Source organism: Mesobacillus jeotgali (assembly GCF_014856545.2).
In the GTDB taxonomy this organism is placed as follows: domain Bacteria; phylum Bacillota; class Bacilli; order Bacillales; family Cytobacillaceae; genus Mesobacillus.
Genome location: NZ_CP109811.1, coordinates 57,672 through 115,342 on the forward strand (window position 1 = coordinate 57,672; position 57,671 = coordinate 115,342).

48 protein-coding genes, 2 tRNA genes and 3 rRNA genes (1 of these 53 only partly in view) are annotated in these 57,671 nt (G+C 45.4%); 50 read left to right on the top strand and 3 right to left on the bottom strand.

Going from position 1 to position 57,671, the window contains the following annotated elements:
• The 10 genes from purR to spoVT form a co-directional block, all read left to right on the top strand.
• Window positions 1–396, top strand: partial view of a pur operon repressor gene (purR, locus tag FOF60_RS00295; protein ID WP_192473626.1) — the 3' end only. It extends 429 nt beyond the left edge of the window; only the last 396 of its 825 coding nucleotides appear in the window; its start codon lies beyond the left edge, outside the window; the stop codon is at window positions 394–396.
• 32 nt (window positions 397–428) lie between these two features.
• Window positions 429–803: a 2-iminobutanoate/2-iminopropanoate deaminase gene (gene ridA, locus FOF60_RS00300; protein ID WP_192473625.1), complete on the top strand. Its 375-nt coding sequence runs from the start codon at window positions 429–431 to the stop codon at window positions 801–803.
• A gap of 737 nt (window positions 804–1,540) precedes the next feature.
• On the top strand, window positions 1,541–1,831 hold the full coding sequence (gene spoVG, locus FOF60_RS00305) for a septation regulator SpoVG (RefSeq protein ID WP_023613316.1): 291 nt from the start codon (window positions 1,541–1,543) through the stop codon (window positions 1,829–1,831).
• Between the two features lie 230 nt (window positions 1,832–2,061).
• A complete protein-coding gene (gene glmU, locus FOF60_RS00310) occupies window positions 2,062–3,435 on the top strand; it encodes a bifunctional UDP-N-acetylglucosamine diphosphorylase/glucosamine-1-phosphate N-acetyltransferase GlmU (RefSeq protein ID WP_192473405.1) in 1,374 nt (457 codons plus the stop codon).
• Between the two features lie 18 nt (window positions 3,436–3,453).
• Complete coding sequence (locus FOF60_RS00315) at window positions 3,454–4,410, top strand: ribose-phosphate diphosphokinase (protein WP_102264801.1); 957 nt, start codon at window positions 3,454–3,456, stop codon at window positions 4,408–4,410.
• 384 nt (window positions 4,411–4,794) lie between these two features.
• The gene (locus FOF60_RS00320; protein ID WP_192473404.1) at window positions 4,795–5,427 is read left to right on the top strand and encodes a 50S ribosomal protein L25/general stress protein Ctc; all 633 of its coding nucleotides are present in this window, start codon (window positions 4,795–4,797) and stop codon (window positions 5,425–5,427) included.
• A gap of 123 nt (window positions 5,428–5,550) precedes the next feature.
• Window positions 5,551–6,111: an aminoacyl-tRNA hydrolase gene (pth, locus tag FOF60_RS00325; protein ID WP_192473403.1), complete on the top strand. Its 561-nt coding sequence runs from the start codon at window positions 5,551–5,553 to the stop codon at window positions 6,109–6,111.
• Between the two features lie 146 nt (window positions 6,112–6,257).
• Window positions 6,258–6,488: an anti-sigma-F factor Fin gene (locus tag FOF60_RS00330; RefSeq protein ID WP_167834220.1), complete on the top strand. Its 231-nt coding sequence runs from the start codon at window positions 6,258–6,260 to the stop codon at window positions 6,486–6,488.
• A 101-nt stretch (window positions 6,489–6,589) separates the two neighbouring features.
• Complete coding sequence (gene mfd, locus FOF60_RS00335) at window positions 6,590–10,126, top strand: transcription-repair coupling factor (RefSeq protein WP_192473402.1); 3,537 nt, start codon at window positions 6,590–6,592, stop codon at window positions 10,124–10,126.
• A gap of 334 nt (window positions 10,127–10,460) precedes the next feature.
• Window positions 10,461–10,997 carry a stage V sporulation protein T gene (gene spoVT, locus FOF60_RS00340; protein ID WP_192473401.1) on the top strand — a complete coding sequence of 179 codons (537 nt, stop codon included), beginning with the start codon at window positions 10,461–10,463 and terminating at the stop codon, window positions 10,995–10,997.
• Between the two features lie 180 nt (window positions 10,998–11,177).
• On the opposite strand, the gene FOF60_RS00345 is transcribed toward spoVT, so the two are convergent.
• A complete protein-coding gene (locus tag FOF60_RS00345; RefSeq protein ID WP_264647625.1) occupies window positions 11,178–11,318 on the bottom strand; it encodes a hypothetical protein in 141 nt (46 codons plus the stop codon).
• Window positions 11,319–11,476: 158 nt separating this feature from the next.
• Here FOF60_RS00345 and FOF60_RS00350 point away from each other — a divergent pair, with 158 nt between their 5' ends.
• The 7 genes from FOF60_RS00350 (at window position 11,477) to FOF60_RS00380 (ending at window position 17,047) form a co-directional block, all read left to right on the top strand.
• Window positions 11,477–13,081: a putative polysaccharide biosynthesis protein gene (locus FOF60_RS00350; protein WP_192473400.1), complete on the top strand. Its 1,605-nt coding sequence runs from the start codon at window positions 11,477–11,479 to the stop codon at window positions 13,079–13,081.
• Between the two features lie 27 nt (window positions 13,082–13,108).
• Window positions 13,109–14,572 (top strand): bifunctional methyltransferase/pyrophosphohydrolase YabN, encoded by a 1,464-nt coding sequence (gene mazG / locus FOF60_RS00355; RefSeq protein WP_192473399.1) that lies wholly within the window; start codon window positions 13,109–13,111, stop codon window positions 14,570–14,572.
• 172 nt (window positions 14,573–14,744) lie between these two features.
• Window positions 14,745–15,017, top strand: coding sequence for an RNA-binding S4 domain-containing protein (locus FOF60_RS00360; protein WP_192473398.1), 273 nt, complete (start codon window positions 14,745–14,747; stop codon window positions 15,015–15,017).
• A gap of 87 nt (window positions 15,018–15,104) precedes the next feature.
• The gene (yabP, locus tag FOF60_RS00365) at window positions 15,105–15,407 is read left to right on the top strand and encodes a sporulation protein YabP (RefSeq protein WP_192473397.1); all 303 of its coding nucleotides are present in this window, start codon (window positions 15,105–15,107) and stop codon (window positions 15,405–15,407) included.
• Window positions 15,404–16,039 carry a spore cortex biosynthesis protein YabQ gene (yabQ, locus tag FOF60_RS00370; protein ID WP_192473396.1) on the top strand — a complete coding sequence of 212 codons (636 nt, stop codon included), beginning with the start codon at window positions 15,404–15,406 and terminating at the stop codon, window positions 16,037–16,039. The genes yabP and yabQ overlap by 4 nt, the downstream gene beginning before the upstream one ends.
• Window positions 16,040–16,118: 79 nt before the next feature.
• Window positions 16,119–16,517, top strand: a complete 399-nt coding sequence (locus tag FOF60_RS00375; RefSeq protein ID WP_192473395.1) for an FtsB family cell division protein — start codon at window positions 16,119–16,121, stop codon at window positions 16,515–16,517.
• Window positions 16,518–16,591: 74 nt separating this feature from the next.
• Window positions 16,592–17,047, top strand: a complete 456-nt coding sequence (locus FOF60_RS00380; protein ID WP_192473394.1) for a S1 domain-containing RNA-binding protein — start codon at window positions 16,592–16,594, stop codon at window positions 17,045–17,047.
• A gap of 427 nt (window positions 17,048–17,474) precedes the next feature.
• Here FOF60_RS00380 and FOF60_RS00385 read toward each other — a convergent pair.
• Both FOF60_RS00385 and FOF60_RS00390 read right to left on the bottom strand, forming a co-directional pair.
• Window positions 17,475–17,546: transfer RNA gene (locus FOF60_RS00385), tRNA-Glu, on the bottom strand.
• Between the two features lie 82 nt (window positions 17,547–17,628).
• A tRNA-Met gene (locus FOF60_RS00390) sits at window positions 17,629–17,702 on the bottom strand.
• Window positions 17,703–17,977: 275 nt separating this feature from the next.
• Here FOF60_RS00390 and spoIIE point away from each other — a divergent pair.
• From spoIIE to gltX, 33 genes are all read left to right on the top strand, one after another.
• The gene (gene spoIIE / locus FOF60_RS00395) at window positions 17,978–20,452 is read left to right on the top strand and encodes a stage II sporulation protein E (RefSeq protein ID WP_192473393.1); all 2,475 of its coding nucleotides are present in this window, start codon (window positions 17,978–17,980) and stop codon (window positions 20,450–20,452) included.
• Window positions 20,453–20,587: 135 nt separating this feature from the next.
• Window positions 20,588–21,325: a vWA domain-containing protein gene (locus tag FOF60_RS00400; protein ID WP_192473392.1), complete on the top strand. Its 738-nt coding sequence runs from the start codon at window positions 20,588–20,590 to the stop codon at window positions 21,323–21,325.
• Complete coding sequence (locus FOF60_RS00405; RefSeq protein ID WP_192473408.1) at window positions 21,294–22,322, top strand: protein kinase domain-containing protein; 1,029 nt, start codon at window positions 21,294–21,296, stop codon at window positions 22,320–22,322. The genes FOF60_RS00400 and FOF60_RS00405 overlap by 32 nt, the downstream gene beginning before the upstream one ends.
• A 177-nt stretch (window positions 22,323–22,499) precedes the next feature.
• Window positions 22,500–23,882, top strand: a complete 1,383-nt coding sequence (tilS, locus tag FOF60_RS00410) for a tRNA lysidine(34) synthetase TilS (RefSeq protein WP_225650433.1) — start codon at window positions 22,500–22,502, stop codon at window positions 23,880–23,882.
• A 27-nt stretch (window positions 23,883–23,909) separates the two neighbouring features.
• Window positions 23,910–24,449: a hypoxanthine phosphoribosyltransferase gene (gene hpt, locus FOF60_RS00415; RefSeq protein WP_264647686.1), complete on the top strand. Its 540-nt coding sequence runs from the start codon at window positions 23,910–23,912 to the stop codon at window positions 24,447–24,449.
• 136 nt (window positions 24,450–24,585) lie between these two features.
• The gene (gene ftsH, locus FOF60_RS00420) at window positions 24,586–26,556 is read left to right on the top strand and encodes an ATP-dependent zinc metalloprotease FtsH (RefSeq protein ID WP_192473391.1); all 1,971 of its coding nucleotides are present in this window, start codon (window positions 24,586–24,588) and stop codon (window positions 26,554–26,556) included.
• Between the two features lie 161 nt (window positions 26,557–26,717).
• Complete coding sequence (locus FOF60_RS00425) at window positions 26,718–27,494, top strand: type III pantothenate kinase (RefSeq protein WP_192473407.1); 777 nt, start codon at window positions 26,718–26,720, stop codon at window positions 27,492–27,494.
• A gap of 53 nt (window positions 27,495–27,547) precedes the next feature.
• Window positions 27,548–28,426 (top strand): Hsp33 family molecular chaperone HslO, encoded by an 879-nt coding sequence (gene hslO / locus FOF60_RS00430; RefSeq protein ID WP_192473390.1) that lies wholly within the window; start codon window positions 27,548–27,550, stop codon window positions 28,424–28,426.
• Between the two features lie 21 nt (window positions 28,427–28,447).
• Entirely contained in the window at window positions 28,448–29,332 is an 885-nt protein-coding gene (locus tag FOF60_RS00435; protein WP_192473389.1) for a peptidyl-prolyl cis-trans isomerase, read from the top strand.
• Window positions 29,333–29,587: 255 nt separating this feature from the next.
• Complete coding sequence (cysK, locus tag FOF60_RS00440) at window positions 29,588–30,514, top strand: cysteine synthase A (protein ID WP_192473388.1); 927 nt, start codon at window positions 29,588–29,590, stop codon at window positions 30,512–30,514.
• A gap of 121 nt (window positions 30,515–30,635) precedes the next feature.
• Window positions 30,636–32,066, top strand: a complete 1,431-nt coding sequence (locus FOF60_RS00445; RefSeq protein WP_192473406.1) for an anthranilate synthase component I family protein — start codon at window positions 30,636–30,638, stop codon at window positions 32,064–32,066.
• Complete coding sequence (gene pabA / locus FOF60_RS00450; RefSeq protein WP_192473387.1) at window positions 32,063–32,653, top strand: aminodeoxychorismate/anthranilate synthase component II; 591 nt, start codon at window positions 32,063–32,065, stop codon at window positions 32,651–32,653. Before FOF60_RS00445 ends, pabA begins: the two co-directional genes overlap by 4 nt.
• On the top strand, window positions 32,653–33,528 hold the full coding sequence (gene pabC, locus FOF60_RS00455; RefSeq protein ID WP_192473386.1) for an aminodeoxychorismate lyase: 876 nt from the start codon (window positions 32,653–32,655) through the stop codon (window positions 33,526–33,528). Before pabA ends, pabC begins: the two co-directional genes overlap by 1 nt.
• Window positions 33,525–34,358: a dihydropteroate synthase gene (gene folP / locus FOF60_RS00460; protein WP_192473385.1), complete on the top strand. Its 834-nt coding sequence runs from the start codon at window positions 33,525–33,527 to the stop codon at window positions 34,356–34,358. Before pabC ends, folP begins: the two co-directional genes overlap by 4 nt.
• Window positions 34,351–34,710 carry a dihydroneopterin aldolase gene (folB, locus tag FOF60_RS00465; protein WP_192473384.1) on the top strand — a complete coding sequence of 120 codons (360 nt, stop codon included), beginning with the start codon at window positions 34,351–34,353 and terminating at the stop codon, window positions 34,708–34,710. Before folP ends, folB begins: the two co-directional genes overlap by 8 nt.
• 2 nt (window positions 34,711–34,712) lie before the next feature.
• A complete protein-coding gene (gene folK, locus FOF60_RS00470) occupies window positions 34,713–35,240 on the top strand; it encodes a 2-amino-4-hydroxy-6-hydroxymethyldihydropteridine diphosphokinase (RefSeq protein WP_192473383.1) in 528 nt (175 codons plus the stop codon).
• Window positions 35,192–35,395: a helix-turn-helix domain-containing protein gene (locus FOF60_RS00475; protein WP_192473382.1), complete on the top strand. Its 204-nt coding sequence runs from the start codon at window positions 35,192–35,194 to the stop codon at window positions 35,393–35,395. The genes folK and FOF60_RS00475 overlap by 49 nt, the downstream gene beginning before the upstream one ends.
• A 35-nt stretch (window positions 35,396–35,430) precedes the next feature.
• A complete protein-coding gene (gene dusB, locus FOF60_RS00480) occupies window positions 35,431–36,432 on the top strand; it encodes a tRNA dihydrouridine synthase DusB (RefSeq protein ID WP_192473381.1) in 1,002 nt (333 codons plus the stop codon).
• Between the two features lie 211 nt (window positions 36,433–36,643).
• Window positions 36,644–38,128: a lysine--tRNA ligase gene (lysS, locus tag FOF60_RS00485; protein ID WP_192473380.1), complete on the top strand. Its 1,485-nt coding sequence runs from the start codon at window positions 36,644–36,646 to the stop codon at window positions 38,126–38,128.
• A 419-nt stretch (window positions 38,129–38,547) separates the two neighbouring features.
• Window positions 38,548–40,097 (top strand): 16S ribosomal RNA (locus FOF60_RS00490).
• A gap of 225 nt (window positions 40,098–40,322) precedes the next feature.
• Window positions 40,323–43,257 (top strand): 23S ribosomal RNA (locus FOF60_RS00495).
• Between the two features lie 75 nt (window positions 43,258–43,332).
• Window positions 43,333–43,448 (top strand): 5S ribosomal RNA (gene rrf, locus FOF60_RS00500).
• Together the 16S, 23S and 5S rRNA genes form the textbook arrangement of a ribosomal RNA operon.
• Window positions 43,449–44,956: 1,508 nt before the next feature.
• Entirely contained in the window at window positions 44,957–45,241 is a 285-nt protein-coding gene (locus tag FOF60_RS00505; RefSeq protein ID WP_192472804.1) for a hypothetical protein, read from the top strand.
• Window positions 45,242–45,610: 369 nt separating this feature from the next.
• On the top strand, window positions 45,611–46,072 hold the full coding sequence (locus FOF60_RS00510) for a CtsR family transcriptional regulator (protein ID WP_167834072.1): 462 nt from the start codon (window positions 45,611–45,613) through the stop codon (window positions 46,070–46,072).
• 27 nt (window positions 46,073–46,099) lie between these two features.
• On the top strand, window positions 46,100–46,648 hold the full coding sequence (locus FOF60_RS00515; RefSeq protein WP_192472803.1) for a protein-arginine kinase activator protein McsA: 549 nt from the start codon (window positions 46,100–46,102) through the stop codon (window positions 46,646–46,648).
• A gap of 2 nt (window positions 46,649–46,650) precedes the next feature.
• Window positions 46,651–47,733 (top strand): protein-arginine kinase McsB, encoded by a 1,083-nt coding sequence (locus tag FOF60_RS00520; protein ID WP_192472802.1) that lies wholly within the window; start codon window positions 46,651–46,653, stop codon window positions 47,731–47,733.
• A 4-nt stretch (window positions 47,734–47,737) separates the two neighbouring features.
• Window positions 47,738–50,176, top strand: coding sequence for an ATP-dependent protease ATP-binding subunit ClpC (clpC, locus tag FOF60_RS00525; protein ID WP_192472801.1), 2,439 nt, complete (start codon window positions 47,738–47,740; stop codon window positions 50,174–50,176).
• A gap of 297 nt (window positions 50,177–50,473) precedes the next feature.
• Entirely contained in the window at window positions 50,474–51,853 is a 1,380-nt protein-coding gene (gene radA / locus FOF60_RS00530; protein WP_192472800.1) for a DNA repair protein RadA, read from the top strand.
• Window positions 51,854–51,857: 4 nt separating this feature from the next.
• Complete coding sequence (disA, locus tag FOF60_RS00535; protein WP_192472799.1) at window positions 51,858–52,931, top strand: DNA integrity scanning diadenylate cyclase DisA; 1,074 nt, start codon at window positions 51,858–51,860, stop codon at window positions 52,929–52,931.
• Window positions 52,932–53,192: 261 nt separating this feature from the next.
• The gene (locus FOF60_RS00540) at window positions 53,193–54,284 is read left to right on the top strand and encodes a PIN/TRAM domain-containing protein (protein WP_192472798.1); all 1,092 of its coding nucleotides are present in this window, start codon (window positions 53,193–53,195) and stop codon (window positions 54,282–54,284) included.
• A gap of 171 nt (window positions 54,285–54,455) precedes the next feature.
• On the top strand, window positions 54,456–55,151 hold the full coding sequence (ispD, locus tag FOF60_RS00545) for a 2-C-methyl-D-erythritol 4-phosphate cytidylyltransferase (RefSeq protein WP_192472797.1): 696 nt from the start codon (window positions 54,456–54,458) through the stop codon (window positions 55,149–55,151).
• A gap of 42 nt (window positions 55,152–55,193) precedes the next feature.
• On the top strand, window positions 55,194–55,676 hold the full coding sequence (gene ispF / locus FOF60_RS00550; protein WP_192472796.1) for a 2-C-methyl-D-erythritol 2,4-cyclodiphosphate synthase: 483 nt from the start codon (window positions 55,194–55,196) through the stop codon (window positions 55,674–55,676).
• 69 nt (window positions 55,677–55,745) lie between these two features.
• Entirely contained in the window at window positions 55,746–57,203 is a 1,458-nt protein-coding gene (gene gltX, locus FOF60_RS00555) for a glutamate--tRNA ligase (protein WP_192472795.1), read from the top strand.
• The last annotated feature ends 468 nt before the right edge of the window (window positions 57,204–57,671 follow it).

A 57,671-nucleotide genomic window follows, 5' to 3' on the forward strand; every position in this document is an offset into this window, starting at 1 on the left:
ATCGCTTACGCAGTCGCAAGCCACTTGAATGTTCCAGTCGTGATTGTCAGAAGGGATAGCAAAGTGACGGAAGGGTCGACGGTAAGCATCAACTATGTTTCAGGTTCTTCAAAAAGAATCCAGACGATGGTGCTATCAAAGCGTAGCCTTGCAGTGGGCTCGAAGGTTCTGATTGTCGATGACTTCATGAAAGCGGGCGGCACCGTTAATGGCATGATCAACTTGCTTGAAGAGTTCAATGCGGAGTTAGCGGGAATAGCAGTACTGGTTGAATCGGAGAATATCGAAGAAAGACTTGTCGATGAGTATCTATCACTCGTACGCCTTTCAGATGTCGATGTAAAAGAACGTAAAATTACCGTGAGTGAAGGAAATTACTTCGCTCGCAGAGAATAGTTGTTCATATAAACAATAGATGGGGTGACAATATGAATATTGTACAGACTTCAAACGCGCCAGCCGCAATCGGTCCATATTCTCAGGGTGTGGTTGTGAACAATCTTTTCTACAGCTCAGGCCAGATTCCTCTGACTCCAGAGGGTGTAATGGTAGAGGGAGACATCCAGGCCCAGACGCATCAGGTATTCAAAAACCTGAAAGCTGTTCTTGAGGCTGCAGGTGCTTCACTTGAAACAGTCGTAAAAGCAACGGTCTTCATCAAAAATATGGATGAATTTGCTCAGTTGAATGAAGTGTATGGGGAGTATTTCAGCACACATAAGCCAGCACGCTCAACAGTAGAAGTGGCAAGACTGCCAAAGGATGCCCTGGTGGAAATCGAAGTAGTAGCGCTCGTTAAATAACGGGCGTTTTTTTTTTATTTTTGGAAGAGTGGGATTAAACATCTTGAGGGACTGAATAAATCACAAGAAAGGCCAACTTGTGCCCGTGAAAAGAGAAAAACTAGTCTGACGGTCACAAGAAGGGTCAACATGTGCCCGTGAAAAGAGAAAAACCGGTTTCACGGTCACAAGAAGGGCAAACTTGTGCCCGTGAAAAGAGGAAAACCAGTTTGACGGTCACAAGAAGGGCAAACTTGTGCCCGTGAAAAGAGATAATCCAGTCTGATGGTCACAAGAAAGAGCAACTTGTGCCCGTGAAAAGAGAAAAAGCAGTTTGACGGTCACAAGAAGAGGCAACTTGTGCCCGTGAAAAGAGAAAAAGCAGTTTGACGGTCACAAAAAGGGCGCCGTTCCGTTATAGGAATCCCTATATCTAGAAACCGAACTTATGATTTACATACAAACCTGGTCCAGAATGCATTTATCTATTATGAACAATTAATACAAAACTTTTCCCGGATAAAAGTATATGAAGGAGGATTAAAATCCGGAAAAAATTATAAGATTTTTCCGCATCGTCAATAGCCAAAAAAGCCTATTTTACAAAGGCAAATAAGCTTGAAAAGGCTTTCTCCATGAAAAAGTTCACAAATTCGCCCTGTTTTTTCAAAAAAATTTTCTTGTAAAAGAAGGAGATTTGATTTCAACGTGGAATTATTTAACTAGAATTTTATCTATTTGTAAAGGTGGTGAACAGAATGGAAGTAACTGACGTAAGATTACGCCGCGTTAATACAGATGGACGGATGAGAGCGATCGCTTCCATCACGCTTGACAACGAGTTTGTTGTCCATGATATCAGGGTGATTGATGGAAACAACGGCCTATTTGTTGCAATGCCTAGTAAGCGCACTCCTGATGGCGAGTTCCGTGATATCGCGCATCCGATCAATTCGGGTACACGCGGAAAGATACAGGATGCCGTACTGGCAGAGTACCACCGTTTAGGTGAATTGGAAGTTGAATTCGAAGAAGCTGGAGCTTCCTAGAATATATAAGTGCATAACATCAAGAGCCTGCTGCATAAGTTAGGCTCTTTTTTATTTCCCCTGTTTGTCCGCTGTCTAAACCAATTGTTTTTAAAAAAATCTTCATTTATTTTGAGAAATACCTTCCCCCCTAAACTGACAAATAATTGTACTTGTTCTTCTATTCTTGAAATGGCTGGCTATTTAAGATATATTCGTAATGGATAAAAAGGTAAATTGGAGGCCTGCTAATGTCTAATCGTTATGCAATCATTTTAGCTGCCGGTCAGGGAACAAGAATGAAGTCTAAGTTGTATAAAGTTCTTCACCCTGTATGTGGCAAGCAAATGGTACAGCATGTTATTGACCAGGTGAAAAGTCTTGATATAAACGAAATCGTGACCATTGTCGGTCATGGAGCAGAAAAAGTGAAAGATCAGCTAGGTGAGGACAGCCAGTATGCCCTGCAGGCAGAACAGCTGGGAACAGCTCATGCGGTGCAGCAGGCAGGAGACATGCTCGCTGATAAAGAAGGTGTCACAATCGTCGTCTGCGGTGATACTCCGCTGATCAAGGCTGAAACAATGGAAGCTCTTTTCAAGCATCATGAAGAGACAAATGCTAAAGCAACCATTCTGACGGCGAGGGCGGAAGATCCGACTGGATACGGCCGTATCGTCCGAAATGCAGAGGGCTTTGTCGAGAAAATCGTTGAGCACAAGGATGCTAACGAGCAGGAAAGAAGCATCAATGAGATAAATACAGGTACATATTGCTTCGACAATAAAATGTTATTCGAAGCGATCCAAAATGTATCTAACGATAATGTCCAGGGAGAATACTATCTTCCAGATGTCATCGAAATCCTGAAGAACCAGGGCGAAATCGTATCCGCCTATGTGACGGATAACTTCGCGGAGACGCTTGGTGTCAATGACCGTGTCGCTCTTGCTGAAGCTGAACGCACGATGAAAAAGCGGATCAACGAGTATCACATGCGCAATGGCGTATCGCTTATAGATCCTGATAACACGTATATTGGACCAGATGTGAAGGTTGGACAGGATACGGTTATTTTCCCGGGAACGACCCTTTCTGGCAGTACAGTCATCGGTTCTGAATGCCAGATTGGACCAAATACTGAAATCAGTAACTGTGAAATTGGAAACAATACAGTTATCCGACAATCAGCGGCCTTTGACAGCAAGATTGGCTCAGAAGTCAATATTGGGCCATTTGCGCATATCAGGCCTGAATCTGATATCCATGATGAAGTGAAGATCGGCAATTTTGTCGAAATTAAGAAAGCGGTATTTGGCAAAGGAAGTAAAGCTTCTCACCTTAGCTATATAGGTGATGCAGAAGTCGGTGCTGATGTGAATATCGGCTGCGGCTCGATCACAGTGAATTATGATGGCAAAAACAAGTTCCTAACCAAGATTGAAGATGGCGTATTTATCGGCTGTAACTCCAATCTTGTTGCACCAGTGACGATTGGAAAAGGCGCATATGTAGCAGCCGGTTCCACGATCACGGAAGATGTTCCAGGTGAAGCACTTGCGCTTGCACGTGCTCGTCAAGTCAACAAAGAAGATTATGTAGGGAAAATGAACGTAAAGAAATAAGAGTCTTGGAGGTCCATAATGTCAAACCAGTATCTTGACCCAAATTTGAAGGTTTTTTCACTGAACTCAAATGTTGAACTTGCCCAGGAAATTGCGAAGGTAATCGGGGTAGAGCTAGGAAAATGCTCTGTATCCCAATTCAGCGACGGAGAAATCCAGATCAACATTGAAGAAAGCATCCGTGGCTGCGATGTTTATGTCATCCAGTCAACAAGCTCTCCGGTAAATGAAAACATCATGGAATTGCTGATCATGATCGACGCTTTGAAGCGTGCATCAGCTAAAACAATCAATATTGTTATGCCATATTACGGCTATGCGAGGCAGGACCGTAAAGCACGTGCTCGTGAGCCAATCACAGCCAAGCTTGTGGCAAACCTGCTTGAGACAGCTGGCGCAACACGCGTGATTACGCTTGACCTTCACGCTCCGCAGATTCAGGGTTTCTTTGATATTCCAATCGATCACTTGATGGGTGTGCCGATTCTTGCGGACCACTTCAAGAGCAAGGAATTGAACGGAGACGTTGTCATTGTATCTCCTGACCATGGCGGTGTTACTCGCGCAAGAAAGATGGCGGAAAGATTAAAAGCACCAATCGCAATCATCGACAAGCGCCGTCCGAAGCCAAATGTGGCTGAAGTCATGAATATCGTTGGTAATATCGAAGGCAAGGTTGCAATCTTGATTGACGATATTATTGATACTGCAGGAACGATTACATTGGCGGCCAATGCTTTGGTTGAAAATGGTGCATTAGAAGTATACGCTTGCTGTACGCACCCTGTATTGTCAGGTCCTGCGATTGAGCGTATCGAAAACTCCAAGATTAAAGAACTGGTTGTAACAAATTCAATCGCGCTAGCTGAAGAAAAGCGCGTTGAAAAGATCCACCAGCTGTCAGTTGCACCACTGATCGGGGAAGCAATTATTCGCGTCCACGAAGAGCAATCTGTTAGCACACTTTTCGATTAATTTTTATATGATATAACAGGCTTGCCAACTGGCAAGCCTACTCTTGTTTCTGTTACTTAAGCACAGCTTTTTAAGAGATGAAGCCAAAGCCGTCAAGTTATTGTGACAGGTTCCAAGGAAACAGAGCTAAAGCTGTCAAGAAAAGCTCATAATTGTGACAGGTTTCAAGGAAACAGGGCCAAAGCTGTCAAAAACCCGTTGCGAATATCCGCGGAAAGTGAAGCGCCTGGAACGAAAACCAACAGCTGTGTTGAACAGAGACAATCTTAGTCAATGAATATTCGCACTATGGAGCATCTCAAAAAAGTATAACGTTTAGACCTTCCTGTTTTGGGGCATTTTTTATATAGACAAGAACTTACGAAATAGGAAGGGGACAAAACCATGAGTGCAACATTGAAAGCAAATGAGCGAACAGGTACTCAACGTTCTAGCCTGAGGAAGTTACGCCAGGAGGGCAATATTCCGGCAGTGGTCTATGGAAGGACTACAGATAGCAAATCCATTTATGTGGACAGCATCGAGTTTGTGAAGACCATCCGTGAAAATGGCCGAAATGGTGTCATTTCACTTGATGTAGGCGGCAGCCAGCATAGCGTCATGCTGACGGATTATCAGGAAGATCATATCAAGAATGAAATTCTTCATGCTGATTTCCTTGTGGTTGATAAAAGCTCCAAGGTACATGCAAGCGTAAGGGTAAATCTCGTTGGCGATGCTGCAGGTGTCAAGGATGGCGGCGTCCTTCAGCAGCCGATCCATGAAGTGAACATCACAGCGACTCCAGGCAATATCCCTGAATCCATTGATGTGGATGTCACAAACCTGCAAGTTAATGAAAACTTGACACTTGCTGATATCCAAACAGGAAATTATGAAATTAATGATGACGAAAATACGGTAGTCGTTTCAATCCTTCCTCCTAAAGTGGAAGAAGAAATCAACTCCGGCGAAGAACAAGAACCAGGAGAGCCTGAAAATGAAGAAGGAAGAGAAACAAAAGCGAGCGAAGAATAAAGCAGCATCAGACGTAGCCTGAAAAGGGTTACGTCTTTTGTGGTTTTCATGTACATTAGAAATAGAGATTCTTTCTGGTTTCCCTGAAAGAATAAGATATGCGTTTGGTTAGGGGTGTGGAAAGTGAAGTTATTTGTTGGACTTGGGAATCCAGGGAGGCAATACGATAAAACAAGGCACAATATCGGCTTTGAAGTAATAGATGAGTTATCAAAACGCTGGAATATCCCATTGGATCAGGCGAAGCATAAAGGTTTATACGGAAAGGGATTTGTTGGCGGCGAAAAGGTCATCTTGCTTAAGCCTTTAACATATATGAACCTTTCTGGTGAATCAATCAGGGCCGTAATGGATTTTTATGATATCGACCTGGAAGATCTGGTTGTAATCTATGATGATCTCGATATGCCGACTGGCAGGATCAGATTGCGCCAAAAAGGCAGCGCAGGCGGTCATAATGGGATTAAGTCGACGATTGCCCATACAGGAACACAGGAGTTCAAGCGTATCAGGGTAGGCATCAGCCGCCCGACCAATGGAATGGCGATCACGGATTGGGTGCTCGGCCGTTTTACTGCCGAAGAAAATGAACAGATGTCCGAGGCTGTCATGAAATCTGCCGATGCTTGTGAAGAATGGATGAAAAAGCCATTTTTAGAAGTTATGAATACATTCAATCAATAGTGAATTCAGATAAAGTGGCGAACTAAACATGCCAATCTTTTGATCAAGTAATATAATGTAAAAAAAGAATCATACAATAGGCTAAGTGCATAAGTTCCTGCCAAAGGGTCAATAATGAATAATGACTTAAATTGGGAGGGACGGGCATGGCTATACATTATCAATGCCGTCATTGCGGCACGAATATCGGCTCATTGGACAGATTGTCTGTCCACAGTGAAAGTTTAGGGCTGCATAAGCTGACCGAGGAAGAGCGCCAGGAGATGGTATCTTACGCAGGGAACGGTGACATCCATATAAAATCGATCTGTGAAGACTGTCAGGAAGCCCTGGAGCGCAACCCGGACTTCCACCAGCACGACTACCTGATTCACTGAAAAGCTTTGGATTCCACATCCAAAGCATTTTTCTGTTTGTATATTGGCCGTTTATTTAAAAAGGAAAGATTAGCATTTTTTATAGAGAGGGAGAGGTTTGGATGCAGGGGCTGAAAGCTCTATTTAGTCATCAGGATGATGTCCAATCTGTTATTTCCGGAATGGATGAGGGGCTCAGGGAACAGCTCGTCGCAGGCCTGTCTGGTTCGGCAAGGACGGTCTTTTTGGCCGCCATCTACGAGCAGACGAAGCGCCCCGTCCTGATCGTGACACATAATTTATTGCAAGCGCAAAAACTATATGACGATCTTGCGAATTTAATAGGGGAAAATGATGTCTATCTTTACCCGGCAAATGAATTGATTGCCGCAGAAATAAGTATTTCAAGTCCAGAGCTGAAGGCACAGAGAATAGAGGCTCTGAATCATTGGAGCAAAAAGAATACGGGTATTGTGATTGTCCCGATGGCTGGCTTGAGGAAGCTGCTTCCGCCAAAGGATTTGTGGGCAAAATTCCAGCTGACATTCAAGCTTGGCGAAGAAATCGATCTCGAATCGGTTCTCAACCGGTTTGTCAGCATGGGATATGTCAGGGCGGGAATGGTTGCGGCTCCTGGTGAATTCAGCGTGCGCGGCGGAATTATTGATATTTACCCGCTGACATCCGCAGATCCGATCAGGATTGAGCTGTTTGATGCAGAGGTTGATTCAATCAGGACGTTCTCGCTTGAGGACCAGCGTTCAAAAGAAAAAATGAAAACAGTAGCGATCGGGCCAGCGACAGAAAACCCGATTGAGAGTGAACAGCTGGACCGTCTGATTACAGGATTGGAAGACGGGCTCTCAAGCAGTTTAAAGAAGCTAAAGGATGATAAGGCAAAGACATTGATGGCTCAAAATATTGGCTATGAATTGGAACAGCTCCGCAATGGGCAAATACCTGATCAACTATTCAAGTACTTATCCATAGCTTATGAAAAGCCTCAAAGTTTAATAGATTACTTGCCGTCAAAGGGTTTCCTGTTCATTGATGAAATCAGCAGGGTACAGGAAATGAATGAGTCCCTTGGCAAGGAAGAAGCGGAATGGTATACGAGCCTCCTCGGCGAAGGCCAGATCACCCATGATCTGAAAATTTCGCACCAGCTCCCTGACTTGATGAGTAAAGCTGGAAAACCGATTGTGTATTTATCCTTATTTTTAAGGCATGTACCAAACACAAGTCCGCAGAACATCATTAATATATCCTGTAAGCAGATGCAGAATTTCCACGGGCAGATGCATGTGCTTAAAGGTGAAGTAGATCGCTGGCGGAAAGGAAACTATGCAGTTATATTCCTCGGGCCGGATGCCGAAAGAGTCAAAAAACTTGAACGCGTTCTGGAAGACTATGAAATCGATGCGGTAAAAATGGACAGCAAGCAGAAGCTGCTTCCAGGAAAAGTCCAGATTATCCAGGGCAGCCTGAATACAGGCTTTGAATTCCCAATCCAAAAGATTGCCGTAATTACAGAAGAGGAACTTTTCAATAAAAAAACAAAGAAGCCTGCCAGAAGACAAAAGCTGTCGAATGCAGAGCGGATCAAGAGCTATTCGGAACTTAAGATCGGCGATTATGTTGTTCACGTAAACCACGGTATTGGTAAATACCTAGGCATTGAAACGCTCGTAATCAATGGGATCCATAAAGATTATCTCCATATCCGCTATCAGGGAACAGATAAGCTTTACGTCCCGGTCGAGCAGATTGACCTTGTCCAAAAGTACGTTGGCTCAGAAGGAAAAGAACCTAAGGTCTATAAGCTCGGCGGTAGCGACTGGAAACGGGTCAAGAGCAAGGTTCAGTCCTCTGTCCAGGATATTGCGGATGATTTGATCAAGCTTTACGCAGAGCGAGAGGCTAGCGTCGGGCATGCTTTCTCTCCTGATGGCGAGATGCAGCGTGATTTTGAATCTTCATTCCCTTATCAGGAAACGGAAGATCAGGCTCGTTCCATCCATGAAATCAAACTTGATATGGAACGTGAACGCCCAATGGACCGCCTGCTGTGCGGAGATGTCGGCTATGGTAAAACCGAGGTGGCAATCAGGGCTGCCTTCAAGGCAATCGCCGATGGCAAACAGGTTGCTTTCCTTGTGCCAACGACCATTCTTGCGCAGCAGCATTATGAGACACTCAGGGAAAGATTTCAGGATTTCCCGATCAATATCGGATTGCTGAGCAGGTTCCGTACCCGCAAGCAGCAAACCGAGACGATCAAAGGTCTTAAAGCGGGCAGTGTGGATATTGTCGTTGGAACACACAGGCTTTTATCCAAAGAAATCACCTACAGGGACCTTGGCCTGCTGATCATAGATGAAGAGCAGCGCTTTGGGGTTACGCATAAGGAGAAGATCAAGAAGCTAAAAACAAATGTGGATGTCCTGACTTTGACAGCAACACCGATTCCAAGGACACTGCACATGTCCATGCTGGGCGTCAGAGATTTATCGGTCATCGAGACACCGCCTGAGAACCGTTTCCCCGTCCAGACATATGTCATGGAATATAACGGGGGACTTGTCCGCGAGGCGATCGAACGCGAGCTAGCCAGGGACGGACAAGTATATTTCCTCTATAACCGTGTAGAGGATATCGAGCGGAAGGCTGAAGAAATTTCCATGCTTGTGCCTGATGCGCGTGTCACCTTTGCCCATGGCCGCATGACCGAAAATGAACTGGAATCCGTCATGCTTGGCTTCCTTGAAGGAGAATATGATGTCCTTGTCAGCACCACCATCATCGAGACTGGTGTAGATATTCCGAATGTTAATACACTGATTGTTTATGATGCGGATAAAATGGGCCTATCCCAGCTGTACCAGCTTAGAGGAAGGGTAGGGCGCTCCAACAGGGTTGCCTATGCTTACTTTACCTACCGAAAAGACAAGGTCCTCACCGAGGTAGCTGAAAAGCGTCTCCAGGCAATCAAGGAGTTCACGGAGCTGGGCTCTGGTTTCAAAATTGCCATGCGTGACCTATCAATCCGTGGTGCCGGCAATCTGTTAGGTGCCCAGCAGCATGGGTTTATTGATTCTGTCGGTTTTGACCTATATTCCCAGATGCTGAAGGAAGCGATTGAAGAACGAAAGCCGGAAAAAGACCAAGTCCGCAAGCCAACGATTGAAATCGATCTTGAGCTCGATGCCTATATACCGGATAGCTATATTTCTGATGGACACCAGAAAATCGAGATGTATAAGCGCTTTCGCGGTATTGAGTCATTGAAGGATATTGAGGAATTAAAAGAAGAGATCATTGATCGATTTGGAGATTATCCAGAAGAAGTAGAAACTTTATTTGAAGTGGCAGAATTAAAGGTATATGCCATTGCCGCAGGTGTGGAGTCCATTAAAATGGCTAAGCAGGATGTGACGATTCTTTTAACAGAGGATGGAAGCAGCCGGATTGACGGACAAAAGGTATTTAAGCTTAGCAGCCAGTACAGGAATGCGGTGGGTCTCGGTATGGAAGGCAATAAGCTGAAGATGGTTGTCCACACTAGAGGAATGAAAAATGACCGTTGGTTCAACATTACTTTCGAGATGATTAAGGGACTTCATGACTCCCAAAAAGAACAGGAAAATACGGTATCGTAACCATATGGAAATATTTTGTAATCTAAATGTAAAATGATAAGGTGTTTCAAAAAAGATAGACAAGGGTAATTTCTGTGTGTACGCAAATATTGACTGGAAGGTTTATCCGTTTTTGGCACCTTTATCACTTCAAAGAAAATAATAATGAGAAGTGTATAGAACTTTCCATATGAAAGATACTAAGTTCAAATCTTGGTAAGGTTGATTAATAAAGGCATTATTATTACTGATGCTGTTTTTCGTAAACTGGATTGATTTTAAACGAATATCAGCAATTATCTCAAAACAACCTTATCTAAAAAATAATCATCAGATGAAAGTGAGGCAACGTTGGATGAAAGCAACTGGTATTGTTCGTCGAATCGATGATTTAGGTCGTGTCGTAATTCCAAAAGAAATCAGAAGGACACTTCGTATTCGTGAAGGGGATCCACTTGAAATTTTTGTGGACCGTGATGGTGAAGTCATTTTAAAGAAGTATTCACCAATCAGTGAGCTGAGTGATTTTGCGAAGGAATATGCAGAAGCACTGTACGACAGCTTAGGCAACCCGGTATTGATCTGCGATAGAGATACTTATATTGCATTGGCAGGAGGTTCCAAGAAGGACTATTTGAATAAAAACATCAGTGAACTTGTTGAAAAGACGATGGAAGAACGTACTTCGTCCCTTGTGAACCAGCAGACTAACATTTCGCTTGTTGAGGGAAATGAAGAGCCTGTTTCTTCTTATACAATCGGGCCAATCATTGCCAATGGAGATCCAATCGGAGCAGTCATTATCTTCTCTAAAGAAGGATCATTGGGTGACGTGGAACAAAAAGCTGTTGAAACAGCTGCAGGCTTCCTGGCAAGACAGATGGAGCAATAATCATCACCGATTTATATTTTACCGAAAGGGCAGCTGACGAGGCTGCCTCTTTTCGTGTTTGGAAGTATAATTTGGGTGTCCAACTCCGCGCTTGTCGGGGCTGAACGAGGCGCTTGCGCTTTTCTTTTTGTCCAGCTCCAGCGCCTAGCCCCTCGAGTCGCTTCGGTCCTGCCAATGAAGTCAAGGAACGACTTCACTGTCAGGCCCTCCAGCGCTTGTCGGGGCTGAACAAGGCGCTTGCGCTTTTCTTTTTGTCCAGCTCCAGCGCCTAGCCCCTCGAGTCGCTTCGGTCCTGCCAATGAAGTCAAAGAACGACTTCACTGTCAGGCCCTCCAGCGCTTGTCGGGGCTGAACGAGGCGCTTGCGCTTTTCTTTGTTACAACTATCTAACAAATTAATGTTGTCTGTTTCGCTTGCGGCCGATGCTTTTTCCCTTGTGATATAATACGTTTGAAACTGAAATTGGAAGGAGATGGGCGATGAAGCCCGTTGCAGATTCAAAGGAATTGATGAAGGGAGCTATGATCCTTACTCTGGCTGCCCTGGTTACGAAAATTCTAAGCGCCGTTTACCGTGTTCCTTTTCAAAATATCGTCGGGGACATTGGTTTTTATATTTATCAGCAGGTATATCCCTTTTTTGGCATTGTCATGGTTTTATCTACATATGGATTTCCGGTTGTCATTTCAAAGCTTTATACGGAGCAGCAGGCTGCGGGGAATAATGGCAGGGCTGATCGTCTATTGGCCATTTCGCTCGTATTTCTCGGTATCGTTGGGTTGTTTCTTTTTTCCTTTTTCTATATTGGTGCTGGATGGATTGCCGATAAAATCGGTGATCCGGAACTGAAACCCTTATTTAAGGTTGTATCCGTGCCATTCCTGATCTTCCCGTTCACCTCAGTGTTCAGGGGATATTTCCAGGGAAAGGGTAATATGGTTCCAACAGCGATTTCTCAGGTTTCAGAACAGTTCATCCGGGTCGCGACCATTCTTATCTTGTCAGCGGTGCTGGTGCAGCAGGGTTTTTCTCTTTATGTCACTGGTGCCGGAGCTGTATTTGGATCGATAACAGGCGGGATGATCTCCGTTTTGATACTCGGATTTTTTTATCTGAAAAATGGAGGAGCCAATCCCTTCACCTATTTTCAGCTCAAGGATTTATTCAAGGACGCAGCCTGGGTCGTAAAAGCTCTGATCATTCAGGGATTTGCAATCAGCATCAGTGGCATGCTGTTAATATTGCTGCAGCTGGCGGATTCCTTGAATATGTATTCCTCATTGCTGGCAATGGGGATATCAGCGGAAGAAGCGAAGTCGGCTAAAGGCATTTTTGACAGGGGGCAGCCGCTGATCCAGCTTGGGACAGTTGTCGCCACTTCGATGTCATTAAGCCTGGTACCGGCAATTTCAGGTGATAAATCAAGTAATCGCCGCGAGAGAATCCTGCCCAAAGTGAGGCTCGCCCTTCAGACTAGCCTGATTTTTGGAGCTGCTGCTGCGGTTGGTTTATATAGCATCATCGTTCCAGCTAATATCATGCTGTTTGAGAATGCTGATGGATCCAATGTGCTTGGAGTGCTCAGCTTGGTGATCTTATTTGGTTCGGTGATCCTGACGATTATGAGCATTTTGCAGGGTCTTGATAAGTTTATTTTTCCGGCTGCAGTCATACTTGCCGGATTTGGCTTGAAATACATATTGAACCTGATACTGATCCCGGAGAATGGGACAATAGGGGCGGCTTATGCCACATTGGCGGCGATGCTGGCAGTCATGTTCATCCTTATTTTTAAGCTGAGACATGAACTCGGCCAACCTGTTCTATCACTTGTTTTCATTGGAAAAATCCTGCTTTCATCGGCAGTGATGGCTTTAGTTTTACGATTATTTCTATATATAACGGATTTCGGTTATGTCTATATTGAACCCGACAGGCTCGGAGCAGTATTCCAGGCGTTAAGTTCCATAGTGATCGGAGCACTTGTTTATTTTTTCATATTAATTAAAACGAAGGCTTTAACTGAAGATGAACTAGTGACTTTGCCATTCGGCAGCAGGATGGTCCAATTGTTCTTTAAATAGGGCTTTATATGAAGGAGGAAAAGGTAATTGACAAACAAGATTTTGATCATCGGACTGGGAGCGGGCAACCTCGACCAGCTGCCGCTTGGTGTATATAAAAAATTGAAGCAGGAGAAAAACCTGTTTTTGCGGACAAAAGAGCATCCGGTCGTTGCGGAGCTTGAAAAGGAAGGGTTGCATTTTCAATCGTTCGATGGAATTTATGAGAAGCATGACCAGTTTGAGGATGTATATGAGGAAATCACGGAGTTTTTGCTGTCTGAAAGTGCCAAGGCTACTGTAACCTATGCTGTACCTGGACATCCCTTGATTGCGGAGCGGACTGTACAGCTCCTGCTCGAACGAGGACCAAAGCGGGATACGGAAATTGAAATTGGCGGCGGCCAGAGCTTTCTGGATGCTATGTTCCAGTCCCTGGCGATTGACCCGATCGAAGGTTTCCAGCTTCTTGATGGCACAGCATTGTCAAAGGAAGATTTGCTGCTAAAGAGCCACACAATCATCGGGCAGGTGTATGATGCGTTCGTTGCATCTGACGTCAAGCTGACGCTGATGGAAAAATTGCCTGATGATTATGAGGTATTCATTGTGACAGCAGCGGGAAGCAGCGATGAGGTCATTAAAAGAGTGCCATTATACGAATTGGACAGGGAGATGGAGTTAAGCAATTTGACTTCGGTTTATGTACCACCTGTTGAAGATGAGCAAATTTTATACAAGGATTTTCTGAAGCTGCGTGGAATTATATCAGAACTGCGCGGTCCGAATGGCTGTCCTTGGGATAAGAAGCAGACCCATCAGTCACTTAAGAAATACTTAATCGAAGAGTCATATGAATTGCTGGAGGCAATTGATCATGATGATATCGATCATATGATTGAAGAACTGGGCGATGTGCTGCTTCAAGTCATGCTTCATGCACAGATAGGTGAGGACGACGGCTATTTTACCATTGATGATGTAATTGAAGGAATATCTTCAAAAATGGTCCGCAGGCATCCCCATGTGTTCGGCGACATAAAGGCTGAAAATGAAGAAGATGTACTTCGGAACTGGCAGGAAATCAAGGAGCAGGAAAAAGGCGGTGCGACAAAGTCAATGCTTGAGGGATCCGGAAAAGGGCTGCCGAATCTGCTTAAGGCATATGAGCTGCAAAAGGAAGCTGCTAAAGTAGGGTTTGATTGGAAGACGGCTGCGCCCATCCTCGACAAGGTGAAGGAAGAAATTGATGAGCTTTCTGTGGAAATCACCGAAAAAGGCATTCATGAAGATATCGAGCTGGAATACGGCGATCTTTTGTTTGCGCTTGTCAATTTCGCAAGGCATTATGACATCAATCCAGAAATGGCGCTGAACAAGACCAACAGGAAGTTCATGCGCCGCTTTGCCTATATCGAACAAAAAGCAGCAGAGAATGGTCGAAGTGTCGAGGACTACACGCTGGATGAGTTGGATGCTTTTTGGGAAGAAGCTAAGAGACAAGGTTTATAGGTAAAGGCTGTTTCGCATTGATTGTAGCTAACAGGAACAATCATTTTAGGGTTTCGGACTTTTTATAGATGCTGCCAAAATGGTTGTGCGTATGGATACGTGTGCAAGCAACAATATTTACGGAAAAAGCGCAGGTAAAAGAAACCAATAATGAAAAAGGGGTTTAACTACGATGAGGCTGGATAAATTTTTAAAAGTATCAAGATTAATCAAAAGAAGAACATTGGCGAAGGAAGTATCCGATCAAGGGCGAATCTCCATCAACGGTGTGCCGGCGAAAGCAAGTACGAATGTAAAAGTGGGCGATGAATTGGCGATCCGTTTTGGACAAAAAGTCGTCTCTGCAAGAATCGAACGAATTCAGGAAACATCCCGTAAAGATGAAGCAGCCGGAATGTACACACTTCTCGGGGAAGAACGTATCCCAGGGGACGATGAAGAGTAAGTTGAGCTTCGTGTGAAGGCTTGTTCTATTCTCCCTTATTCAATCATAAACATGTACAAAAGTGCATTATGATTGTGAGGGATATTAATGAGCCAATATTATGAAACGAATCAGACAAAAAGCAATGTGCCAGACCACGATTTAGTGATGAGAGGCAGACGGACACTGGATATCACTGGAGTAAAGCAGGTTGAAAGCTTCGATAATGAAGAGTTTTTATTAGAGACAGTCATGGGCTTCCTTGCGATCAAGGGCCAGAATCTCCAAATGAAGAATCTGGACGTGGACAAGGGGATTGTGTCGATCAAAGGGAAAATCTTTGACCTGGTCTATCTTGATGACCAGCATGGGGAGAAGGCTAAAGGCTTCTTTAGCAAGTTATTCCGATGACGCTTTCGACCCAATTTTTGACCATGCTCGCCATGATCTGGATGGGCAGTCTATTCGGAGCTTCACTTGATACGCATAATCGGTTTCTGAAAAGGTCTAAACGAAAATCCTGGATTGTCTTCATCAACGACATTCTATTCTGGGTATTCCAGGGTCTGTCGATTTTCTATGTATTATTTTCAGTGAATATGGGAGAATTGCGTTTTTATATCTTCCTTGCGTTATTATGCGGCTTTGCGGCCTATCAGAGTCTATTCAAGAAACTCTATCTGAAGATGCTGGAACGGGCTATCACCTATACGATCAATGTATATGTATTCATGGTGAAGGCTGTCAGGATGCTTGTGGTCAGGCCTCTCCATTTTTTGGCCGCCACCGCACTGTCACTATTGCTTTTGACGGGAAGAGGCCTTTATTCTCTTTTAAAATGGCTTCTTGCCGTTTTGCTATGGCTGCTCAATAACTTAATTTGGAAGCCGATTAAGATGATTTTCCTGCTTTTTTGGAAACTTTTGCCGAAAACAGTTAAAAAAAGCGTCGAGAAGTTATATAATAAATTGGCAGGATTTCTAATTATAGTAAAGAATTATTTTACTAAGCCGATAAAATGGATAAAGAAGTTAAAAAAGTAGGCCGTATAAAAGCAATTGTTAGTCAATGTCTTGTTGAACGGAATCAACAGTAAAAAATATATAAGGAGGACTGCGGGGAATGAGTGCCATCAGGAAAAAAAGCATAGCCAAGATTGAAAATCAATATGTACAACAGCGAGAAAAAGCCGGGATTGCAGAAAGCAGAAAGCGAAAACTGCTTTTCAGGCGCCTCGCAGTCTTTGCCCTATTCGCATCGGTCATTTCTTATTTGATGATCTCCACCTTCATTTCCCAGTCTGCAGCCCTCGAAAAGAAGCAGGCGGAAAAGGAACAGCTAGAACAAAAATTAGCAAGCCTTGAAAAACAGCAGGAAATCCTGGATGAGGAAATTGTCAAATTAAACGATGATGAATACATAGCAAAGCTTGCCCGCAAGGAATATTTCCTGTCTGAAAAGAATGAAATCATCTTCAACCTTCCTAAAGAGAAAAAGGACTCCCAAGATTCGCCTTATTGACACTCTTTTTTCATATTCTGTATAATATAATGTAAGTTTGATTTTTTATATCTTTAAGGAGGCAAAACTTTTTTATGTCAATCGAAGTAGGCAGCAAGTTACAGGGAAAGGTAACAGGTATTACAAATTTCGGGGCGTTCGTCGAGCTGCCGGGTGGCTCAACAGGACTTGTTCACATCAGTGAGGTTGCAGACAACTATGTCAAGGATATCAATGACCACCTGAAAGTTGGCGACCAGGTTGAAGTAAAGGTTATCAATGTTGAGAAAGATGGAAAAATCGGTTTATCTATCAAGAAGGCTGTTGATAGACCTGAACGACCTGCAAGACCAGAAAGATCTGAATCAAGACCTTACTCGCAGCGTCCACGCGGAGGCGGAGGCGGAAGAGGAAACGACAACCGCAATGCCCGTCCTGAAAATTTCGAATCAAAAATGGCGAAATTCTTGAAGGACAGTGAAGACCGCCTGTCCACTCTAAAACGTGCTACTGAATCCAAGCGCGGAGGAAGAGGAGCTAGAAGAGGGTAACTTGCTGCTAAGTGAATATATATAATAGCAGGAATCATGCTATACCAAGACAAGTCTTTTACAGGGCTTGTCTTTTTGTTTTGTTCTAGGGCTTCATTGCCGAAAAAATGCTGTGGAAGTGATTTTGGGTAAAAGAAAAGTCTCTTCATTGCCCGAAAAACGGTGCGGGAAACGATTTGGGTAAAAGAAAAGTCTCTTCATTGCCCGAAAAACAGTGCGGGAGACGATTTGGGTAAAAGAAAAGTCTCTTCATTGCCCGAAAAGCAGTGCGGGAAACGATTTGGGTAAAAGAAAAGTATCTTCATTGCCCAAAAAATGGTGCGGGAGTAAACAAAAACAAAAGCAAAAGCAAAAGCACTGTATTTCGATAACCCGAATATAAACAAAAAACCTCGCTCCATAAAGGAACGAGGTTTTCGTACAATGATGACCCCTACGGGATTCGAACCCGTGTTACCGCCGTGAAAGGGCGGTGTCTTAACCGCTTGACCAAGGGGCCATATTATTAATATTGTCCAGCTTCAGCGCCTAGCTCCTCGAGTCGCTTGTCAGAGCTAAGCAGTCGCCTGCGCTTTTATAAGTAGCGGCGGAGGGGATCGAACCCCCGACCTTACGGGTATGAACCGTACGCTCTAGCCAGCTGAGCTACACCGCCATATTGTTAATGTGTTTTGAGGCACAAGAAATATAATACATAGATATTAAAATAGTGTCAATGGATTTTTAAAATAAAAGAAAAAATAGTAAAAGGTAAATTTTAGCGGTGTTTGGCATCAAGGTTAAAATATTCCGTGCTATTTCGAGGAATTGCATTATTTTCGGGGAAATGCGTCGAACGAAACTTTCATGCTTGTCCTTATTTTTGACAAACTTCTGGATGACTCCCTTTTATAATAATCAGCAACGATAAAAAAACGGGGAGTGTATTCAATGCAAAAGGTAGAAAGGAACATGATGGAACCGATCGGTGAAGTTCATCTTGAGGAATCACGATTCAGGTTTGCAAAAGGCATGTCGAAGCTGCAATCCAAAATTGAAAACCTTTTCCTGAAAAAAGGCTATATTTTCTTGATCATTGGATTTTTGCTTGGCCGTGCCTTGATACTGGCAAAGTTAACCCCTTTTAGCCTTCCATTTTTCGCGGCTGTGTATCTGATCCGGAAAGACCGGGCGCCTATTGCGCTTTTTGGTTTGGTAGCCGGAGCTGCGACTTTGTCATTTACTGACGCCGTCTTCACCTTCGCTTCAATATTTTTATTTTTACTGCTCTATAAGCTGACGGCAAAGTGGGTCAAGAATTCTATGAAAGTCCTTCCGCTTTATATATTTTTCACTATTTTAATAGCCAAAATGTTAAAAGCTCTTATTTTGTCAGGAAATATCACTATGTATGAGGGAATGATGACTGGAGTCGAAGCCGGTTTAGGTCTGGTGTTGACATTCATTTTCATGCAAAGCATTCCATTGATGACAGCCAGCAAGCGTAAGCAGTCATTGAAAACGGAGGAGATTGTCTGTTTGATCATCATGCTAGCTTCAGTGATGACAGGAACAATTGGATGGACAGTCTATGATTTGTCGGTAGAACACATAATGTCCCGTTATTTAGTCCTCATTTTTTCATTTGTTGCTGGAGCCACAGTAGGTTCTACAGTCGGGGTCGTTACTGGACTGATCTTCAGTCTCGCAAATGTGTCTAGTTTTTACCATATGAGCCTTCTGGCTTTTTCAGGATTGCTTGGCGGCTTGCTGAAAGAAGGAAAGAAGCCGGGAGTTGCACTTGGTCTTTTCATCGCCACCTTGTTGATCGGTATGTATGGTGAAGGCGGAGGCGCGCTAAGCCAGACGCTGACCGAATCGGCAGCAGCAGTCCTGCTATTTTTCCTGACGCCGCAATCGCTAACGTCAAAAATCGCCAAGCATATTCCGGGAACGGCGGAGTATTCAGCCGAACAGCAGCAGTATATGAGAAAAATGAGAGATGTAACAGCACAGCGTGTCGTCCAATTCTCAAATGTATTTGAAGCTCTGTCGAAAAGCTTTACTACTCTGCAGGTGCAGGATGAAACACTTGAAACGGACCGCGATATGGATTATTTCTTGAGCAATGTCACAGAAAAAACATGCCAGACATGCTTCAAGAAAGACCATTGCTGGACAAGGAACTTTAATACAACCTATGACTATATGAGCGAGATTATGCAGGAGATGGATCAAAATTCTGGCGCCGTACCGCAAAAACTTTCGCGCGAGTGGGACAAACATTGCACCAGGTCGAAAAAGGTCATGGAAATCATGCAGCAGCAGCTAACCTATTATCAAGCAAACAAAAAGCTTAAGAAACAGGTACAGGAAAGCAGGCGCCTCGTGGCGGACCAATTGCTTGGCGTTTCGGAAGTCATGGGGGATTTCGCCAAGGAAATCCAGCGTGAGCGTGAAAACCACTCAAAGCAGGAAGAACAAATTCTGGAGGCCCTCCAGGACTTCGGCATCCATATCGAGCATGTGGAAATCTACAGTTTGGAACAAGGAAATGTGGACATTGACATGACGATTCCATATTGCCAGGGGCATGGCGAATGCGAAAAGTTAATTGCACCTATGCTTTCGGATATCCTGAAAGAGAATATCGTGGTCAATTCAGAAGAATGCTCAACATTCCCGAATGGTTATTGTCATGTGACATTCCGGTCTGCCAAGGCCTATACGGTATCAACAGGGGTGGCACATGCGGCCAAGGATGGAGACCTTATATCAGGAGACAGTTATTCCACCATTGAGCTGAGCGGCGGGAAGTATGCGATCGCCATCAGTGATGGAATGGGCAATGGGGAAAGGGCTCATTCCGAAAGCCGTGACACTTTATTATTGCTGCAGCAAATCCTGCAATCTGGAATTGAGGAAAAAGTAGCGATTAAGTCCGTGAACTCGATTTTATCATTAAGAACAACTGATGAAATGTTCTCTACCCTGGATTTGGTCATGGTCGATCTGCAAAATGCATCAGCCCGTTTCTTGAAAATCGGTTCGACGCCGAGCTTTATCAAACGCGGCGGAAAGGTAATGAAAATCCAGGCGAGCAATCTGCCGATGGGGATATTGCAGGAATTTGAGGTAGATGTAGTTAGTGAACAGCTTAAAGCGGGCGACTTGCTGGTCATGATGAGCGATGGTGTATTCGAAGGGCCAAAGCATGTCGAGAATTATGATTTATGGATGAAACGGAAAATCAATGAGCTCCAGACAGAAGACCCGCAGGCGATCGCCGACTTGATCATGGAGGAAGTCATCCGTTCTCGCGATGGTTCAATTGAAGATGATATGACAGTAGTAGTCGCAAAGATAGACCACAATATCCCGAAGTGGGCATCCATACCAGTGACCAATTATCAAAAAAGAGCTTAACAGTTTATTTTGCTGCAACTGCTCGTCCTTTATGTATAAAACCCCTCACCTTCGTCGAAAATGGTAACAAATTTATTATAGGCTTCTTTCTTTTACTAGATTGTAAAAAATAGAGCCTGGAAGTGAGGGGATTGCATGAAAACAGGTACAATCAGGCAAATATTGCTCATTACGGATGGCTGCTCGAACCAGGGTGAAGATCCGATTGCAATGGCGGCATTGGCCAAGGAGCAAGGGATTACGGTCAATGTCATTGGTGTGATGGAACAGGATGTTATAGATGAACAGGGCATGACAGAAATCGAGGGAATTGCTTTGTCTGGCGGCGGTGTCAGCCAGATTGTGTACGCGCAGCAATTATCGCAGACTGTCCAGATGGTGACAAGGAAAGCGATGACCCAGACACTTCAAGGGGTAGTGAACAAGGAACTGCAGCAAATCCTTGGCGGCGGCCGGACAGTGGAAGACCTACCGCCAGAGCAGCGCGGTGAGGTAATGGAGGTTGTAGATGAGCTTGGGGAAACCGTCGAGCTCGATGTGTTGATTCTTGTCGATACAAGTGCAAGCATGAAGCACAAGCTGCCCACAGTAAAAGAAGCCTTGCTGGACTTGAGTTTAAGCCTGAATGCAAGGTCAGGGGATAACCGTTTTTCAGTGTTTGTATTTCCCGGGAAACGAAAAGATGTCGAAAAGTTACTGGATTGGACTCCGAAGCTTGAGTCACTCACGAGCATTTTCTCCAAGCTGACAACTGGAGGAATTACGCCAACAGGCCCTGCCATTCGCGAGGCACTTTCCCATTTTAATAAAAAACGATCTTTAAGGAGCCTATTGTCCGGTGATGATGAATCCTTCTTTGAAGAATCTGTGTAAAGTCATTCCTGGTACGATCATCGAAGGGAAATGGCATCACAACCGATATACAATCATAAAAGAGCTTGGTTTTGGAGCGAATGGGATTGTCTATCTCGCAAGGTACAATAACAAACAAGTCGCATTGAAAATGAGTGACAATGGAATGTCGATCACTTCTGAGGTCAATGTGTTGAAATCTTTTGCCAAGGTCCAGGGATCTGCCCTCGGACCTTCTTTGCTGGATGTGGATGATTGGGAACGTCCGGGTAAAAGAGTGAGCTTTTATGTGATGGAATTCATTAAGGGACCTGATTTCCTGGCTTTCCTGCAGCAAAAAGGGCCGGACTGGACCGGCGTGATGATCCTTCAGCTGCTTGCTGATTTGCAGCTGCTCCATGAAAACGGCTGGGTATTTGGCGATCTGAAGCCGGAAAATTTGATTGTGACTGGACCACCGGCAAGAATCCGCTGCATAGATGTCGGCGGTACGACAATGCAAGGACGCGCGATAAAAGAGTTCACAGAATTCTATGACCGGGGCTATTGGGGTCTTGGCAGCAGAAAGGCAGACCCAGGCTATGATTTGTTCGCTGTCGGGATGATCATGGTGAACACCGTCTATCCAAAAAGATTTACGAAGAAGTCTGGCGGTATAAACGAAATTATGGATAAGGTAAAACAAAGCCGGGAATTGAAAATCTATGAAAAGGTAATCTATAACGCCCTTGCAGGCAACTATCATTCTGCCAGGGAGATGAGGACAGAGCTGATGCAGGTCCATCAGCCAGCTTCCGAACCGAAAAAAAGTACCCGGCAGCATAAGGCACCGCCACAGCCAAAAGCACAATCGCATATAAAGGCAAACCCATCGAGTGTGAATTCAAACCCAGCTGGCCGGCAAACACGAATGGGATCCAGCAAGAAAAAGAATAAATCCTCGGCGCTTGAAACAGTCACCATCATTTTGGTGATCTCTTTGTTATATTTTTTCTATATTTATAGCCAAATTACCTGAGATTTTTTGAAACCTTTGCCCGTCTCGTCCGTACATAAGGGATTAAGCTATGTTTTTTGAAAAATGATGGCTGCAAGTGTTAAGCTGGAAAAATAACAAACCTGTGTTATAAGAAGATTAATGGTTTGCCGGCATGGGTATAGTCTTAAACCGGCAATACTAGTAAGGAAGAACAAGATGATTGATACAAAGGTAAATGCCTTTCTTGAAAAGCATGGTTTTCAGCTGAATAACAAGTCAATTGCAGTGGGTGTTTCTGGAGGTCCGGACTCGCTCGCCTTGCTCCACTTTTTAGCCGGGCTGCGGGAGAGGAACTCCCTGAAGATCGTAGCTGTCCATGTGGACCATATGTTCCGAGGCGAAGAGTCTTATCAGGATGCCTTGTTTGTTAAAGGTTTTTGTGAAAAACGGGGTATCCCCTTCGAGATGAAAAGAATCGATGTACCTTCCTATATGGGCGAGACAGGGCTAAGCTCCCAACAGGCTGCCCGTGCATGCCGATACGCTTTTTTTGAACAAGTAATGGAAAAGCATCATCTTCAGTATCTTGCATTGGGCCATCATGGCGATGACCAGGTAGAAACGGTACTGATGAGGCTGACCAGGGGAAGTTCCGGGAAAGCCAGGGCAGGAATGCCTTTTACGCGGGAATTCGGTCCATTCACCATTTTCAGGCCATTTTTATGCCTGGCAAAAGAGGAGCTAGAAGAATATTGCTCTGAGAATTTATTGGAGCCAAGAATCGATCCCAGCAATGAAAAGGCATACTATAGCAGGAACCGATTCAGGAAAACAGTTCTCCCTTTTTTAAAAGAAGAGAATCCGGCGGTCCATGAGCACTTCCAGCGTTTCTCCGAGGAACTTCGGATGGATGAAGAGTATCTTATTGAATTAACAAGCGAAGAATTGAATAAAGTAATGATGAAAGAGGACAAAAAGATAAGTATTAGTATCCGTTCTTTTCAGGAAATGCCAATGCCTTTACAAAGAAGAGGGATTAAACTAATATTAAATTATCTTTACAATGATCGACCTGCTTCTCTTTCCGCTATACATATTGAAAAGATTTTTTCAATAATTCGCAATCCCCATCCATCTGGTACTCTTGATTTCCCCGGCGGTTTAAGAATTATACGATCGTATGGAAATTGCCACTTTGAATTGAATCCGCCAGAAAGGCAAAGCTATCGTTTCGAATTATCAGGTCCCGGTCAGCTGATTTTGCCGAATGGTGATGTCATTGATGCCCAATTGCTCAATGGTGCTCATGGCAGAGAGTTTTCCAATGATTGCTTCATCGTTGACCTGGAGCAGGCAGGAATTCCGCTGATTATCCGGACGAGGCAAAATGGAGACAGGATGTCATTGAAGGGGATGAAGGGTTCAAGGAAGGTAAAGGATATTTTCATCGATATGAAAATTCCCTTGGACCAAAGAGATGAGTGGCCGATTGTGACAGACAGTGAAGGCAGGATCCTTTGGCTTCCAGGGCTGAAAAAATCGAACAGTGAAGCAACAGAAGGAAACAGGTTATTACTATTAACTTATATAAAGTATTGATATCTTCCAGGGGGCACAAGGATCATGATGAAAAATGATATTGAAAAGGTATTATTTACAGAAGAGGAAATCCAGGAAAAGACAAGGCAGCTGGCGGCTCAATTAACAGATGAGTACAAGGACCGCTTTCCATTGGCAATCGGTGTTTTAAAAGGTGCCATGCCATTCATGGGAGACCTGCTAAAGCGCATGGATGTGTATCTTGAGATGGATTTCATGGATGTTTCCAGCTATGGAAATGCCATGGTATCTTCCGGAGAGGTAAAAATCCTAAAGGACCTCGATACTTCCGTAGAGGGAAGGGATATCCTGATCATCGAGGACATCATCGACAGCGGTTTAACCCTAAGCTATCTGGTTGAGCTATTCAGGTACCGCAAGGCAAAATCAATTAAAATCGTCACTCTGCTTGATAAACCAACAGGAAGAAAGGCTGATATAACTGCTGACTATGTTGGGTTCATCGTTCCTGATGAGTTTGTTGTCGGATATGGTCTCGATTACGCGGAAAAATATCGCAATCTGCCGTATATCGGCATCCTTAAGCCAGAAGTTTACTCAAAATAAAAACGGTTGCGATTTAGTGAATGAAATTCAACATTTTAATTAAGAAGCAAATATTCTGAATGTTAATTTCTTGTATTAGCATAATTTGCTATGATACTATTTAGTATAGTTTGTCTACCGTGGGAGGAGGTAAGGGATGAATCGGATCTTCCGTAATACCATCTTTTATTTATTGATATTTTTAGTCATTATCGGAGTTGTGAGTTTCTTTAACGGCAATAACCAGCCAACTGAACCAATCTCTTACGATAAATTCATGCAGGAACTAGAGGCAGGCAATGTTGACGGTAAACTGACGCTTCAGCCTGAACGTGGTGTGTATGAGGTAAGAGGCCAGATGAAAGGCCAGGAGGAAGGCAAAGGCTTCATCACCTATGTCTGGAACAATCCAGAAACTCTTAACAGAATCGAACAGGCGGCAGCCGACGCAAATGTCGAAATCCTGCCTGCTAAAGAAACAAGCGGATGGGTGACCTTCTTTACGTCGATCATTCCATTTATCATCATTTTCATTCTGTTCTTCTTCTTGCTGAACCAGGCTCAGGGCGGCGGAAGCCGTGTCATGAACTTCGGGAAAAGCAAAGCGAAGCTTTATAATGAAGAAAAGAAGAAAGTCCGCTTCAAGGATGTCGCGGGTGCAGACGAAGAAAAGCAAGAGCTTGTTGAGGTTGTTGAATTCTTGAAGGACCCTCGCAAATTTGCTGATCTTGGGGCACGTATTCCAAAAGGGATCCTTTTGGTAGGACCTCCAGGTACAGGTAAAACTTTGCTTGCTCGTGCTGTTGCAGGGGAAGCTGGAGTGCCATTTTTCTCAATCAGTGGTTCCGACTTCGTAGAAATGTTTGTTGGTGTCGGTGCTTCACGTGTACGTGATTTATTCGAAACTGCAAAAAAGAATGCTCCATGTATCATATTCATAGATGAAATTGATGCAGTCGGCCGCCAGCGTGGCGCTGGTCTCGGCGGAGGGCATGATGAGCGTGAACAGACACTTAACCAATTGCTAGTTGAAATGGATGGATTCGGTGCCAACGAGGGGATCATCATCGTTGCCGCGACGAACCGACCTGATATCCTTGACCCGGCATTGCTGCGTCCAGGGCGTTTTGACCGCCAAATCACAGTTGACCGTCCTGATGTAACAGGCCGTGAAGCTGTATTGAAGGTACATGCTAGAAACAAACCGTTGGATGAGTCCGTTAACTTAAAAAGTATTGCTGCCCGTACTCCAGGTTTCTCTGGTGCGGATTTAGAAAACTTATTGAACGAAGCTGCGCTTGTTGCAGCAAGGAGAGATAAGAAGAAGATAGACATGGAAGATCTGGATGAAGCAACAGACCGCGTCATAGCTGGTCCTGCCAAAAAGACTCGTGTCATCTCCAAGAAAGAAAGAAATATTGTTGCGTTCCATGAAGCTGGCCATACCGTCATCGGGGTTGTCCTTGATGAAGCGGAAATGGTCCACAAGGTAACGATTGTTCCTCGCGGGCAGGCCGGCGGCTATGCTGTCATGCTTCCAAAGGAAGACCGTTACTTCATGACCAAACCGGAACTTCTTGATAAAATCACTGGCCTCCTTGGCGGCCGTGTTGCCGAAGAAATCGTCTTTGGCGAAGTAAGCACCGGTGCACACAATGACTTCCAGCGTGCGACAGGCATTGCGAGAAGAATGGTTACTGAATTCGGTATGAGTGATAAGCTTGGTCCGTTACAGTTCGGTCAGGCACAGGGCCAGGTATTCTTAGGCCGTGACTTGAACAATGAACAGAACTACTCAGACAAGATCGCTTATGAAATCGACCTTGAAATCCAGACGATTATCAAGGATTGCTATGCAAGAGCGAAAAACCTGCTGACAGAGCATCGTGAAAAGCTTGATATCATTGCGAACACATTATTAGATGTTGAAACTCTTGATGCAGAACAAATCAAGCATTTGATCGACCATGGCCGTCTGCCTGACCGCAAAGTCAGTGTCGAAAATGACGACATGAAAGTAACGATCAATAAGAAAAAAGATGAGATGCCGGCAATCGAAGAGACTGATAAGAAAGTTGACTCAGTCATCGATGATCCAAAGGCTATTGACGAAAATCCAAAAGAATAGAACGTATGAAGCAGGTGCTCTTAGCGGGGCACCTGTTTGTTTTCTGTTGACAAGGTGCTTGCGCTTTTCTAGTGGTTTACTTTATTTAGTGAATTCCTGGCGATTATGATATGATATTTTCAGTATTGATCCAGAAAACTATTAATAAGTTGGTGAATAACTTGATTTTTGTTTTTGACGTCGGGAATACAAATATCGTGTTAGGTGTATATGATAAAGAAGAGTTGAAGCACCATTGGAGAATAGAGACGAACCGTCATAGAACGGAAGATGAATTTGGCATGATCGTCAAAAATCTGTTTGACCATGTCGACCTTTCTTTTTCAGATATAGATGGAATCATTATATCGTCCGTCGTGCCGCCGATCATGTTCTCACTAGAGCGGATGTGCCAGAAATATTTCCACCTCAAGCCATTGGTCGTCGGTCCAGGCATTAAGACAGGGCTGGACATTAAATATGAAAATCCAAGGGAAGTCGGGGCGGACCGGATTGTCAATGCTGTCGCAGCCATCCATGAATATGGAAGCCCGCTGGTCATTGTCGACTTTGGCACTGCTACAACCTACTGCTACATCAATGAGCATAATCAATATATGGGCGGAGCGATTGCGCCGGGGATAGGCATCTCTACTGAGGCCCTCTATTCAAGGGCAGCGAAGCTCCCGCGAATTGAGATCAGCAGACCTGATGACGTAGTTGGAAAAAACACCGTTTCGGCCATGCAAGCTGGCATTCTATATGGATATGTTGGACAAGTAGAGGGAATAGTTAAACGGATGAAAGATAAGAGCAAAGTCCCTCCAAAAGTGATCGCGACAGGCGGACTGGCAAACCTGATCGCCCAGGAATCGAATGTAATTGATGCTGTCGATCCATTTTTGACGTTAAAGGGACTTCAGCTTATCTATAAGCGCAATATTGAAAAAAACAATTAAGCTTCCTTACAAAGAGGACGCATACAACTTTACAGCACGAAGGGAGTAAAAAAATGAGCGATTATTTAGTAAGAGCACTTGCTTTTGACGGTCAAGTCAGAGCGTACGCAGCAAAAACCACGGAAACAGTTGGGGAGGCACAGCGCCGCCATTATACATGGCCGGTAGCCTCTGCCGCACTTGGCCGGACAATGACAGCCGGGGTAATGATGGGTGCGATGCTCAAGGGCGAAGATAAAATGACAATCAAAATTGAAGGCGGAGGTCCGCTTGGGCTCATTCTTGTGGACAGCAATGCCAAAGGGCAGGTAAGGGGCTATGTATCAAACCCTCATGTCCACTTCGATTTAAATGAGCACGGCAAGCTTGATGTAAGACAAGGTGTCGGTACGGATGGAACGCTTACGGTTGTGAAGGATTTGGGCTTGCGCGACTATTTTACAGGACAGGTGCCGATTGTATCTGGTGAGCTAGGAGAGGACTTCACATATTACTTTGCAACTTCCGAACAGGTCAATTCTTCAGTTGGAGTCGGTGTACTGGTTAATCCAGATAACTCGATTAAAGCAGCGGGAGGATTCATAATCCAGCTGATGCCAGGGACAACAGAAGAAACAATCACAGCAATCGAACAGCGATTGCAGTCTATTCCGCCAGTTTCGAAGCTGATTGAAAAAGGACTATCTCCTGAAGAGTTGCTGGAAGAATTGCTTGGCAAAGAGAATGTAAAAGTCCTTGATACAATGCCGGTGAATTTTGAATGCAATTGCTCCAAGGATCGATTCAGCAATGCCTTGATCAGCCTTGGTTCAGATGAAATCCGTGATATGATAGAGACAGAAGGGCAGGCAGAAGCGCACTGCCATTTCTGCAATGAGAAATACATGTTCACAAAAGAAGAATTGGAAGAGATAGAGAAAGAAGCAAAATAAGCGATATCTGGGGGAAGAGAAGTGGAAAAGAAGCAGCTTTGGTACATTATTGCCGGGTTAGCCATTTTGAACGCAATAACTCTTGTGATGCTGCTAGCCAAGCCTGCAATCCTTGAAGGAAACAAAGAATCAGTCGCGGAAATTGGCAATGAGTCGATTTCCCGCCAGGAATGGCTCACGGAGCTTGAAGAACGATACGGCCAAGATACGTTAAGGGACATGATCGACCAGGAAGTAGTCAATCAAATGGCTGAGAAATATGATGTTAAGTTGTCTGATGAGGCTGTCGAACGCGAATTGACTATTTATAAGGCACTGTATTCCACCACTGGTAACGAACCAAAAACTGAAGAGAAATGGAAACAGCAGATTAAATACAGTCTGCTGCTCGAAGAAATTCTAACAAGGGATGTTAAAGTATCGGAAGAGGATATGAAGTCCTTTTACGAACAAAATAAAAGTCTATTTGATATCCCTGCATCTTACCATCTGTCACAAATAGTCGTTGAAACAAAAGAAGAGGCTGATTCAGCGGTGAAGGAGCTGAAGAATGGCTCCAGCTTCGCTGCACTCGCAATGGAGAGGTCGATCGATGAGTTTTCGGCTAATGCAGGCGGTGATATCGGCTTTGTTACTGCAGAAGATGAGCTTGTTTCCCCGGAGATAATTGGTGCAGCAAAAATGCTGAAATCCGGAGAGTGGACAGGACCTGTAAAAGTGGAGAATGGCTATGTCATTGTTTTTCTTCATGAAAAACTTGAAGGAAAGAAATATGCCTACAACGAAGTTGAAAACCAGATTCGCAGGCAAATAGCCCTCGAACAAATGGATATCCCTGTTTCTGCCCGGGCTTTCTGGAATGATGCAGAAGTCAGCTGGTTTTATGGCAATAGCGAAAAGAAATAAGGAAGGAAGCACTGGGTTTAAGTCACCGGTGCTTTTCTTGTTTAGGGATATTCAAAAAAGGTTAGTTTAAAAAGGATAGTGCTCTTTTCGATTGAATCGAGCAGGCTGATTGTGAAAGCGACATAGTGTACGAAAAGATTCTAGGCAAAAGGCTGATTTCGGTTTTTGTCGAAGCATACTGATTGACATAGACTTAAAGTACTGGTAAATTTTAATAAAACCAATTAAAATAGTCGGATTAAAGGGGTGGGTAATTTGGTACGCATTGCAAATTCAATTACAGAGCTGATCGGCCAGACACCAATTGTGAAGCTGAACGGACTTGGTGATGACCAAAGTGCAGAAGTATATTTAAAGCTTGAATACATGAACCCGGGAAGCAGTGTCAAGGATCGTATCGCATTGGCAATGATTGAGGATGCTGAGGCAAAGGGAGCCCTGAAGCAAGGAGATACGATCATCGAACCAACAAGCGGCAATACAGGCATCGGTCTTGCTATGGTGGCTGCAGCTAAAGGTTACAAAGCGATCCTCGTCATGCCAGAAACGATGAGCATGGAGCGCAGGAATCTTTTGCGTGCCTATGGCGCGGAACTTGTGTTGACTCCTGGACCAGAAGGTATGGGCGGTGCTATCCGCAAAGCGGCGGAGCTGGCAAAGGAAAATGACTACTTCATGCCGCAACAGTTCGAGAATGAAGCAAACCCTTCTATCCATGAAAGAACAACCGGACCAGAAATTGTCGAGCAGATGGGTGATCAGCTGGATGCCTTCATCTCTGGTATCGGCACTGGCGGAACAATTACAGGAGCAGGAAAAGTCCTTCGGGAAAAATACAAGAATATCAAGATAATTGCAGTTGAGCCAACGGATTCCCCGGTATTATCCGGCGGAAAACCAGGACCACACAAGATCCAGGGAATTGGTGCAGGGTTCGTTCCTGGAGTACTTGATACAGACGTGTATGATGAAATCATCAAGGTTGAAAATGAGCAGGCATTTGACTATGCCCGACGTGCCGCAAAAGAAGCAGGAATCCTTGGCGGAATATCATCAGGTGCAGCCATCTATGCAGCACTTGAAACAGCGAAAAAGCTGGGCAAAGGCAAAAAGGTGCTGGCAGTGATCCCGAGTAACGGAGAACGCTACCTGAGCACCCCGCTTTACCAATTTGAAGAATAGTCAGATGAAGAGGCAGGCTGATAAAGCTTGGCTCTTTTTTTTATGCTGGGAAAAACTAAAATGACAATTTATCTAAAAAACCATCATTTTAAAAATGAAAGCGCGCCCTTCATCATGTATGATGGATAAAGAGAAAAAAATAGGAGTGAAAAGCTTGCCGCACTATTGCATTCAATCAAAAACGATTCCTTATACAGCTTCACGTTTTTTTCATCAATACGACCATATTGCACAACAATATAAAGAGCATATCATCCTCGAAAGCGGTAGGGGCGGGCGCTACAGTATCGCTGCATTCGATCCCTGGATTGTTTTTTCGGGAAAAAATAATCAACTGACGATCACAAAGGATGGTTCTTCAAACATTCTTGAGGGAAATCCTCTTGAAATCATGAAAAATCAAATGGAAATGTATCATGTGCCTGAAGTAGAAGGTTTGCCAGATTTCCAGGGCGGTGCGATCGGCTACCTGAGCTATGATTATGCGCGCTATATCGAAAAGCTTCCCGCACTCGCCAAGGATGATTCCGGAATCCCGGAGGTCTATTTCCAGCTATTCAAGGACTGGTTTGTTTTTGACCATAAGACAGATGAGCTTTGGCTGATGGCCCTGACGGAAAAAGGCCAGGAAAAACAGACAGAGGACAGGCTTTCAGAATGGTTGGCGCAGTGGGAGGCCGATGTACCAGAAGTTCTCGCTGAAAAAAAGCCAGCTGCAGATGAGCTGCAAGTATCCATGGATGAATCCGAGTTTATCGAGGCAGTAGAGAAGGTGCAGCAATACATTGCGCAAGGGGACGTCTTCCAGGTGAATCTATCCGTAAGACAGTCAAAACCAATCGAAACGGAAGCTCTGGAAGTGTATAGGCAGTTGCGCAGGTTGAACCCATCTCCTTATATGGGTTATCTTCATACGCAAGATTTCCAGCTCGTCAGTGGTTCGCCCGAACTTTTAGCAAAAGTAAAAGGGTCGGAGGTCAGTACAAGGCCGATTGCCGGCACGAGATCGCGGGGCAGGACAGACGAAGAGGACTTACAGCTAGCCAATGAGCTGATCAACAATGAAAAAGAGCGTGCCGAACACGTCATGCTTGTCGACCTTGAAAGGAATGATCTTGGCAGGGTCTGCAAATACGGCACGGTCGAGGTCAATGAGTTCATGGTCATTGAAAAATACTCGCATGTCATGCATATTGTCTCCAATGTCAGGGGAGAGCTGGCTGAAGGCGAAACATGGTTCGATGTTGTCAATGCGACCTTCCCAGGCGGTACGATTACCGGAGCCCCGAAGGTAAGGACAATGGAAATCATTGAAGAACTTGAGCCGGTGAGACGCGGACCTTATACTGGATCGCTCGGCTGGTTCGGTTTTAACGGCAATATGGAACTGAACATTATCATCCGGACAATGCTGGTCAAGGATGGGATGGCGCATGTCCAGGCAGGAGCAGGTGTCGTGATCGACTCGATCCCTGCCAATGAATACAAAGAATCCTTAAAGAAAGCAATTGCTCTTTGGAAGGCGAAAGAGCTTGCGGAGGGTAAAGCATGATTTTGATGATCGATAATTATGATTCATTCACATATAATCTCGTTCAGTATTTGGGTGAAATGGGCGAAGAGCTTAAAGTCATCCGCAACGACCAGACGTCCATCAGGGGAATTGCCGAACTTGATCCCCAGTTCTTGATGATCTCACCAGGGCCGTGCAGCCCGAATGAAGCAGGCATCAGCCTGGAGGCAATCAAGAATTTTTCAGGTAAAACACCGATCTTTGGTGTCTGCCTGGGTCATCAGTCAATTGCTCAGGTATTCGGCGGTGACGTGGTCCGTGCGGAGCGGCTTATGCATGGGAAAACCTCTATGGTCTATCATGACGAAAAGACAATTTTTGAAGGACTTGAGAATCCATTTCCTGCGGCACGCTACCATTCACTCATCGTAAAAAAAGAAACACTTCCCGATTGTCTCGAGGTCTCGGCTTGGACGGAAGAAGGAGAGATCATGGCAATCCGCCACAAAACGCTGCCTGTTGAAGGTGTCCAATTCCATCCGGAATCCATTTTAACGACACCAGGGAAGCAGCTGCTGCGCAATTTCATTGCTCATTACAAGACTGCCAGGGAAGTAAGTTTATAATGTTCGTATACATGAATGGCAGTTTCGTTAAAAAGGAAGTGGCCGTCATTTCTCCTTTTGACCATGGCTTCTTATATGGGTTAGGCGTCTTTGAAACTTTCAGGATCTACAATGGCCACCCCTTTTTGCTTGATGACCATTTGGAGCGGCTGAATGCCAGTCTTCGTGTTTTGAATATCGAAGCTGAATTTACTGGCGAGGAAAGTGCTAAGATCCTCGAAGGCATACTAGCTAAAAATAACCTTAAGGATGCCTATATCCGTTTCAACGTTTCAGCTGGAATTGGCGAAATAGGCTTGCAGACAGAAAGCTACCTGGAGCCTAACGTGATTGTTTTTGCGAAGCCGCTGCCGCAACCTGGGAGTATGAGTGAAAAAAAAGCTGTGCTGCTGGAATTGAGGCGTAACACACCCGAGGGAACAGAGCGGCTGAAGTCACACCATTATCTTAACAATGTCCTGGCCAAGCGTGAGGCAGGCCCTGACATGGGTACAGAAGGAATCTTCCTGACAAGTGAAGGCTTTTTAGCGGAAGGAATTGTCTCGAATATTTTCTGGTACAGGGATGGCATTCTTTTCACGCCTGCAGTCGAAACCGGGATTTTAAATGGGATTACCCGCAGGTTCGTCATTGCGCTTGCCCGCAACGCAGGCATCGAGGTTCGTGAAGGCTTTTACAAAAAGGAAGAAGCGGAAGAAGCTCAGGAAATCTTCCTGACTAACTCGATTCAGGAAATCGTTCCTGTCACAGATTTTTCAGGTAAAAGCTTTCCTGGGAAATCAGGGGAGCTGGCGAATCTTCTATTTGCCGAATACTCAGCTTGCCGGGAAACGTTAACGAGCAGAACACAATTGGATGGAGGAGTTCAAACATGAATACCGTGATAAAAGCCGGTCCATATACACTCGACTTTACAGATAAAACGTTGATCATGGGAATATTGAATGTCACTCCGGATTCTTTTTCGGACGGCGGAAAATACAATCACCTTGATCATGCTGTCGCACATGCCAGGCAGATGATTTCCGATGGAGCGGATATTCTTGATATCGGCGGCGAGTCGACTAGGCCTGGGCATGAACGGATTTCCGATGAGGAGGAGATCAGCAGGGTAGTGCCTGCGATTGAAGCCATTTCTAAGGAAGTCCAGGTTCCGATTTCCATAGACACTTATAAATCGAAGGTAGCCAAAAGTGCTGTCGATGCTGGTGCAGCCATTATCAACGATATCTGGGGAGCGAAGGAAGACCCGGAGATTGCCGATGTCGCGGCAGAAACCGGAGTTCCGATCATCCTGATGCACAATCGAAATGACCGCAATTACTCGAACTTCATCCGTGACGTGTTAAATGACTTGTATGAAAGCATCATGATTGCGAAAAAAGCAGGCGTCAACGATGACCAAATCATCCTGGACCCGGGTATCGGCTTTGCGAAAGACCTCAGGGAAAACCTTGAGATGATGCATCACCTTGATACGCTTGTGTCCTTGGGATATCCCGTACTGCTAGGCACATCGAAAAAATCAATGATCGGAGGCGTGCTTGATTTACCGGTGTCGGAACGTACAGAGGGTACAGGCGCGACCGTTTGTTATGGAATCCAGAAGGGCTGCCAGATCGTCAGGATTCATGATGTAAAAGAAATGTCGCGCATGGCAAAAATGATGGATGCGATGATGGGAAAGGGTGAATATCGTGGATAAAATATATGTCAATCAAATGGAGTTTTACGGCTACCACGGCGTTTTTCCTGAAGAAACAAGACTGGGCCAGCGTTTTGCAGTGGACCTGATGGTGGAACTGGATCTTTCGAAAGCGGGAAAAAGCGATGAGCTTGAGCATTCCATCAATTACGCAGAGTTATACCAGGCCTGTAAAGAAATAGTGGAAGGCAAACCATTCAAGCTAGTAGAAGCCATTGCTGAGAAAATCGCAGGCACCATCCTGGAGCGCTTTTCACTTGTAGAGGCCTGCCATGTAAAGGTCATCAAGCCAGACCCGCCGATCCCGGGACACTATAAATCCGTCGCAGTTGAAATCACAAGGAGTCGATGACAGTGGAAAACAAAGCATATATTGCCCTAGGCTCCAATATGGGTGACCGGTTCGGATATTTGACACAGGCCATCATCCTCCTGGAAAGCCATGAGCAGATCTCAGTGGTAAATACTTCTTCTGTCTATGAAACAGATCCGGTAGGTTTCACGGACCAGGGCCAATTTTTAAACATGGCAATCCAAGTAGAGACAAGCCTTTCACCTGTCGAACTTCTCGATACATGCCTTGAGATCGAACTGAAACTTGGGAGAAAAAGGGAAGTAAAATGGGGACCGAGAACTTTGGACCTTGACATTTTGCTGTACAATCACGAAAATATTGAAACAGAGAAGCTTACAATACCGCACCCTCGGATGAGCGAACGCGCATTTGTAATCCTTCCATTGCTTGATATGGACCCAAATCTCACGCTCCCGACCATGAAGGAGCCGCTGAAAAAATATCTACTAAGTATACCGGATAGAGAAGGAGTACGGATATGGAAGCAGAAAAATGGGGAAGACGTATTCGCGCTTATCGAAAGCTGAAGGGTTTTACACAGGAAACCTTCGCTAAAGAGCTGGGTGTATCGGTTTCCATCCTTGGAGAAATTGAACGCGGCAACAGGTTGCCTGATGAAAGGCTGATTGTTAAAATCGCAGAATTCCTGGGTGTCGAAATAGATGAACTAACACCGCAATAGGTTTGATATATTGATAAATTAAAAGGAGGCAGAGCATGCTCAAGATTGGCGATATCGAAATGAAAAACCAAGTCGTCCTTGCGCCAATGGCTGGCATCTGCAACTCAGCGTTCCGTTTGACCGTAAAAGAATTCGGCGCGGGGCTAGTCTGTGCCGAAATGGTCAGCGACAAAGGGATTGTTTCTCAAAACAATAGAACACTCGACATGTTATATATAGATGAACGGGAAAAGCCGCTCAGCCTGCAGATTTTTGGCGGTGAAAAGGAAATGCTTGTTCAGGCTGCGGAATATGTGGACAAAAATACGAATGCCGATATCATTGATATCAACATGGGCTGTCCGGTACCAAAAATCACGAAATGTGATGCAGGTGCGAAATGGCTGCTCGACCCAAACAAAATCTATGAAATGGTATCAGCTGTGGTAGATGCAGTTGAGAAGCCAGTTACAGTAAAAATGCGCATGGGCTGGGATGACGAACATATTTTCGCCATCGAGAATGCCCGAGCTGTAGAACGGGCAGGCGGAAAGGCAGTAGCCCTTCACGGCCGTACACGTATACAGATGTATGAAGGAACTGCGAACTGGGATATTATCCGTGACGTGAAGCAAGCAGTAAACATTCCGGTAATCGGCAACGGAGATGTCCAGACTCCTCAGGATGCTAGGAGAATGCTTGATGAGACAGGTGCAGATGGAGTCATGATCGGCCGAGCTGCTCTTGGAAACCCATGGATGATCTACCGTACGGTAAAATATCTGGAAACAGGCGAACTAATGGGGGAACCAAGTGCACGTGAAAAAATCGACGTCAGCATCCTGCACCTTGACCGCCTGATTGCTTTGAAGAATGAACATATTGCTGTCCGTGAAATGCGCAAGCATGCAGCATGGTACCTAAAGGGTATCCGCGGAAACGCAACTGTCCGTAACGGGATTAATGAATGCTCAACAAGAGACGAGCTTGTCAGCCTGCTGAAAAACTTTGCGGATGAAGCGGAAGCAAAAGAGCAAATAGCACACCAGGCTGGATAAAAATTGACATTAACCGTCACTTTTCCTATAATACCTTTATCCTTAAAAGTAACTGCCAGTGGTCAAACTGGCAGTTTTTATTCTATTTAGGCATGAAAAAAGAGATTTTTAATGTCTGAATACGTTTGTTTGTGTAAAATAATAAAAGTATCCACCAAACATAATCAGGATTACATAATAAATCAATTATATATATTGGAGTGAAAGCGATATGAGTCATGAAGAATTGAATGACCAGCTCAGAGTCAGAAGAGACAAAATGAGTTCATTGCGTGAAAAGGGCATGGATCCTTTCGGTAAAAGATTTGAACGCACCCATCTTACTGATGAGCTGATTAGCGAATACGGTGAATTAGAAAAAGAAGAGATTGAAGCAAAGAATGTATCGGTCAAAATAGCTGGACGGATCATGACAAAGCGCGGAAAAGGAAAAGCAGGCTTCGCACATATCCAGGACCTGAATGGCCAGATCCAGATTTATGTCCGCCAGGATGCAGTCGGTGAAGAACAATATGAAGTATTTGATTCTGCTGACCTCGGTGACATTATCGGTGTCGAAGGAACACTTTTCAAAACTAAGGTTGGCGAGCTTTCAATCAAAGCACAAGACTTTGTGTTCTTGACGAAGGCGCTTCGCCCGCTGCCTGAGAAGTTCCACGGGCTGAAGGATGTCGAGCAGCGATATCGCCAGCGTTATCTTGACCTGATAACCAGCAATGACAGCAAAACAACTTTCATCAACCGCAGCCGCATCATCCAGTCTATGCGCCGCTATCTGGATGGACAAGGATACCTAGAAGTAGAAACGCCATTAATGCACTCCATTGCCGGCGGAGCTTCAGCTCGTCCATTCATCACGCATCATAATGCGCTCGATATGCAGCTATACATGCGAATCGCAATCGAGCTTCACTTGAAGCGCCTGATCGTCGGCGGCCTTGAAAAAGTATATGAAATCGGCCGTGTATTCCGTAATGAAGGCGTATCGACAAGACATAACCCGGAATTCACGATGCTGGAGCTTTATGAAGCATATGCTGACTGGAGAGACATCATGTCCCTTACTGAGAACATGGTAGCGTACATCGCTCAGGATGTTCTTGGAACAACAACTATTCAGTATGGCGAATATGAGATCGATCTTAAGCCAGAGTGGAAAAGAGTCCACATGGTAGATGCGATCAAGGAACATACAGGAGTGGACTTCTGGCCGCAAATGAGCACAGAAGGAGCTCGTGCGCTTGCGAAAGAGCATGGAGTGGAAATCACTGAACATATGCAGTATGGCCACATCGTCAATGAATTCTTCGAGCAAAAAGTAGAAGAGCACCTGATCCAGCCAACATTCATTTACGGGCATCCAGTTGATATTTCTCCTTTGGCTAAAAAGAATGACGAAGACTCACGCTTCACAGACCGCTTCGAATTGTTCATCGTTGCCAGGGAACATGCGAACGCATTTACCGAGCTTAATGATCCGATCGATCAAAGAGAGCGTTTTGAAGCACAGCTAAAAGAAAAAGAACAAGGTAATGATGAAGCACACGAAATGGACGATGATTTCATCGAAGCATTGGAATACGGTATGCCTCCAACAGGCGGACTTGGAATCGGGATCGACCGACTCGTTATGCTCCTGACTAATTCACCATCCATCAGGGACGTACTATTATTCCCGTTGATGCGTCACCGTTAATAGATAGAAGAAAAGGCAAACGGCGCAGGCAGTTTGCCTTTTCTTTTTTTAAGCTATATTTGGTTTGCTGTCACGCTAAAACAAGTAGACTTTCAGAGAAAGATTTGACCACAGAAATATGAATTGTCTTTCTTTTAATTCGATGAATAAAAATAGCAAAAAGATATTGCTATTGCAGAATAAAGGTGCTATATTTATATCTGTTGCTACGAGCTACTTAGTTAGCAACAAAGAAATTAAAAAAACTTATTGACATCGGGTTTTGAACCTGATAATATATAAGAGTTGCTTCTTACGGAGCAGCAAACAAATTGCTCTTTGAAAACTAAACAAACAAGCGTCAACAAACAATAAATGATCATGTTTCTTCTATAAGAACATGAGCCAACGTTTTAACTTATGAGCTAACTCATAACTCTTTTTTGGAGAGTTTGATCCTGGCTCAGGACGAACGCTGGCGGCGTGCCTAATACATGCAAGTCGAGCGGATCTTCATTAGCTTGCTTTTGAAGATCAGCGGCGGACGGGTGAGTAACACGTGGGCAACCTGCCTGTAAGACTGGGATAACTTCGGGAAACCGGAGCTAATACCGGATAATCCTTTCCCTCACATGAGGGAAAGCTGAAAGACGGTTTCGGCTGTCACTTACAGATGGGCCCGCGGCGCATTAGCTAGTTGGTGAGGTAACGGCTCACCAAGGCAACGATGCGTAGCCGACCTGAGAGGGTGATCGGCCACACTGGGACTGAGACACGGCCCAGACTCCTACGGGAGGCAGCAGTAGGGAATCTTCCGCAATGGACGAAAGTCTGACGGAGCAACGCCGCGTGAACGATGAAGGCTTTCGGGTCGTAAAGTTCTGTTGTTAGGGAAGAACAAGTACCGGAGTAACTGCCGGTACCTTGACGGTACCTAACCAGAAAGCCACGGCTAACTACGTGCCAGCAGCCGCGGTAATACGTAGGTGGCAAGCGTTGTCCGGAATTATTGGGCGTAAAGCGCGCGCAGGCGGTTCCTTAAGTCTGATGTGAAAGCCCCCGGCTCAACCGGGGAGGGTCATTGGAAACTGGGGAACTTGAGTGCAGAAGAGGAGAGCGGAATTCCACGTGTAGCGGTGAAATGCGTAGAGATGTGGAGGAACACCAGTGGCGAAGGCGGCTCTCTGGTCTGTAACTGACGCTGAGGCGCGAAAGCGTGGGGAGCGAACAGGATTAGATACCCTGGTAGTCCACGCCGTAAACGATGAGTGCTAAGTGTTAGAGGGTTTCCGCCCTTTAGTGCTGCAGCAAACGCATTAAGCACTCCGCCTGGGGAGTACGGCCGCAAGGCTGAAACTCAAAGGAATTGACGGGGGCCCGCACAAGCGGTGGAGCATGTGGTTTAATTCGAAGCAACGCGAAGAACCTTACCAGGTCTTGACATCCTCTGACAACCCTAGAGATAGGGCGTTCCCCTTCGGGGGACAGAGTGACAGGTGGTGCATGGTTGTCGTCAGCTCGTGTCGTGAGATGTTGGGTTAAGTCCCGCAACGAGCGCAACCCTTGATCTTAGTTGCCAGCATTCAGTTGGGCACTCTAAGGTGACTGCCGGTGACAAACCGGAGGAAGGTGGGGATGACGTCAAATCATCATGCCCCTTATGACCTGGGCTACACACGTGCTACAATGGATGGAACAAAGGGCCGCAAAACCGCGAGGTCGAGCCAATCCCATAAATCCATTCTCAGTTCGGATTGCAGGCTGCAACTCGCCTGCATGAAGCCGGAATCGCTAGTAATCGCGGATCAGCATGCCGCGGTGAATACGTTCCCGGGCCTTGTACACACCGCCCGTCACACCACGAGAGTTTGTAACACCCGAAGTCGGTGGGGTAACCTTTTGGAGCCAGCCGCCTAAGGTGGGACAGATGATTGGGGTGAAGTCGTAACAAGGTAGCCGTATCGGAAGGTGCGGCTGGATCACCTCCTTTCTAAGGATATTGCCGTAATGGCAATCGGAATGCGAATCTTTCGATTCGTACTGTGGATGTAATCCACATAGTTGTACGCTTGTTTGTTTAGTTTTGAGGGAGCAATTCTCTCAAAGCTTTTTTGTTCCTTGAAAACTAGATAATCGTAAGTAAGAAGAACCAAGAAAAAACCGAGTGATCGCCATTTTAGTTTTTCTCTCTATTTAATAGAGAAATGACCTTTTAGGTTAAGTTAGAAAGGGCGCACGGTGGATGCCTTGGCACTAGGAGCCGATGAAGGACGGGACTAACACCGATATGCTTCGGGGAGCTGTAAGTAAGCTTTGATCCGGAGATTTCCGAATGGGGAAACCCACTGTTCGTAATGGAACAGTATCTTTGCCTGAATACATAGGGCATTGAAGGCAGACCCGGGGAACTGAAACATCTAAGTACCCGGAGGAAGAGAAAGCAAACGCGATTCCCTGAGTAGCGGCGAGCGAAACGGGACATAGCCCAAACCAAGAGGCTTGCCTCTTGGGGTTGTAGGACACTCAACATGGAGTTACAAAGGAACGGGGTAGATGAAGTGGTCTGGAAAGGCCCGTCAGAGAAGGTAAAAACCCTGTAGTTGAAACTTCGTTCCCTCCTGAGTGGATCCTGAGTACGGCGGGACACGAGAAATCCCGTCGGAAGCTGGGAGGACCATCTCCCAAGGCTAAATACTCCCTAGTGACCGATAGTGAACCAGTACCGTGAGGGAAAGGTGAAAAGCACCCCGGAAGGGGAGTGAAAGAGATCCTGAAACCGTGTGCCTACAAGTAGTCAGAGCCCGTTCATGGGTGATGGCGTGCCTTTTGTAGAATGAACCGGCGAGTTACGATTACATGCAAGGTTAAGTTGATGAGACGGAGCCGCAGCGAAAGCGAGTCTGAATAGGGCGAATGAGTATGTGGTCGTAGACCCGAAACCAGGTGATCTACCCATGTCCAGGGTGAAGGTTGGGTAACACCAACTGGAGGCCCGAACCCACGCACGTTGAAAAGTGCGGGGATGAGGTGTGGGTAGCGGAGAAATTCCAATCGAACTTGGAGATAGCTGGTTCTCTCCGAAATAGCTTTAGGGCTAGCCTCACGTTGTAAGAGTCTTGGAGGTAGAGCACTGTTTGGACTAGGGGCCCTCATCGGGTTACCGAATTCAGACAAACTCCGAATGCCAAAGACTTATCCGTGGGAGTCAGACTGCGAGTGATAAGATCCGTAGTCAAAAGGGAAACAGCCCAGACCACCAGCTAAGGTCCCAAAGTATACGTTAAGTGGAAAAGGATGTGGAGTTGCTTAGACAACCAGGATGTTGGCTTAGAAGCAGCCACCATTTAAAGAGTGCGTAATAGCTCACTGGTCGAGTGACTCTGCGCCGAAAATGTACCGGGGCTAAACGTATCACCGAAGCTGTGGATTGACATCTTAGATGTCAGTGGTAGGAGAGCGTTCTAAGGGCGTTGAAGTCAGACCGTAAGGACTGGTGGAGCGCTTAGAAGTGAGAATGCCGGTATGAGTAGCGAAAGATGGGTGAGAATCCCATCCACCGAATGCCTAAGGTTTCCTGAGGAAGGCTCGTCCTCTCAGGGTTAGTCGGGACCTAAGCCGAGGCCGAAAGGCGTAGGCGATGGACAACAGGTTGATATTCCTGTACCACCTCTTTATCGTTTGAGCAATGGGGGGACGCAGGAGGATAGGGTAAGCGCGCTGTTGGATATGCGCGTCTAAGCAGTTAGGCTGCAAGTGAGGCAAATCCCGCTTGCGTGAAGGCTGAGCTGTGACAGCGAGGGAAATATAGTACCGAAGTTCCTGATTCCACACTGCCAAGAAAAGCCTCTAGCGAGATAAAAGGTGCCCGTACCGCAAACCGACACAGGTAGGCGAGGAGAGAATCCTAAGGTGAGCGAGAGAACTCTCGTTAAGGAACTCGGCAAAATGACCCCGTAACTTCGGGAGAAGGGGTGCTCATTTGGGTGAATAGCCCGGATGAGCCGCAGTGAATAGGCCCAGGCGACTGTTTAGCAAAAACACAGGTCTCTGCGAAGCCGCAAGGCGAAGTATAGGGGCTGACGCCTGCCCGGTGCTGGAAGGTTAAGAGGAGGGGTTAGCTCACGCGAAGCTCTGAATCGAAGCCCCAGTAAACGGCGGCCGTAACTATAACGGTCCTAAGGTAGCGAAATTCCTTGTCGGGTAAGTTCCGACCCGCACGAAAGGCGTAACGATCTGGGCACTGTCTCAACGAGAGACTCGGTGAAATTATAGTACCTGTGAAGATGCAGGTTACCCGCGACAGGACGGAAAGACCCCGTGGAGCTTTACTGTAGCCTGATATTGAATTTTGGTACAGCTTGTACAGGATAGGTAGGAGCCTGAGAAACCGGAGCGCCAGCTTCGGTGGAGGCGTCGGTGGGATACTACCCTGGCTGTATTGAAATTCTAACCCACGCCCCTGATCGGGGCGGGAGACAGTGTCAGGTGGGCAGTTTGACTGGGGCGGTCGCCTCCTAAAGAGTAACGGAGGCGCCCAAAGGTTCCCTCAGAATGGTTGGAAATCATTCGCAGAGTGTAAAGGCACAAGGGAGCTTGACTGCGAGACCTACAAGTCGAGCAGGGACGAAAGTCGGGCTTAGTGATCCGGTGGTTCCGCATGGAAGGGCCATCGCTCAACGGATAAAAGCTACCCCGGGGATAACAGGCTTATCTCCCCCAAGAGTCCACATCGACGGGGAGGTTTGGCACCTCGATGTCGGCTCATCGCATCCTGGGGCTGTAGTCGGTCCCAAGGGTTGGGCTGTTCGCCCATTAAAGCGGTACGCGAGCTGGGTTCAGAACGTCGTGAGACAGTTCGGTCCCTATCCGTCGTGGGCGCAGGAAATTTGAGAGGAGCTGTCCTTAGTACGAGAGGACCGGGATGGACGCACCGCTGGTGTACCAGTTGTCTTGCCAAAGGCATCGCTGGGTAGCTATGTGCGGACGGGATAAGTGCTGAAAGCATCTAAGCATGAAGCCCCCCTCAAGATGAGATTTCCCATAGCGCAAGCTAGTAAGAACCCTGAAAGATGATCAGGTTGATAGGTCAGAGGTGGAAGCGCGGTGACGTGTGGAGCTGACTGATACTAATCGTTCGAGGACTTAACCAAATTGATTACTCGTTCTTCTTGAATTCTTCTTACACATTATCTAGTTTTGAGGGAATAAAACCTCAAACCAAATAGTCTGGTGGCGATGGCGAGAAGGTCACACCCGTTCCCATACCGAACACGGAAGTTAAGCTTCTCAGCGCCGATGGTAGTTGGGGGTTTCCCCCTGTGAGAGTAGGACGCCGCCGGGCACACGAAAGAACAGCTGTAATGGCTGTTCTTTTTTTGTATGCGAATTTATAAAAGGTGTTGGAAATGTAGCAGCAACTGATTATATTTGGCCTGACTTCGGACAAGTTTGCAGGTAATAAATGAAAAGATGTTTGAATCAGATGCAACTTCAGACAGGTTTGGAGGAAAAGATCGTAAAGTTGTCTGAACTTGGTGCAACTTCAGACAGGTTTGGAGGAAAAGATCGTAAAGTTGTCTGCACTTGGTGCAACTTCAGACAGGTTTAGTGAAAAAGCACAAAAAGTTGTCTGAACCAGAGCCAACTTCAGACAGGTTTGGAGGAAAAGATGGTAAATTTGTCTGAACTTGGTGCGACTTCAGACAGGTTTGGAGGAAAAGCACAAAAAGTTGTCTGAACCAGAGCCAACTTCAGACAGGTTTGGTGGAAAAGATCGAAAAGCTGTCTGAACCTGAGCCAACTTCAGACAGGTTTGGAGGAAAAAGACGAAAAGTTGTCTGAATCCGAGCCAACTTTAGACAGGTTTGGTGGATAAAGACGAAAAGTTGTCTGAACCAGAGCCAACTTCGGACAGGTTTAGTGGAAAAGCACAAAAAGTTGTCTGAACCAGAGCCAACTTCAGACAGGTTTGGAGGAAAAGATCGTAAAGTTGTCTGAACTTGGTGCAACTTCAGACAGGTTTAGTGAAAAAGCACAAAAAGTTGTCTGAACCTGAGCCAACTTCAGACAGGTTTGGTGGAAAAGATTGAAAAGTTGTCTGAACCTGAGCCAACTTCAGACAGGTTTGGAGGAAAAGATTGAAAAGTTGTCTGAACCTGAGCCAACTTCAGACAGGTTTGGAGGAAAAGTACAAAAAGTTGTCTGAACTTGATCCAACTTCGGACAGGTTTGGTGGAAAAGCACAAAAAGTTGTCTGAACCCGAGCCAACTTCGGACAGGTTTAGTGGAAAAGTACAAAAAGTTGTCTGAACCAGAGCCAACTTCAGACAGGTTTGGAGGAAAAGACGAAAAGTTGTCTGAACCCGAGCCAACTTCGGACAGGTTTAGTGGAAAAGTACAAAAAGTTGTCTGAACCCGAGCCAACTTCAGACAGGTTTGGAGGAAAAAGCCGAAAAGTTGTCTGAACCCGAGCCTACTTCGGACAGGTTTGGAGGAAAAAGCCGAAAAGTTGTCTGAACCCGAGCCAACTTCAGACAGGTTTGGTGGAAAAGATCGAAAAGCTGTCTGAACATAAGCGAACTTCGAACAAATAGTTGCTTGTTGCCTCTAAACTCCTAGTGCGTTGATCCAAGCAGGATTAACGCATTTTTTGTGGAATTTATTTAACAATCAGCACGCCTTACTTATCTTCCTAGTTACTCTATGATCATTATGAATATCTAGCTATGTAATTTTTATAGTGTAATTACGACAACAGAATATTGCTTTATACAACTACTTACGAAGTCTACAAAGATTAATTTTAGAAACTTGCAATGCTTAAACAGCAAGGCTAATAGGAGGCTTTAAATGATTAAGCAATTGAATATTTGGTCATTCATCTTTTCAACAATCTGGGTTTTACTATTTTTTATAGTTTCTTCCACAGGGCCTATTGAATACACGATATTAGGCACCCAACCATACGTTCTGCTTTTATATGTAACCCTGCTGACCTTTGTAACGGGGCTTTTAGGAATGGCAGGTATGAGAAATTGGAAGGGCATGGCCAGAAGTTTTTCGACAATCACCCTGACTTTAGGATTATCCGTGTTTTTAACGATCATTATCTTTTTTGGCCATTTATTAAGTTAGTGGATCGCACTTATACAGGCACAGGTCAGTTCCCCAAAAAATAAAATATACCAGCCATTTCTTATATACAATCACCGTAAAAGAGCTTATATACACTAGACATTATTGTTGGTCACATAGCCAATCTAACCAAATAACCACCGACTCCTTCTCAGAAAATCTAAACCTTAACAAATTTTTAATCGATGTGCCTGGATACAAGTTTCCACATGTTGCAAAATGGGTATAATAACCATCACACCCCTTATTGTCATCTTTTGGCATACATAATTTTGACGAAAATAATTCAGGATGCATTCATTGCATCGAAAAAAAGTTTTTTGTATAATTAAAGTCAAATATAGTCAAAGTCAGAATGGGGGAGGTTTAGTGAGGAATATATCGGACATCATAGAACATTACCTTAAACAGGTTTTAGAAATGAGCGATAAGGACATCGTTGAAATCAAGCGAAGTGAAATCGCCGATAAATTTCAGTGCGTGCCGTCCCAGATCAATTATGTCATCAATACAAGGTTCACGATTGAAAGAGGCTATCTTGTTGAGAGCAAACGGGGTGGCGGCGGCTACATCCGGATCATCAAAGTCCAGGCTTATGATCATGCACATTTGATTGATGATTTACTGTCTTTGATACAGACACGAATTTCGCAAAGCAGCGCTGAGCATGTCATCTTCCGTCTTGTGGAGGAAGATGTAGTCACTGACCGTGAGGCAAAAATCATGCTGAGTGTGCTCGACAGGTCCGTCCTGTATATAGAGCTGCCGCAGCGTGACGAGCTGCGTGCGAGAATGTTGAAAGCCATGCTGATGGCATTGAAATACAAATAATATCAAAGCAGATAAAGAGGTGAGGGCATGATCTGCCAAGAGTGTAATCAAAGGCCGGCAACGCTGCACTTCACGAATTATTCAAATGGAGAAAAAACGGAATTGCACTTGTGTGAAATATGCGCACAAGAAAAAGGCGAATTGTTTATGATGAACAACGGCCCTGCTTTTTCGATCAATAGCTTGCTTGCCGGATTGTTGAATATGGAACCTGCTTTTCCTGAACAGAAAAAGAATGCCTTTGATGCTGAGCAAGTGGCCCAGTGTCCACAATGTTCAATGACATTTCCGCAGTTTGTGAAAGTCGGCAGATTTGGCTGTGCGACTTGCTATGATGCTTTTCGTGAACAGTTAACTCCGATTGTAAGGAGGCTCCATAGTGGTAATTCAATGCATAATGGGAAAATCCCTAAAAGAGTCGGCGGCGACCTTCATGTAAGGAAGACAATCGATCAGCTGAAGCAAACTCTGAAAAACTTGATTTCAGCTGAGGAATTTGAGCAGGCTGCTGAGACAAGGGACCAGATCAGGGAACTTGAAAGGAAATTGTCAGCAGGTCAAGAGGGAGGGGAGTAGCCTTGTCATTGGAGAAGTTTATCAATCAGGCTGTCAGCTCCTGGATGAGTGATGATGGTCCTGATTCAGATATCGTCCTTAGCTCTCGCATCCGCTTTGCAAGGAACCTTGATGAATATAATTTTCCGACATTATTCACCAATGGTGAGGCAGAAGCAGTGACAGGTACGATCATGGAACGTGCCAGCAATACTTCGACAGCTGCTTTTGGTCAGTTGGAAATGATTAAAATGGATGAGATTCCGCCTTTGCAGAAAAGGGTGCTGGTCGAGAAGCATTTGATCAGTCCGAATCTGGCAGAAAACTCCGTTCATGGTGCCGTCCTGTTATCTGAAAATGAAGAAGTCAGTATCATGATCAATGAGGAAGACCATATCAGGATTCAATGTTTATTCCCAGGCTTTCAGCTAGGTGAAGCCCTCAAGGCTGCCAATGAAATCGATGACTGGCTTGAGGAATATGTCAACTATGCGTTTGATGAGAATTTCGGCTATTTAACCAGCTGTCCTACGAATGTGGGTACTGGCCTGAGGGCATCGGTGATGATGCACCTGCCTGGCTTAGTTTTGACACAGCAAATGAACCGGATCGTCCCAGCGATTAACCAGCTTGGTTTGGTGGTAAGAGGTATTTACGGCGAGGGCAGTGAAGCACTCGGCAATATTTTTCAAATATCGAACCAAATCACGCTCGGGAAATCGGAAGAGGACATCGTAGACGATTTAAAAAGTGTCGTAAGCCAGATTATATCTCAGGAAAGGTCAGCGCGGGAAGCATTAGCGAAGACTTCTAACATACAATTAGAAGACAGAGTGTTTCGGTCATATGGAACACTTGCAAACAGCAGGATCATCGAAACGAAGGAAGCTGCCCGCTGCCTATCAGATTTAAGGCTTGGTATAGATATGGGTTTTATAAAAAATATATCCAAATCGATTTTGAATGAATTGATGATATTAACTCAGCCCGGGTTTTTACAGCAATATGCGGGAGGACCATTAAGACCGAATGAACGGGATATCCGCAGGGCTGCTTTAATAAGAGAACGTTTGAAAATGGAAACAAAAGATGAGTCAGGAGGATGATCTTATGATGTTTGGACGATTTACCGAGAGAGCACAAAAAGTATTGGCACTCGCACAGGAAGAGGCCATTCGCCTTGGACATAACAATATCGGCACAGAACACATCTTACTTGGCCTGGTGCGTGAAGGTGAGGGCATCGCGGCAAAGGCGCTTTATGGACTTGGTCTAGGAGCGGAGAAAATCCAGAAGGAAGTTGAGAACCTGATTGGCCGCGGCCAGGAAACTTCCCAGACAATCCACTATACGCCAAGAGCTAAGAAGGTCATCGAACTTTCAATGGATGAGGCAAGGAAGCTGGGCCACTCCTATGTTGGAACAGAACATATCCTGCTTGGATTGATCCGTGAGGGAGAGGGTGTGGCTGCAAGAGTGCTGAACAATCTGGGTGTCAGCCTGAACAAGGCACGCCAGCAGGTTCTTCAGCTGCTTGGAAGCAATGAAACTTCAGGACATCAGGGTGGCGGAACGGCTAATGCCAATACGCCGACACTGGATAGCCTTGCTAGGGACTTAACAGCAATCGCGAGGGAAGGCAGCCTTGATCCGGTCATCGGCCGTGCTAAGGAAATTCAGCGTGTCATTGAAGTGTTAAGCCGCCGGACGAAGAACAACCCTGTATTGATCGGTGAGCCAGGCGTTGGTAAAACAGCGATTGCGGAAGGGCTGGCACAGCAAATCGTCAATAACGAGGTACCGGAAATCCTTCGTGACAAGCGTGTCATGACTCTTGATATGGGAACAGTTGTTGCAGGAACCAAGTACCGCGGTGAATTTGAGGACCGCCTGAAGAAGGTCATGGATGAAATTCGCCAGGCAGGAAATATCATTCTTTTCATCGATGAGCTTCACACACTGATCGGTGCTGGCGGAGCGGAAGGAGCGATTGACGCTTCCAATATCCTGAAGCCGTCACTTGCACGCGGTGAGCTGCAATGTATCGGTGCCACCACCCTGGATGAGTACCGCAAATACATCGAAAAAGATGCTGCACTTGAACGACGCTTCCAGCCGATCACTGTTGATGAGCCAACGGCTGAGGAGTCAGTACAAATTTTGAAGGGTCTTCGTGACCGCTATGAAGCTCACCACAGAGTATCGATTACGGATGAGGCAATTGAAGCGGCTGTAAAATTATCGGACCGCTACATCTCTGACCGATTCCTTCCGGATAAAGCAATTGACTTAATTGATGAAGCAGGTTCGAAGGTTCGTCTGCGTTCCTATACAACTCCTCCTAACCTTAAGGAGCTTGAGGTGAAGCTGGAGGAAGTACGCAAGGAGAAGGATGCTTCTGTACAAAGCCAGGAGTTTGAAAAGGCTGCTTCTTTAAGAGATACAGAACAGCGTCTTCGTGAACAGCTTGAAAATACGAAGAAGTCATGGAAAGAAAAGCAGGGCAAGGAAAACAGTGAAGTGACAGTGGAAGACATCGCCCATGTGGTGTCCAGCTGGACGAATATCCCTGTTTCCAAGCTAGCGCAGACTGAGACAGATAAGCTCCTGAACCTGGAGGAAATCCTTCACTCCCGTGTCATCGGCCAGGATGAAGCCGTTAAAGCCGTTTCCAAGGCCGTCAGACGCGCGCGTGCAGGCTTGAAGGATCCTAAACGTCCAATTGGTTCATTTATTTTCCTTGGGCCAACAGGTGTCGGTAAAACAGAATTGGCGAGAGCCCTGGCAGAATCCATGTTCGGTGATGAAGATGCGATGATCCGCGTCGATATGTCAGAGTACATGGAAAAGCATTCGACATCACGACTTGTCGGTTCACCTCCAGGCTATGTCGGATATGATGAAGGCGGCCAATTGACTGAGAAGGTACGCAGAAAGCCATACTCGGTCATCCTGCTTGATGAAATTGAAAAAGCGCATCCAGATGTGTTCAACATCCTGCTCCAGGTACTCGAGGATGGCCGTTTGACGGACTCCAAGGGCCGGACAGTCGACTTCCGCAATACCATCATGATCCTGACATCCAATGTCGGAGCAGAAGCGTTAAAGCGGAATAAATATGTCGGCTTTAATATCCAGGATGGCGAACAGGATTACAAAGATATGAAGGGCAAAGTAATGGAAGAGCTGAAAAAGGCATTCCGTCCTGAATTCCTTAACCGTATCGATGAAATCATCGTCTTCCATGCGCTCGAAAAGCCGCATTTGAAAGAAATCGTTACGTTGATGTCCGACCAGCTTGTGAAGCGCCTGAAAGAACAGGAAATCACGCTAGAGCTGACAGACGCGGCAAAAGAGAAGATTTCCGAGGAAGGCTACGATCCGGAATACGGCGCACGTCCATTGCGCAGGGCAATCCAGAAGCATATCGAAGACCAGCTGTCTGAAGAATTGCTGAGAGGAACTGTCCTCACTGGGCAAAATGTCGTCATAGATGTTGAAAATGGCGAATTTGTTGTCAAGGCTCCAGAAGGAACGGCAAAAGCTTAAAATGGCTTAACATGTAAACAAAAGGGGTATACGTACAAAATACGTGTACCCCTTTTTTTAAAAGCTCTTTCCTGATCTTATTGAACCTCCCAAGCTTATCGTTGCAAGACGGGTATTATCCTTTCTGAAAAAATAGTTGGAATTGCACCATCTGGATATGAACATAATTTAAGTAGACAATGTTGGACAGTCTTTATGAAAAAAATACATACCTGCTTCAGTCGCTATCATTTCTTTTATTACTTGTTTGGCTTTATTATAAAGATACAAACTTTTTTTAATTGAGAGGCTAAGAAAATGGCAAAAAGAAAAACAAAATTCATGTGCCAGGAATGTGGCTATGAATCTCCGAAATGGATGGGGAAATGTCCGGGATGCGGGCAATGGAATAAGATGGTCGAGGAAGTGGAAAGCACTGGCTCGACAAGAAGAGGAGCTTTTGCCAATACAGGTAATACGAGTGTAGCTGCAAAGGCAACCCCAATTACCAGTATTGAAACAATCAGCGAGCCGCGGATTACGACAGATTTGAATGAGTTGAACCGTGTTCTTGGCGGCGGGGTAGTCAGAGGGTCGCTTGTGCTGATAGGCGGGGATCCTGGTATCGGCAAATCGACGTTATTGCTTCAGGTATCTTACCAGCTGGCCAAGAAGGCGCATTCCGTCCTGTATATTTCAGGTGAGGAGTCGATGAGGCAAACGAAGCTCCGCGCGGACCGGCTTGGTGTAACATCGGATAACCTGCTTGTTTATTCGGAAACCAACCTCCATGAAATCAGCCTGACAATTGAAAACAGCAGTCCAGATTTTGTCATTGTTGACTCGATCCAAACTATTTTCCACCCTGAAGTGACCTCCGCGCCAGGGAGTGTATCCCAGGTAAGGGAATGTACAGCTGAGTTAATGAGGATTGCAAAAACAAAGGGAATTGCGATTTTTATTGTTGGCCATGTCACGAAGGAAGGCTCGATCGCCGGACCAAGATTGTTGGAGCATATGGTTGATACAGTTCTATATTTCGAAGGTGAGAGACACCACACTTACAGAATTCTTCGGGCTGTCAAAAACCGTTTCGGGTCTACGAATGAAATGGGTATTTTTGAGATGAAGGAAGTAGGTCTTGAAGAAGTGGCAAACCCATCGGAAATATTTTTAGAGGAAAGATCCCAGGGAGCTTCGGGTTCAACGGTCGTGGCTTCGATGGAAGGAACGAGACCTGTACTGGTTGAAATCCAGGCGCTGATCTCGCCTACTAGCTTTGGGAATCCAAGGCGCATGGCTACCGGAATCGACCATAACCGCGTTTCGCTTCTTATGGCGGTGCTTGAGAAACGTGTCGGGTTGCTGCTCGCTAACCAGGATGCTTATTTGAAGGTCGCCGGCGGAGTGAAGCTGGATGAACCGGCAATCGACCTAGCGGTGGCAGTCAGCATTGCCTCTAGCTTCAGGGATAAACCAACACGTGCTTCTGATTGTATCATTGGCGAGGTGGGGCTGACTGGGGAAGTCAGGAGGGTCTCGAGGATTGAACAGCGTGTCCAGGAAGCGGCGAAGCTTGGCTTTGAAAGAATTATTTTACCGGAGAATAACCTTGGCGGATGGACTCCTCCACGGGGAGTTGAGCTTATCGGGGTATCATCTGTCAGCCACGCATTAAAAGTCACCTTGGGAGGTTGATGGATTGGAACATAAAGAGCTAGAGGAAAAAGAGTTGGGTGAAATCCTTCAATTCATCTCTCCAGGTACACCTCTAAGGGATGGTATCGATAATGTGCTCCGGGCCAAGACAGGCGGATTGATTGTGTTTGGATACAATGAAAAAGTTAAAAACCTGGTTGATGGCGGCTTTGAAATCAATTGCCGGTTCAGTCCCAGCTACCTTTATGAACTGGCGAAGATGGATGGCGCAATTATTCTAAATGAGACTGGCAGCAAGATCCTATTCGCCAACGCCCAGTTAGCGCCGGATACGGGAGTACCCTCGACTGAGACAGGGATGAGGCACAGGACAGCGGAGCGTGTGGCAAGGCAAACAAGAGCACTTGTCATCGCAATATCCCAGCGAAGGAATGTCATTACTCTGTACCAGGGAAACCTTCGCTATGCATTGAAGGAAATCGGCGTCATCTTAACAAAGGCGAACCAGGCCATCCAGACGCTGGAAAAGTATAAAGTCGTGCTTGAACAAAGCATTACCAATCTGGGAATTCTCGAATTTGAGGATCTTGTCACCTATAATGATTTGCTGCAGGTGATCCATCGTTTTGAGATGGTGCTTAGGATCAAGACGGAGCTTTTTACTTATTTAAGTGAACTTGGGCAGGAAGGCCGGCTGATCCGCCTGCAAATGCAGGAGCTTTTATTTGAAATGGAAAGAGAAGCACTGCTTGTCATCAAAGATTATTCAGCAGAACCGGAAGTGAAGGCAGATGTTGTGATGGCCCGTTTCCAGGAGCTTTCAAAGGCAGGAGTCATTGAAGACTCTACCATCCTCAAGCTTCTTGGTCATCAGGGATACGTGCATATGGATGAATTCATCTGTCCTAGAGGGTACCGAATGCTGAATAAGATTCCGCGGCTGCCGATGATCATTACTGAGAATTTGATCAAACGTTTCGGCAAATTTACCAATATGATTGCTGCTTCCGTTGAAGAATTGGATGATGTAGAGGGCATCGGCGAAGTAAGAGCCCGGAAAATCAAAGAAGGCTTTAAACTCATCAGGGACCAGCTGATGGCGGACCGCCAAATGTAATCCCAAACATTGGCGGCCTGCTTTTAATTGACACCCACATGCCCCGGTGCTACTTTAAAGATGAGATTTACTCCTATAGGGATTATGGCAATCTTGCTGTATTAAAATAATAATTGTGCAAATTACGTAACCTTTACCATGGTTAAATCGTATAATCATTTGAGTCTTTATTTTAGAAGCAGCCCTATTTTAAGAAAATGTTTGATTACTAGGGTTTCAAAATTTGGAAGTTGTTTATAATGATTAAAAGGAGGTGAAAGGATGTTAAGACGTATCATTCAAGCCTGCTTCCTGATCATTGGGGGAACGCTTGGTATATTCTTAATTCCTGATTTATTAGCATTAATGAACGCGGGAGACATGACTCTCATCAATAATCCTTATGTTACTGCTGTTTTAGGCGCACTTATTTTTTATCTTCTTACTTTTTGGGCCGTTGATCCTGTGACTAATTTTGTGAAGTGGGCTGAAGAGTCGCTGATCAAGGCACCAATAACGGATGTCTTGTTCGGAAGTGTAGGCCTTTTCTTTGGGTTGCTCGTGGCATTTTTAGTAGGATTTGCTCTTAATGCAATCCAGGTTCCTGTTGTGAATACAGTGGCACCGACACTACTGACACTTTTATTTGGTTATCTTGGATTCCAGGTCGGATTCAAAAAGCGAGATGAACTGCTTGGCTTATTTTCAAGGTCAAAGAAAAAGGGCACTGAAGAAGAAGTGGAAAAAGAAAGCCGTGCAAGAGAGTGGAAGATTCTCGACACAAGCGTGATTATTGATGGCAGAGTTGCGGATATCTGCCAGACAGGGTTTCTTGAGGGCACAATTGTCATACCACAGTTTGTCCTGGAAGAGTTACAGCATATCGCTGATTCATCCGATGTGTTGAAGCGCAATCGCGGGCGCCGCGGATTGGACATCCTTAACCGTATTCAAAAGGAACTTAAGATTAAGGTTGAGATTTATGAAGGTGATTTTGACGATATCCAGGAAGTCGACAGCAAGCTTGTAAAGCTGGCAAAGCTGACAAATGGGGTTGTCGTCACGAATGATTTTAACTTGAACAAAGTATGTGAATTGCAAAAGGTTGCCGTGCTGAATATCAATGATCTGGCCAATGCAGTAAAACCAGTTGTCCTTCCTGGAGAAGAGTTGAGCATCCAGGTCATCAAGGATGGCAAGGAACATAATCAAGGCATTGCGTACCTGGATGACGGCACCATGATCGTGGTCGAAGAAGGCCGCGATTATATCGGAAAGCGTATCGATGTTCTTGTGACAAGTGTGCTGCAAACATCTGCTGGCAGGATGATTTTCGCAAAGCCGAAGCAGTTGGAAAAAAGTATAATCAGTTGATCCATCCCTCGATGGACCAAGCCTTTATGGGCAGTTGATTCCCGCTTCCTTCATTGATTCATTGAAGGCGTGAAGCAGGGCCTCGACTGCCCGTTTATATGTTAAAGTGGTATTGGTAATTTTGTTTTTTTATCAAGGAATGAGAGCAGAAAAAAGATTGGAGTTTTCATCATGCCTTATCAGGTTATAATTCCGGCTGCAGGCCAGGGAAAGAGGATGGGAGCAGGGAAAAATAAGCTGCTGCTTACTTTGGATGGTGTCCCAATCCTGATCCATACATTAAGGGTGTTTGAAGCAGATGCTGAATGCTCCGGCATCATTCTTGCCATCAGCCCGAGTGATGAGCAACAGTTCAAGTCTTTATTGAAAGAGTATGGTATACATAAGGTATCTTCACTGGTTGCTGGAGGAAAGGAACGCCAGGACAGTGTGTATAACGGGCTGAGGACGGTCCATTCCCTGGATGGGATCGTGCTCGTCCATGACGCAGCCCGCCCATTCATAAAAACAGAAATAATTCACAAACTTGTGGAGGCCGCAAGCAAGGATGGCGGGGCAATCGTGGCTGTTCCTGTTAAAGATACCATCAAGAAAGCGGAGAACAGCATGGTATCCGAAACAGTTGAACGTTCAAGCTTGTGGGCAGTCCAGACCCCCCAGGCATTCCGAGCATCCGTATTGCTTGAGGCGCATAACAAGGCAATAAGAGAGCAATTCATCGGTACAGATGAATCAAGCCTTGTCGAACGGATTCCGCATCGTGTCAGCATCATCGAAGGGGACTATGATAATATTAAGCTGACAACACCAGAAGATTTATATTTTGCACAAGCGATCCTGCGCAAGCGAAAAGAATCGAGTGTTTGAAAATAGATATAGACAGCCTAATTTTAAAAGGAGTTATTCATTATGTTTCGTATAGGACAAGGTTTTGATGTACATCAATTGACGGAGGGCAGGCCGCTGATCATTGGCGGAATCACGATTCCATATGAAAAAGGGCTTCTTGGCCACTCGGACGCTGATGTGCTTTTACATACAGTGGCTGATGCATGTCTTGGGGCAATCGGCGAAGGGGACATCGGCAGACATTTCCCGGACACTGATCCTGAATTCAAGGACGCTGATTCAGCCAAATTGCTTGAACATGTTTGGAAGATTGTTAAAGGTAAAGGGTACGAGCTTGTAAACATAGACTGTACGATCATCGCGCAGCAGCCTAAAATGGCACCGCATATCGAAGCGATGCGCGAAAGGATTGCAGGATTATTGGAAGGCACCCCTGACCAGGTGAATGTCAAGGCGACGACGACAGAAAAGCTCGGTTTCCCGGGACGGGGAGAAGGCATCGCCGCACAGGCGGTCGTTTTATTAAAAGAAACTCAGAAATAATAAGGTACTTCCGCTTTTATATTTGAAAATGATACAATAATGGACAGCTATATTAGAGGAGGATTCACTATGTCATCAGATATCCGGGTGCGTTACGCGCCGAGCCCGACTGGACATTTACATATCGGGAATGCCCGTACAGCCCTATTCAACTATCTATTCGCACGAAACAGAGGCGGAAAGTTCATCATCCGCATCGAAGATACAGATAAAAAACGCAATATCGAAGGCGGGGAACAAAGCCAGCTGAAGTATCTTAAATGGCTTGGAATCGACTGGGATGAGAGCGTCGATGTTGGCGGCGAATTTGGACCTTACCGCCAATCTGAGCGAAACCATATTTATGAGCAATACAATCAGGAGCTTCTGGAAAAAGGCCATGCCTATAAGTGCTACTGCACAGAGGAAGAGCTGGAAGCTGAGCGCGAGGAGCAGGCTGCACGCAACGAGACTCCTCATTATTCAGGACGCTGCCGCAACCTTACAGCTGAACAGAAGGAACAGTTTGAAAAAGAAGGACGCCAGCCGAGCCTTCGCTTCAAGGTGCCTGCAGGAAAGATCCTCAAGTTCGATGATATGGTAAAAGGCGACGTCAGCTTTGAATCAGACGGGATGGGTGACTTTGTTATCGTCAAGAAAGATGGCACACCAACCTATAACTATGCGGTTGTCGTCGATGACCATTTGATGAAGATTTCCCACGTTCTTCGCGGTGATGACCATATTTCCAATACGCCGAAGCAGCTTGTGATTTATGAAGCGCTTGGCTGGGAGCCTCCGGTGTTTGGCCATATGACATTAATCGTCAACGAAAGCCGCAAGAAGCTGAGCAAGCGTGACGAATCGATCATCCAGTTTATCGAGCAGTATGAAGAGCTCGGTTATCTGCCAGAAGCATTGTTCAACTTTATCACGCTGCTTGGATGGTCTCCAGCAGGTGAAGAGGAGATTTACTCAAAGAACGAATTCATTGAAATTTTCGATCCGGCAAGACTTTCAAAATCTCCTGCGCTATTTGACCAGCAGAAGCTTGCATGGATGAACAACCAATATATGAAAAAGGCTGATCTGGACCGTGTTGTCGAGCTGGCGCTGCCACACCTTGTCAAGGCTGGAAAAGTCAGTGAGAACCGTACAGAGGAAGAAGATGCCTGGGTTCGCGGCCTTATTTCCCTGTATCATGATAAGATGAGCTTCGGAGCGGAAATCGTCGAGATGTCTGATTTATTCTTCCGCGATGAGGTAAACTATGATGAAGATGCAAAAGAGGTTCTTGCAGGCGAGCAGGTTCCAGAAGTGCTGAATGCATTCCTTGCAGAGATCGAAAAGCTTGAAGAGTTCAAGGCGGATTCAATCAAGGCAGCGGTCAAAGCAGTACAAAAAGGAACAGGCCATAAAGGGCAGAAGCTTTTCATGCCAGTCCGCGCAGCTGCGACAGGCCAGACACATGGTCCGGACCTGATGCTTGCAATGGAACTGATCGGCAAAGAAAAAGTAAAGGAAAGAGTCCAGAAGCTTTTGGGCTAATAACTTTTCTAAGCTGTTTTAGTTAACAGAATTTCAAAAATGTAATATAGTAAGAGTAATTCTATATAACCAAAGTGTTGAAGAGGAAAAGTAGAAAGATGACGCTTATTAGAGAGAACCATCACCGGCTGAAAGTGGTTCAGGCCTCTCATTTTTTGAAATGCGCCTCGGAGTCCCTGTGCAAAAAGGCAAATTGCCTGAGTAGTACCGGGCGGGTCCTCCCGTTAACAGGTTCAAGTTGAGGCTATTGCTTGTTCAAAGGCGGCCTAAACAGAGTGGAACCGCGCATACAAGCGTCTCTGTCGTATACGACAGGGGCGCTTTTTTATATGTGTACTGGCAAGCAAGCTGGATAATGTGAATTTTAAAAATGAGGCAAAGCCACATAAACGAGGATTATATGCCTGAAAAGGCCGGAGCCGCATGGTTAGGGTCAGATAAATACACTATAGCCAGATGTCGGCTTTA

Coding starts and splice junctions, on each gene's coding strand:
- ridA (WP_192473625.1), top strand. CDS start 429: ATGAATATTGTACAGACTTCAAACGCGCCAGCCGCAATCGGTCCATAT.
- spoVG (WP_023613316.1), top strand. CDS start 1,541: ATGGAAGTAACTGACGTAAGATTACGCCGCGTTAATACAGATGGACGG.
- glmU (WP_192473405.1), top strand. CDS start 2,062: ATGTCTAATCGTTATGCAATCATTTTAGCTGCCGGTCAGGGAACAAGA.
- FOF60_RS00315 (WP_102264801.1), top strand. CDS start 3,454: ATGTCAAACCAGTATCTTGACCCAAATTTGAAGGTTTTTTCACTGAAC.
- FOF60_RS00320 (WP_192473404.1), top strand. CDS start 4,795: ATGAGTGCAACATTGAAAGCAAATGAGCGAACAGGTACTCAACGTTCT.
- FOF60_RS00330 (WP_167834220.1), top strand. CDS start 6,258: ATGGCTATACATTATCAATGCCGTCATTGCGGCACGAATATCGGCTCA.
- mfd (WP_192473402.1), top strand. CDS start 6,590: ATGCAGGGGCTGAAAGCTCTATTTAGTCATCAGGATGATGTCCAATCT.
- spoVT (WP_192473401.1), top strand. CDS start 10,461: ATGAAAGCAACTGGTATTGTTCGTCGAATCGATGATTTAGGTCGTGTC.
- FOF60_RS00350 (WP_192473400.1), top strand. CDS start 11,477: ATGAAGCCCGTTGCAGATTCAAAGGAATTGATGAAGGGAGCTATGATC.
- FOF60_RS00360 (WP_192473398.1), top strand. CDS start 14,745: ATGAGGCTGGATAAATTTTTAAAAGTATCAAGATTAATCAAAAGAAGA.
- yabP (WP_192473397.1), top strand. CDS start 15,105: ATGAGCCAATATTATGAAACGAATCAGACAAAAAGCAATGTGCCAGAC.
- yabQ (WP_192473396.1), top strand. CDS start 15,404: ATGACGCTTTCGACCCAATTTTTGACCATGCTCGCCATGATCTGGATG.
- FOF60_RS00375 (WP_192473395.1), top strand. CDS start 16,119: ATGAGTGCCATCAGGAAAAAAAGCATAGCCAAGATTGAAAATCAATAT.
- FOF60_RS00380 (WP_192473394.1), top strand. CDS start 16,592: ATGTCAATCGAAGTAGGCAGCAAGTTACAGGGAAAGGTAACAGGTATT.
- spoIIE (WP_192473393.1), top strand. CDS start 17,978: ATGCAAAAGGTAGAAAGGAACATGATGGAACCGATCGGTGAAGTTCAT.
- FOF60_RS00400 (WP_192473392.1), top strand. CDS start 20,588: ATGAAAACAGGTACAATCAGGCAAATATTGCTCATTACGGATGGCTGC.
- FOF60_RS00405 (WP_192473408.1), top strand. CDS start 21,294: ATGATGAATCCTTCTTTGAAGAATCTGTGTAAAGTCATTCCTGGTACG.
- tilS (WP_225650433.1), top strand. CDS start 22,500: ATGATTGATACAAAGGTAAATGCCTTTCTTGAAAAGCATGGTTTTCAG.
- hpt (WP_264647686.1), top strand. CDS start 23,910: ATGAAAAATGATATTGAAAAGGTATTATTTACAGAAGAGGAAATCCAG.
- ftsH (WP_192473391.1), top strand. CDS start 24,586: ATGAATCGGATCTTCCGTAATACCATCTTTTATTTATTGATATTTTTA.
- hslO (WP_192473390.1), top strand. CDS start 27,548: ATGAGCGATTATTTAGTAAGAGCACTTGCTTTTGACGGTCAAGTCAGA.
- FOF60_RS00445 (WP_192473406.1), top strand. CDS start 30,636: ATGGATAAAGAGAAAAAAATAGGAGTGAAAAGCTTGCCGCACTATTGC.
- pabA (WP_192473387.1), top strand. CDS start 32,063: ATGATTTTGATGATCGATAATTATGATTCATTCACATATAATCTCGTT.
- pabC (WP_192473386.1), top strand. CDS start 32,653: ATGTTCGTATACATGAATGGCAGTTTCGTTAAAAAGGAAGTGGCCGTC.
- folP (WP_192473385.1), top strand. CDS start 33,525: ATGAATACCGTGATAAAAGCCGGTCCATATACACTCGACTTTACAGAT.
- FOF60_RS00475 (WP_192473382.1), top strand. CDS start 35,192: ATGGAAGCAGAAAAATGGGGAAGACGTATTCGCGCTTATCGAAAGCTG.
- dusB (WP_192473381.1), top strand. CDS start 35,431: ATGCTCAAGATTGGCGATATCGAAATGAAAAACCAAGTCGTCCTTGCG.
- lysS (WP_192473380.1), top strand. CDS start 36,644: ATGAGTCATGAAGAATTGAATGACCAGCTCAGAGTCAGAAGAGACAAA.
- FOF60_RS00505 (WP_192472804.1), top strand. CDS start 44,957: ATGATTAAGCAATTGAATATTTGGTCATTCATCTTTTCAACAATCTGG.
- FOF60_RS00515 (WP_192472803.1), top strand. CDS start 46,100: ATGATCTGCCAAGAGTGTAATCAAAGGCCGGCAACGCTGCACTTCACG.
- clpC (WP_192472801.1), top strand. CDS start 47,738: ATGATGTTTGGACGATTTACCGAGAGAGCACAAAAAGTATTGGCACTC.
- radA (WP_192472800.1), top strand. CDS start 50,474: ATGGCAAAAAGAAAAACAAAATTCATGTGCCAGGAATGTGGCTATGAA.
- FOF60_RS00540 (WP_192472798.1), top strand. CDS start 53,193: ATGTTAAGACGTATCATTCAAGCCTGCTTCCTGATCATTGGGGGAACG.
- ispD (WP_192472797.1), top strand. CDS start 54,456: ATGCCTTATCAGGTTATAATTCCGGCTGCAGGCCAGGGAAAGAGGATG.
- ispF (WP_192472796.1), top strand. CDS start 55,194: ATGTTTCGTATAGGACAAGGTTTTGATGTACATCAATTGACGGAGGGC.
- gltX (WP_192472795.1), top strand. CDS start 55,746: ATGTCATCAGATATCCGGGTGCGTTACGCGCCGAGCCCGACTGGACAT.